The sequence below is a fragment of the Nonomuraea sp. B19D2 genome (assembly GCF_040137845.1).
Taxonomy (GTDB): domain Bacteria; phylum Actinomycetota; class Actinomycetes; order Streptosporangiales; family Streptosporangiaceae; genus Nonomuraea.
In genome coordinates this window covers 1-55,252 of sequence record NZ_JBEFAK010000016.1, presented here as the reverse complement: position 1 = coordinate 55,252, position 55,252 = coordinate 1, and the positions used below count along the sequence as shown (strand labels likewise).

The window sequence follows — 55,252 nt, the reverse complement described above, 5'->3', positions numbered from 1 at the left end:
ACCCAGCCAGAGCACCTTGTTAATGGAGAGATTGGCCGACACTGCGGAACACGTTCGGCGAATCATGATCTTGACATAGTGGGTGTTCTTCTTATGCCTACGTCTCGGGCTTATCGGCGGGTGAGCAGAGCAGCCGCGCAGATCGTGCGCTGGAGATCGGTGACGCGGCCAACATGATCGGCTCCCGTATAAGCAACCATGGTTGACTAGCACAAAGCATGTCAACTAAGGTTGACGATGCGTCGGCTGTTGGCGCCCCTCGCTTCCCAGGCCCGCTGATCGGTCAATGCAGTGGTGAGGACGTCAAAGCAGGTAACGGCTGCACCGGTCGCCGACACGAAGAGACTTCTCGACTAAGAAGGTTCAATGCGCCCGCGCATCATGCCCACCACCCGCACCTCCCTCCTGCTATGTGGTGCGATCGGCGGACCGCTGTTCGTCATCGCCTTCCTCATCGAAGGCGCAACCCGCACCGACTACGATCCCCTTCGCCATCCGGTCAGTTCACTGGCGCTGGGCCCCTCGGGGTGGATGCAGATCGCCAACTTCGTCGTCACCGGCGTGCTGATGCTGTTTTTCGCCGTCGGTCTCCGCCGAGCGCTGCACGCCGCCGGACGAGGTTCGACCTGGGGACCACTGCTGGTCGGGGCATACGCGATCGGCCTGATCGGAGCCGGTGTCTTCGTGACCGATCCCGTGGGCGGCTACCCCCTCGGCACACCCGTACAAGGCGTGCGCACCTGGCACGGCGCACTCCACGACTTCCCCTTCTCGCTGCTTGTCTTTGCCGCGCTGGCGGCCTCGTGCCTGGTCTTCGCGCGGCGCTTCGCCGGATGGGGCGAACGCGGATGGGCCGTCTACTCGGCCGTTACAGGCGCACTGATCGTCATCGGCTTCCTCTTGTCCGGGCAAGCCTTTGCGCAAGTGCCGGGCCTGCTCCAGATCGGTGGGCTGCTGCAGCGGCTGACCATCGCCGTGGGCTGGGGATGGCTGACCCTGCTGGCCCTCCATCTGCGCAACGCCGATAACCCGGCCCCTGTCCACGCAGACAGGCGCGACTCGTGAAGATCACAAAATACACGCATGCATGTGTACGGCTGGAGCGCGAGGGCCGCGTCTACCATCCCGGCGACTCTCTGCACGTGCCGAACGAGCGGGTAGAGACGCTGCTGGTACCGCTTCAGGCTTCGTGGCTGAAGACCGCAGAGGCGATCGACTTCGTCCGCGCGGTCGCCCCCGAACGGGCCTTCGGAATCCCACGATGCACAGGTCAACGAGCGCGGTCTGGCCAGCGTGAAGGGCTGGCTCAGCCAGGAGGTATCAGACCGCTATCGCTGGCGCTTCGACCAACTCTGGGGTGAGGCACAGCAGCCGACGTGACCGCTTCGTCCTCAGCTCCGAGATCACGACAGCCACGTCATACCGCGCCGACGATCACCACAGCAACCCGGCGATCTTCAAACAACCTCACGTGCGGGAAACGGGGCTAGCAGACGCCGGGGTCGGCCGAGGTCGTGATGGTGTACTCGAAGTTCTTGAAGGTGGCGTCGACGTTCAGGCAGGCGGAATTACTGCCGTCGGTGTTCGAGATCTCGAAGAGGTAGACGGTCCGCTCGCTGTCGTAGGACCGGTAGTCACCGCCGGATACCTGGAAGTCGCTCCCTACCACGGCTTGCACGTCGGCGAACGTCGGGATCTTGTCGATGCCGTCCAGCTTCTTGGCGGCGTCGCGAGCGGCGGTCAGGACCGCGGCCTCCTTCGCGTTGTCCTCGGCGATCAGCTCGCGGGGCGTGGATTTGCATCCCGCCAGGAGGAGGACTGCCGCGCCGAGCAGGATGCCGACCTTGGTCATGCGGGCGACGTTACGCGGGTGCGGTATGTCGCGGGTATGCCGCTACCGGAGCGCTCGCACAGGACCCCGGCCGATGCGACATCCACGTCGTTCGCGCTGCTAGGGCGAATGGCGGTGGCGGACGCCGACGGCCGGGGGATCAAGGTTCGGGCGGCCAGACAGCAGGCGATCCTCGCGGTTCTCCTGCTGCGACCCGGTGAGGTGGTCACCGCCGACCGGCTCATGCCGGAACCGACGCCCTGACCGGCGGCGACGCCGAACTCGCGGCCCGGCTGCTGCGGGAGTTGCTCTCGGTGTGGTGCGCCCCCTCGTGCCGGAGGTCGATGTCGAGCTGGTCCGCCGCGAGCGTCGCCGCCTCGACAAGCTGCACCTGACCCGCACCGATGGCCATCATCCGGAACGCGATCCGGTAGCCGGTGCCCTCACGTTCGACCGCTCCCACCCGGACGAGCATCCCGAGGACGCGGTAGGCCGTCGACTTCGGCAGACCGGCGCGGCGCGCCACCTCACTCAGCGTCAACACGCGCCGTGACGGAACACTTGCAGCAGATCGAACGCCTTCTGCATGACCGACGACGGAACGGCCGTCTCCCGCACTGCGGCTCCATTGCCCATGTGCAGTCCTTTCACGAACGCCTTGAGAACGATCGTTCAAGGGCCTGTCTCGCAGATCGGTGCGGGGGGCCCGCACCGATCTGCGAGACAGGCCCTGGGGCGGTCAGGCCCTGATCAGCTTGGCGATCCGCAGCCCGTGCTCGGCGGCCTGCTCGTGCCCCGTCTTCATCGACTCCTCGGCCAGCCCTCGCAGGTGCGCCATCTCCGGGTTCCAGAACGCGTGGGTCAGCTCCGCCTCGGCGATCTGCAGGTCGAGGCCGAAGACGTCGGCCAGGATCCTGCGCAGGTAGGGCGTGGCGTAGTCCCAGCCCTCCTTGGGGGAGCCGGGCCCGTAGCCGCCGCCCCGGCTCAGCGTCAGGAGCGCCGGCTTGCCCTGGAGCGGCCGGTCACCGTGTATCCCCACCTGGGGGTGCTTCAGGATCAGGTCGATCCAGGTCTTGACCTGTTCCGGGACATTCCAGTTGTACATCGGCACCGCGAACAGGAACGCGTCGGCCTCGAGCAGTTCCGCGCCGAGACGGTCGAGGAGCTCGCGCGCCTCGTCCGGGGCCGGTGCGGCCGGGTTGACGGTTTCGTGGGCGAGCACCGTCCACGTGTCCCCGGGCAGCGGCTGGACCCCGAGGTCGCGCCGGGTCACGACGCCGCCCGGGTGCTCGGCGAGCCACGCCTGCTCGGCGGTGTCGGCGAGGGCGCGGCTCACCGATCCTTCGGTACGGATGCTCGCGTCGAGGCGGAACAGGTTCATGGTGCGGTCCTCCAACATGGTTTCTGCTGCAATGAAGATAGTATGCACAGCAGAACATCTGCACGCAAGAAAAGTGAGCTGGGTAACAGCCCGGGCATGATGCGGGTGCCGGAGGTTCGCGGGTCCTGCGGCTGCCAAGTCCTCGCCGCCGCCTCCCGAAGGCAAAACCGGCCCGATCGGGACGTTCGATCCGTCCTGTCGGCGCACCATTCCGGGCGTCACGGCCTGGTCGGAATCCGCCACTTCGACGGCTGTGAAGCAGCGACGCCACCGTCGGTGTCTCACCCTGCCAACTCGTTACTGACGGCCATGGTGCGTCTCCTCGCCACAGTCGGGCCGCGACCTGCCGCCCGCTGCGTCATCGCGGAGCCAGAGTGCCCCGCTTCCCAGAGCACTATGTCAGTAAGATGTTCTGCCTGCCATATTATCTGTCGCCACGTCGAAAGGTGCTATGGTGATGTAATGTCCTCTGAACCCGGCCGAGCGAACGACGGCGCCAAGTGTCTTTCCTTGGACAACGACCTGGTCTGGGCGATTCGTATGATCTCGGGGGCGCTGCGGCGCGCTGCAGCCGACGCCTCGGAGACGCTGCCCGGAGGATCACGCGCCTACTTGGTGCTCATGGCCTTGGCCGAGGCCGGCGACAAGCCCCCCACGCAACTCGAACTGGCCGGCCAGGTCGGTCTCGACCGGACGGTGATGACCTACCTTCTCGACGACCTGGAGGGGCAGGGTCTGCTGGCGCGACGGCCGAATCCGCAGGACCGGCGGTCTCGCCACGTGGTCCTGCTGGACGAGGGCCGAGCGCAGCTGCAGCGCATGCGAGCCGATGTCGCGGCCGCTGAAGCACGGCTGCTCGCGGAGCTGAGCGAAGAACAGCGGGCCCAGTTCCGGGACCTCCTGACCCGAGTCGCGCTCACCGCTCAGCGGGGCCCTGTCAAAGACTGAGGTGCGCCTCCGGCTCCACGACATCCCGCATCTTCCAGGCGAGCCGGGCCGCACACCCTCACGATGGAACCGCACTCCCACAGCCCGGTCCCCCTCTATCAGGACGCGGTCCAACGTCGCTCCACAGATGACCTCGACGTTCGAGCGCTCACGCGCCGGCCAGGACCCCAGCGGTCTGCTACACCTGCAGTTCCTGGTCAACGTCGGTGACCACGACACCTTTCGCCTCCACGTGGACCTGGACGACCTGGCCGGCAAGACCCCGGCCGAGGTGTTACCGGCGATGCGCCTGCTCGCGGCCTCCGCGCCAGACACCACCCTCCTGCTGGCCGTGCGCGGCGGCCCCGCGTATTCACCGCGCTGGCAGTGCGAGGAGTCCCCGCTGGCGCAGCGCGCCCGCCGACAGGTGCGTATCCTGGAGGCGCTGCAGGTGATCCAGGCCCACAGCTATCAGCGCATCGTGATTCTCGAGTCCAGCGGCACCTCCCACGAGGAACTCGCGCAGATTGTGCAGCTGGCCCGCCTGCTCCAGGGGCCGGAGATCGAGGCGACCTGGACGTATGTGGACTTCTCGATCCCCGCCGACGCCGGCCCGCCGCCTGAAGGCGAGTTCTCCGTTGCCGTCCTGCACGAGCTGCACGCGCGGCTGGGCGGCCGTCAGATCCCCTTGGGCATGTACCGGTGCGTCACCTATCCGGCCGCGCGGATCGCCAACCCCGGCGAAGCAGCCGCGGCCCAGGCTGGCGACAGCATTCGCCTGCTGCCCGGCTCCAGCGACAGGGCCATCATCACCGCCGTCTCGGCCTCCGAAGCCCGCGCCGCTCTCGCCGCCCGAGACGGCACCACACCGGGTGAATAGGAGACTCACCCCTCAGGCCGGTACACCCGGCGGCTGAGCCAGGTGCCAACCAGATTGGCCGCGATCAGCGTGCGATGGTCCGGATCCCACCGCAGCACCGGGTTCGCGTTCACCAGAGGCCATGAGCGCGGTCACGGCAGCCGGGCCGGGCGCGCACGTGCCGCTCATCGTCATCCGTCACCACCTGAATCTCGAACCGGCCGTCCTCCCCGCCCGTGCCGGGGATCTAATTGGCGTTGACCCGCTTGACCGGACGAGTGGCCGGGCTTGCTCCCGCCATGGTGTTCTTCCCTATCGGCTCAGCAGCACGACCGTGGCCACCAGCAGCCGGGCCGCTGCCACCAGGGTGGCCGGCGCCCAGGCCGTTCGCTGGCTGCTCCCGGGGGTTGCTCTGCGCCTGGCGACGCTTCCTCACCTCGGCGATGCGCTTGACGAGGCTCTCGACGACGGCCGCGTTGTTTCCAACCTCGATCGGGCCGCCCTGGTGACCTGAGACCTCCACAGCCTTCACCGGGCGCCATTCCTCCGGGTGCATTCGAGCGAGTAGTTCGAGGGCGACGCGACCGTTGGGAGGCGTCCATGCGCTTTCTCGGGTTCCGTCTGGCCGGATGACTTCACGGACCAGAGTGCCGCCCATGGCATCGGCAAAGGCGGCCGACTCGAGATCCACAGAGGCTCGCGCGCGTGCGCGTGTAACGGCCTCCCGAAACTCCCGGTACTCGGGATCTGCTCCCTGCTCCTCTCCCAGTGCCATCCACCTATGGACGGTGGAGCGGCCGACTCCGCACAGGTCAGCAGCGGTGCCGAGGAAGTGGCCCGCCTCCAAGTGCTTGCAGAGCTCGTCGCGCAGTTCGCGGGTCAGCTTGGAGGGGCGGCCCATTACTCACACTCCTGGCGTCCGGCGGCGAGTAGCCGACGAGCTTCGGCGGCTCCTCGATGGGCGATGTTGGGATCGGTGGTTCCGCGTCGGCGGGCGACCGGCAGGGCAGGACGGGCCGGGGTCGGCCGCAGGCCGTGCCGCATCAGCAGCGTGACCGCGTCGGCCGCCTTGCGTTCAGCCCCGGGTACTTCCCACTCGCCTAGCAGGATGGCCAGGGCGCGTTGCGCGTTCGTGATGGTGGCGGCGATGGCGCTGCTGCTCAAGTCTCGATCCTCCGTATCAGCAGATGTGGCCGAAGACTCGCCTCTGGGCTACTGCTCGGCGGCCAGGGCATTCCGCGGTATGCCTGTCCGGACGCGGCACGCTTCTTTTCGTAGCCGCGCTTGGCCATGGAGTCGGCGAACGTCACCTCCGAGCCCGCCTCCTCCCCGGCCGCGACGCACCACCTGGACCAGGCGCCGAACAGGTGTCGGGCGCCCACGTGTGGGGCGTGCTGTGGCTAACGATCCTCGGCCTCGGCCTGCGCCGTGGTGAGGCGCTCTCGCTGCGCTGGGAGGACATCGATCTGGACAACGCCGTGATCAAGGTTGGCCCTTCGCTGCAGCGCCTGCGCGGCGAGCTCGACCAGGAGACCGGACGCCGGCGCGGCCGGCTGGCCGTGGTCCGCGCGAAGACGGAGGGGTCGGACGCGAAGCTGGCGATTCCCCGGGCTGTGGTCATGCTGCTGCGGCAGCACAAGGTTGACCAGGCCGCCGAGCGGCTGGCGGCGAAGGTGTGGGCGGACCCGGGTCTGGTGTTCACCACATCGGTGGGAACACCGATCGAGCCGCGGAACGCCAATCGAGCATGGAACGCCTTGTGCGACGAGGTGGGCATCACGCGGCCGGACGGCAAGCGGGTGAGGATTCACGACCTCCGGCACACCGCGGCGACCTGGCTGCACGGAGAGGGCGTGGACATGAAGACCATTCAGGGGACTCTCCGGCACAGCCGACTCGCCACGACCTCGGAAATCTACACGCACCTCACCGAGGAGGTACAGCGCCGGGCCGCGGACTCGATGGACGGGGCGCTGTCCCGGTTCGGCCGCATCGCTCAATGACCCGATGTGCTGCTGACCTGCGGGAGTGTAGGGATGTGTAGGGATTCAGGTATTAGCTCTGTACGTACAGGCGCGTAGGTGGAACAGGTAAACCCTACACAGCCCTACACACCCCCTCTGAAGTGCAGAAATACGGAGAGGCCCCTGCATGCTAGAGCGATGTAGTCAGATGTAGTCATCCGTATTACAATGTAGTCGTGTCGAACAAGCCGACCACTGTCCGGCTGACGGATGAGCAGAAGGCAGGGCTCGACGCCATTGGCGAGCGAGAGGACCGGAGCCGATCGTGGCTCATCTCGAAGGCCGTGGACGAGTACATCGCGCGGCATCTACGAAGCGAAGAGACACCTACAAACGGAGGTGAACCTCGGTGAACGAACCGGCGCTGCTACAGCCGTTGCTACAGCACACCTCTAGAAACGACTCAGGGAGTCCCTTTGAATCAAGGAACTCCCTGGTCAAGCTATGCGCGGCCGAGAGGACTCGAACCCCTAACCTTCTGATCCGTAGCCAGTTCGAGATCGTCCGTCATCATCCACAGCCGTCACAAGCTCCTGGTCAACGGCTCGTCCAGCTTGCTCCGCCTCCAGGGCCATGCACCTGCGTCCAAGAACGCTGTTAGCGACGACGTTAGCAAGATCATTTGATTCACCGGCCATCCTGGTGTTACCGACTGGCGGTCAACTGGCCTGCTGGACCGCAGGCCCGAACCCACCCTGAGTCTTTCCACCATCGGCCAAGGCCGCCCAAGGATCCCGGAACCATCGGGGTCATCGACGATGCGAGCGTCTCTCGATGGCGGCTGGCGTACGGATCAACACCGGTCCCAGTGACGGGACGAAGCGAGTTGAACATCGTCTTCCTTGACGGTCAGGGCACCCCCGACCCTGTCCCATAGAGCAGCTCGGCCGTTCGCGTCTCCGAACAGCACCAGAGGACGGCTCGGGACGGGTGCCGCACCCTTGAAGGCGATCTTCTCGGTAACGGGCACAAGGCAGACCGCCTTCGGCTCGACCCCGTGAAAGGCTGTCGTCGTCCCCGTGGCCCGCAGTTCCCTCAAGGCGATGACGCCACTTCGGTACCCCTCCTGAATGCCGAGGACGCAGGGCACCAGAACCGCGACCATCAACGCGAACAGCGTGACGAACGTGACCACCCAAAGAGGAACGATCAGGTTCACGTGATAGCCCCATCCGACAATCGCCAGAGAGACCAGGGCCAACAGCAGCGTGAGGCCGGTCAAAGACCATGCCGGCTGCAATGCCTGCCACCACGGCAGCTCGACGTCATCCGCGCCCAGACCGAAAACACTGAGATAGGTCTCGTACGTCAGCTGCCCATAGACCATGGGCAGCGGTATCGCGATGGTCACCAGCATGGGAAGCAGCCATGAAAGGGCGACCTTCAGCGATGTGTAATGGAAGAAGTAACGAACTCCGGCGATGGTGATGGGCGTGATCAACGCCAAACCGGCCAGACGAACGACGTCGGGGGGCGGGTCCGCGGCGAGGGTCCACCCCACGAACGCCATCGCCGGAGGAAGCATGCTGCCCAGCAGCCAGGAGCGCAGCAGCCACCTGCAAGGGATGACCGACGCAACCACGACGACGAGCGCGACAGCGGTCCACGGTTGTCTCGGCCACGTTTGCCCCAGAAGGACACCGCCAACGAGCGGCGCGAGTGCGGAAAACGCACCGCCAGTAGCGGTTATCGCCGCACGCGGTGGCTTCGCTGAACGATGTCTCGCCTCCAGGCGCCGCAATTCGTCCTCGGAACTCTCGCCCACCGCCTTACGCACCAGCAGCCGGCGACCATTGAATTCCGTGGTGCGACTGTTCGCGAGAGCCTCAGCATCGGCCACGGATCGCGCATGTACTTCGCCGTCGACCGGGCGCCCCGTCAAGGAGTCGAAAACCCGGTATCGGGCGTCGAAGTTTCCCGGCGGTCGACGAAGATGTGTCCATCTGATGCGGACGAAGACTCCATCCTGGACGCACGAGCGCAGCAGGTGGCGCGTTCCCGCGGTGAGCGCTCCGATGCGCGATCCGGCGATGGGCACATCAACCTGGAACCGGGACCCATCTGTGGACCGACGTACACGCCAGCCGCGGGACCCACACATCACAGGCACCAGCTCGGCATCCTCGGGCGGGGATTCGAACTCCACTCGCACCGTATGGTCGTACGGGTATGGCGCGCTGGCCTCGGTCCATGATTCCCAGGCCGTCTCGTACGGACCATTGGACCTTTCCACCGGTCCGGCCCTACGGTTCCGGACGGCCAGTAAAACCACCAGCACGAGGAAATTCCAGACTGCCATCTCAAGAGTGTCAAGCAGAGTGGTCAAGGACCGGAGCCATCCCCCACCAACCTTCATCGAACTGTGAGACCAAACGAAGCCGAGGAGCGCGTCGTTGAGCGTGACCGAAGCCGTGTGTTGCGGCCACCAGGGCTAGCACGTAGCGGTACAGCCACCCGACTAACGGCTTCATCCTGGTCAGGTGCGTGTGGACGGTCGCGCGGATGCGTTGATGTGTGGGGAGGTTGCTGTCAGCACTGCTGTCACCTCAGCCAGGATCACCCGGTGCCGGGGCCCGACGAAGGAGGGCCTCGGCGTCGATCGCCCCAGCCACGGTCGGCGATGGGCGAAGTGAGCGATCGTCACGGCCTTGACTGGCCACAATGTGTTCGTGCATGTGGCTGGTGAGCGCCTACTTGCATGCAAATCGTTCTGATCTTCCAGGAGGAGACTACCGACGTGGTCAGTCGGGTGCCACCGATTGCCCGTGGTTGGCCGCTGTTGACCGCCCTTAATGGCACGTTAATGGCACGGCGATCACGCCATAAATACGCCTGCTCCAACGGCCCTGGGCCCGACACTGCCCAGTGGGCGGAGGCTGGGGAGCAAAGCCATGGACCATCGATCGCCCCAGGCCCTGCGGTATGGACAGAGGGGTGGGTACACGCCCGCCGAGCAGGAACGGCGCGAGCGTGTACGGCTGCAGGCGGCCGAGTGGTTTGAGGCCGGGGATTCGACCAAGACGGTTGCCCAGACCTGGGGTGGAGAGTTGGTCGGACGTCCACTTTCGTGCAGAGTGTTTGTGCGATTGTCACTCCAGTCAGTTGCTCGCGCGGTACGGGAGTGGCCCCACCTTGTGCGGCGTCGCCCTGGGCTCGATGTATCCGCGGGGATACACCTCTGGCAGGCGTGTACGTGGACGGTACGTGCAACGCTCCTACTCTCTCGAACGATTCACAGGCAAGACGTAATCGTCGTCATCCACACGAAGCGCAGATGACGTAGCCGAGCTGAGCGGGGACAATGTGCAAGTCAACAACTTCGGATCAGTGACCAACCAAACCAACATCGACCGCAACATCTCTTTTCCCCAGGCTGACGTTCAAGCCGGAATCGCGCAACTCAGGCAATTGATCGCAGCCGGCTCCATCCCGCAGGCCGCAGGGACGGAGATCGTCACCGAAGTCGAGGAGAGTCTGGACGAGGCGGACGGGCAGCCTACCGGCCGTCTCAAAGCCTCGCTGCAGAAACTTCGGGACCTGCTCGCAGTCGGTGGAGCATCCGCCGATGACGTAGCCAAGGTCGCTGGAGCGATCACGGCAGTATCGGCGATCATCGGCGGATGAGATGACGGATCTCGCCAACGACAAGGACAACGGCGGCCCTGACCCAAGCGAGATGCACGTCAACAATCATGCCCCGGTCACCAATCAGCAGAACATTGAAAACTTCTACTCGGGAGACCGGAAACCGCAGGAATATCTCGATGCAGCTCGGCGGGCCCTGGCGGAAAACCAGTGGGGACAGGCTTGCCAGCACTACGCGGACTACTCCAGGCGCGAACCATCCTCCTCGCCTAGGAAGATGGCTGAGATGCGAACAGAGCACGCCTTTGCCAAATTACAAGGGAGACGTCCGCGCGCCCATCCGGATCAGACCCAGAATGAGATCTACGCACTGCTGGCCAAAGCTTGCGAGCTCGATCCAGACTCAGAGGCAGCCGCCGTCCTCATGGCAATCTTCAACGAAGACCTCGACCATGCCTTTCTTCGCGAGGGAAGCTTTTCGGACGAGGCCCAGAAGGCGAGTGCGAGCCTGGATCTGGACTGGGCACGGCGAATCGCGACGACCATTTCGGTTCGCGAATCACCAACGTGGCAGGCCCTCGACCAACGGGTGACTCCTGGTGGCACTGTGCCCATTCCGGTACTGTCACTCAGTGATGACGAACAAGTCGAGCGCGAGCATCGTATGCGCACCTTGTTCACGCCTGTGCCAGCCGCACCGGTGCGGGAGCCACGTCTCAACCCCCTCTACGGGATTTTCCCTTTGGCGGGCGGCGGCGTTATCCTCTGGATTGCCATCACACTTCTGACAGCGTACGGCGGCCCTCTATGGTCGCTTCTGTCACCGGCTCCGTACATCGGCATAGCCGGCGTGGCCATGGCCTCTCTCGGTGGCAGGTTGACGTTCAGAGCATTGTTCGTCAACTGGTGGCACAACCGTCTCTTCCATCGCGCTGCGTATGACTATCGAGAGAAGTTGCGCATCTATGAGGAGAACCTTCCTTCCGAAGAGCAGATAAGCCGATGGCTGAAACATGACGTGAATGTCATTGTCGATCGAGCGCTCACCCGGTTAGGCATTGTGATAGAAGAACTGCACAACACTGGCCGCATCACCGACCCGCTTGTCATCGTAGGTCCTGCTAATCCTCCAAAGACCAAGCTGGTGCGGCACCATCGGGTGGGGGATGGCTACATCGCATCCCGCTATACCGTCTTCGTCGTCTGTATGGCGGATCAGAAGCTGGGCGCCTACCGGACAGTATTGGATTCCATCACCGGTGCGCGGGATCCTGAGGAACAGACTAGCGAATACCGCTACCGAGACATCGTCTCGGTAAATGTTAACACCGTTCGACTGGATCTCCCGCCTGGCTCGAAGAAAACGGAGGACTCTGAACCCACTTACGCCTTCGTTGATGCACAGCAGAAGGACACTGTAGCCGAACGGTTCACTCTCATTGTGCCAGGAGACCGCTTCACCGTGACAACCAAGGTCAGCACAGATGATGGGAAGGGTTCACGTGTCGACTTCTCACGAGCGGATCGTGCACTGGCAGCCATTCGCCGACGTATCGCAGCTAGTACTGGGCCAGCTTAGTTATCGAAACTATTCGTCGATAGATACGCCCCACTCAGAAGCCGGAGATCCATCAATTTCCAAGCCATAGCGGCGGATTTGTATGGCCATGTGAGGACGTCCTTCATTGATTTCCAAATCAGCCAAGGCAGAGAGTGCATTAGAGCCATCCATCTCGGTGTGACCACGATTTAAGGCTGACATTATATAGTTTCTCGCCTTCTCAGAGTCTCCGACGGCGTGCCATGCCTTCGCCAACATTAAAAGTGCATCGGTATTACCGCTTTGCGCCTGATCTAGGAATAGATCCACGGCCCACTTAAAAGACTTCTCGCTGGTCTTGATGGCTTCAATCAGCTGATCTCCAGCTTCTGTACGCTCCTTCTCGGCGGTGCGCATGTTTTCTGTCGCTGCCCTAAGATTGCCAAATGACTTATCCATCTCCTCCACGCTCTCCCAATTCTGCCTGAGTAAATCCCTTAGCTCCTCTTCGTAGCGCGAGAGATCTAAGTCGGCCAACGATTCTTTGGAAGACAGCTCGAATGCTCGTTCCAGAAGGCGGAGTGCGTGGCCTTTGTTTTGTCCAGGGTCAGTAAGGTAAATGGCAATCCTAACCGCTAGTGCGCTATCGCCTGCTTCATTCAATATGCGAGCAGCGGCCCCTAGATCACCGTGATCCTTCTCAATCTGCGCTAGATATAGCCAGGCATCGTCGAGCCCCTGGTCGGCCGCATGGCGGAAGAGTTTTCTCGCCTCGTCTATCGCGCCAGCGTCTCTTCGATGCTCAGCCACGGAAAGGAGTGCCTCAAGCTCTCCACAGTCTGCAGCCTTCAAGTACACGAGGGCCGCATATTTCAATCGACCTCGTATCTGAGCCTCGTATGCCAAGTCCAGCAGACCGCTGACATCACGCAAATGTTTAGCTGATGAGGCCCAAAAACTCGCAGGCGGGACTTCCTCTCGCCGTATAATCCGTCCAGCTTCATCTAAATAGTCAGCCAACTCATACGTTGCCTTGCTGTTTGGACCCTCCTTCCTTAAACGGAGAGGGCCAGACACTCCAAGGCAGGGCCGTCTTGATTGTTTCACCGCTTTCTTGAACCAACTATTTTTGGCACCAGCCCAGGTATCCTCATGGACGTATCCTTGCACCGCATCTCGAAGGAATTCTTCGGAGATCGACCCCTTGTATCCAAACCTGTGCACATCCATCATTACATGAATAACATTCCGTGCTATTGCAGGCAATGTCTCATATCGATTAATCAGCTCTAGCGCCCCTGCCAAGAATTGAGTAACACGCCTATTTCCTTTTGCTGCCGCCGCCTCCAATCGCTGATCGTCGGACGCTTTTCTATTCAATTGCCAAAGTTCTTCCTCCGAAAATTCCTCCGGGACGAGGATGTGATGCCCAGCCAGAAGCGCCCTGGCTTGTGGATGAAGGTCGGGCTTTGCGGGACCCGGTCGGACCGTGAGAATGTCCCAGTATTCAGGCCAACATGAGCCAATAACCAGTACTGGGCCCCGGTCAGGGTCTCTAATCAACTCTCTTAGCTCGGCAGCGATCTCCTCACCTAACTCTGGGGGAGATGGATTTAGATAGAATTGGATCTCGTTTAGCCACAAGATAGTGTGTGGCGATATCTGTCTATTTCGAAGGGCCTTCAGTAGCGCTTCATGTCTGCTGGGGGCCAGAGGATGCCACACGCGCCAATGCTTTCCGATTGACCTGATGGCTTCCCAACATGCCCGTGTCTTGCCGGTGGAGGAGCCTCCGACCAAGACGCATACCGAACTATGCTTCGTAGCCTCGGTGACGATGGCTTGCAGCCTATGATCATGCTGTCGTATTACGTATAGCGGGAGAGCCGGTGGGACGTTAAGCGTTGCTGTATTTATCTCAATCGAGGGATGAACCTCGAGCTCAATTGGATTTACTGAATCGACCGAAAGCCCCAATGTGCCGTTGCCTACTCTATGCTTAACATTGTCCACCGGCGATTCTTTGGCTATAGTCCAGAGAACTTCCCACGCTTCGATGCTGTAGAGATCCTGATCGCTTTCAGGAAGACTTTTCCGCGCCTGGGCTATGTTGATGAGAACTCGGAGGATGGATTTCAATTCACCGAAAGAGTTCGGAACATTCTCTCCGGTCTTCCAGGCGCTGATGCGTTTACCAGTTGGTCGTCGGGCTGTTTCTGCGTAACGGGCTGCAGTGCGCGCAACTGAGTCAAGTAGAGGCGTTCCGGCAAGCTTCCATAACTTATCTAAGCGGCTAGCCAGCATGGACCGTGGATCCTGGATGCTCCCGTCCTGGCTCAACAAGGCCCTTCCCCTCCAGCGACCCACCCTGACCCGGACCGGTCCGGACCGGATACCTCGCATAGCATCCTTGACCTGAGGACTTGTGCGCAACCGGCTTGGCCGGGATGGCAGGACGGTACTGAATGAGGCCTACTGGGCTTGTGCGCCAGCCTCCCGGCCGGCCAACGTACAGGGGAGTGGACTCCAGTGTCAGCGCTAGCAAGTGCCGCATATATCAGCAGCGTTGTAGGACTCGTATACAGCTGTCTCGTAGGGGCCATGGCTGTAGTCGGCGTCGTATCTCGTAGCGCGCAACGACGCCGCGACGCTCGTCAGACCCTCAGGATCCTGCTCAGGAGAGATAACGAAACTAATAGCCGGAGCGAACGTCGAGAAGAACCTTGCTCGTAGCTCGCTGTGGGAGTGCTCAGGGTAGATGCAACTGGGGCTGGTGATGCAGGGGGGCACCGAATTGTTGCGGTGGTGCTGGATCCATGGGGCAAGATCGTAAAAGAGGGGCATTGCAGTGATCAAATTAATGGGGAGGGGCGGCGCCCCTGTCCACGATCTTTCCCCTCCGTCTCCTCTCTTACGATCTTGGAGGGGTCCCCATGGATTCGGCTCCGAAACAATTCGGTGACCCCCGGAACCGGCCGTCTCGCCGTGCGGCCCCTGCATCCTCGGTGCAGCCTGTGAGTGTTCTCCGCCCCCTTGTCGTCGCGGACGCGCGTGGGCTGTGCGGTGGCCGCTGGCGGTTCCTGCCTTGTGGTGGGAGACCTGAGGAACGCGGAGCGGAGCATGCTCCATGTCGCCTATGTTCCGTCCCCTGCTCACGGTGTGCCGCTGGTCGGCACGCGCGCCGCCGCGGGCGGGACCGGCCGAAGAGCCGCAGCCCGCCCGCGAGCGGGCGCGCAGGGGCCAGCCTCCTGCCGCGTCTTTCCCCAGTGGTGGTGTGCGTGGCGGCAAGGGCAGGAGTAGAAAGGGCGGGGCTTGGGTGGCCGGCGCCTGCCTCCGTAAGGCTTCTCGGCATCCCGAACGGGTCTGCGCCGTGGAGAAGTGCTCGGTCTGGCCTGGGACTGCGTGGATCTCGTAGGCGAACAGCTCTGGATCTCACGCCAGCTCACCAGAGTGGGCGGTCAACTCCTCCACCGCGATACGACCAAGACCGAAGGCTCAACGGCCTCTCTGCCGCTCTTCGGTCTGTGTGTCTCGGCTCTCCGGCACCGTAAGAGCGTCCAGGAGGGGGCGCGCAAGGCTGCCGGGGAAGAGTGGAAGGACTCAGACCTAGCGTTCACGACTCGGACGGGTACGCCCATCGAGCCGCGCAATTTCAACCGGGCCTTCGAGAGCCACTGCCGCCGGGCAGGTGTCCCTCGCATCCGCGTCCACGACACCCGGCACACCTGTGCCTCGCTCCTGGCCGCCCTCGACGTCCACCCGCGTGTGGCGATGCGCATCATGCGCCACTCGCAGATCTCGATGACCATGGATGTCTACACCCAGATTCCCAGCCCGGAAACCCGTAAGGCGCTTGACAGGCTCAATCAGAGCCTCGACCGCTCAAGCGAAGCGTAACTAATCTTTCGTTGCCACAAAAGGCCCTTTGGGATCAACCTAAAGGGCCTTTTGTGCGTGTACGGCCTCTTCTTGTAGCCGAAGAGATATGCCGGACTGACTACGGTGACCATTTCGCTTTTCGTTGTTTGTGATTCAAAGGAATAGGGCTTCCCGGCGAGTCGCCAGTTCACTTTCGGCCGAACGTAGCGGAGGGCGAATGACGCACCCTGTGAATTGTGAACGGGCCAAGGGGCATCACTGCGGATGTTCCGCGTGCGGTGGGGCACAGCACGGCTGGACCTACGGCCTCATACTGGCTCGCGACCCCTCTCCCGTTGCTCGTCAAGAGGCGAGAGACCGCAGCGACTCCGACTGGGTCGCAACCCGACCTCCCAGAGGGCGACGAGAGCCATCCAAGCGGAGAAAGGCAGCCGCTACCGATAGTGCCACAGTCGATCTCGTTGATTGGCTATCCGAAAACCCAAGCACTATCGAACGCATCCAGGAAGTCGGAGACATCCTTGCCGGCCCTGTAATCGAGGAGCTGGACAAGAGGTTCGGCGGCACCAAGCCACGAGAGTCCAGAAGACAGTTTACAGATCATTTCTGGTGTGACCTCCTCGTCGCCATGGCCGAGGCCATCGAGAAGTTCTCGAAAGCCATGGACCAAATACCGGAGTACGTGACGACGGTCATCATGCAGTCCCGAGAGGCCGAGCGTCGCAGCCCTCTCCTCGAAGCGCTGGTGGGTCTTGCCGTACGGACGGCGTGGGAGCCCATCAAGAGCATGATTCACACGACCGGGATCGAGGAGCTTCAACGGACGTGCCGGATCCTCGCCGTCCTGATCTGTCCGGCACCCGAGGATCACAAGGCCGTTCAGGACGGTGCCCTTCTTCCCTTGGCGAAGGAGGGGATGTTGGAGATCAGCAGAGAGCGGCTTGAGCAGGTCTTCCCCGCAGACTGGGTTCACCATCTCCGGGAGGGCCTCGGCGGTTCCTGAGCAAGCTGCTGGCTTCCGCGCCCGTGAACGGACCGATCGTCAAGCGCTTCGCCAGGCGTCGGTGATGCAGGACTCCTCGAAGTGCCACCAGCCGTCCATTTTGCCGCGCGTCAGCAGCGTGTTTATCTGCCCGAGGTCTGCGTCAGCCGGCACGGTGAGCGCAACTAGGGGGCGCTGCGGATGATTCGGGCCGCGGTGACGGCGCCGTCCTGCAGACCTCGATCGGCGAGCATCTCGCCGTACTCGCCGTTCTTGATCAGTGCGTTGAGCGCTTTCACGATCGCGTCGCGTAGCGCGGGTTTGGCGCTGTCGACGGCCATGACGAGGGGGACGTCCTCGGTCAGATCGGCTTTCGAGAGATGGAACTCGCCCTTGGAGTCCCGCGCACGGTCGACGGCCCATGGAAGGCTGGTGACATATGCGTCCAACCTGCCGTTTTTCATGGCCGGCTTGATGGGATTCGGGCCGCACTTTTCGTAAGTCGTCTTCTCCACCAGGTCCTCGTAGCTGTCCATCGAGATGCTCATGCCGCAGAGGTCGGCTTTGGAGCGGATGCGCTGAGCGGTCTTCCACGTGGCGTAGACCGCGAATCCGATGTCGAAGTAGTGGATGAGGTCGAGTTTCTGCTCGGCGGGAAATGTGCTCGGCAGGGCCACATCGAACCGCGCGGTCTCCTCTCCGTCTCGGTTCAGCACCCCGTCGATCATCTGGCTTGGCGTCGAGACGCTGATGATCTCTACCTTCAGGCCGAGCCGGTCACCGAGGGCGAGGGCCAGGTCCGGGTCGAGGCCGGTTGGGTTGGCGCCGTGGGAACCGTCCTCAGCGGAATAGATTCCCGGCTGGTCCACGGCGGTGCCATCGTATACAGCGACTTTGAGGGTGCCGGGTCGCAAGAGGCCGAGCTTGTTCTGGGCGGCGGGTTTGTGACCGCCGGTCGATGCTTTCTGTGAATTGTTCACGAAGTAGATCGTGGTCGCGACCAGCACCGTGGTCAGTACTGCGGCTCCGGCGGCGAGCCAGGCGCGCTTACGGCGGGGCGAGCGGGGAAGTGTGGGCGGGGGGTGAACTTCCGGTTCCGTGACGGCGGGTGGCGTGGGCCGGTCCGGTTCAGGCAGTAAGCGGGTGCGGACCGTGCCGTCGTCCGCGATGGCGGCCAGCATCGCGTCGAGCCGCTCGACCGTGGGCCGCGCCGCCGGATCGGCTACGAGGAGCTCCCGCAGTACGGGGGCCAGAGCGTCGGCCCGGACCGGCGGTGGCACCACGCCGTCGATGACCGCCGCCATGGTGGCCAGTGCGGTCGGCCGGCGCATCGGGCTGTGGCCCTCTACGCAGACGTACAGCATGATGCCCAGTGACCACAGATCCGAGGCGGGGACGTCGTCCCTGCCCCGGATGCGTTCCGGGGCGAGATACTCGGGCGTGCCGATGAGCTCGCCGGTCGCGGTCAGCGGCACGGACCGGGCCACGGTGTCGGCGGAGCCGATCCGCTGGAGGGCGGCGATGCCGAAGTCGGTGAGAACCGCGCTGCCGTCAGGGCGCAGCAGCACGTTGGCGGGCTTCACGTCACGATGGCAGATGCCTGCGGCGTGCGCGGTACGCAGCGCGGAAAGGACCTGGTGGCCGATGCGGGCGGCCTCCTGTGGTTCCAGCCGCGTCCTTTCCTCCAGCCGGTCTGCCAGGCTGCCGCCGGGCACCAGTTCCATCACCAGCCAGGGGTAGGAACCCGCACCCTCCTCAACGATGTGATGAATTGTCACCACGTGCGGATTGCTGATCCGCGCCAGCGCGCGGGCCTCCCGCAGCACCCGCTCCCGCAGCACCCGGGAAGCCTCCGCGTCCTGGACGAGATCAGGAGCCAGCGGACTGACCTGCTTGACCGCGACCTCGCGATGCAGCGCCAGGTCACGCGCCCGCCACACGGTGCCCATCCCGCCGCTGCCCAGCCGCTCCACCAACTCAAAGCGTCCGTCAAGGACTTGCCCGCCAACGCCATCGATCACATTCGCAGGCTAACGCTTCTTGATGTTGTCGGCAGCAACTGAGAATTTCTCGTGCGCCCAGCAGAGCAGGAGGTGAAGCCGTGACGTATCGGTGGATCTTGTTGTTCGTAAGCTCGTCGTCGCTTGCTGGCGGAAGTCCGGTCCGGGTAGCTGCCAGGAGGCCCGGTAGCAGGCTGGCGGTTCCGTCTGGAAACGGGCGGGGCCGAAGCCCAGCGTCAAAAGCCCTGATGGGGGAGCGACGGTGCGGTCCGTAGCATGAAGCGAAGCCTGCGGCGTCGTTACTCAGCCTGCCTCTGGGCGAGACGAGGGAGTGCCGAGCCTCTCGAAATCGGGGCGAAGGCCATGGACGCGGTGAAGATCCTGGAAGTACAGTCGTTAAGGACTCTCCGGCGTATGGGGCGCGGAACGCATCGAGAGTGGCGGCGGGAACTGGGGAGGCCCTCCCCGGCCGGTGACCTGCGGAGACATGTCATTGGAGTGGTGCGCCCTATAACCGATGATCTCGGGAAGTGGGTGGTGAGCCGGGTAGGCGTCGGAGGCGGCCGTAGTACTGTTTGAGCCGATCGGACAACACAGCCGGCGGTGAGGGAAGGGCCACTACTTCGTCGATCCCTCTCGCCCAGACCCGTGCCCAGGCCAACGCCGCCACCGTCGCGGGCAAGGCCGCCGGCTGACCATTTTCTTGTTCTTCCTCGGCAAAGCGCCTGGTCCGCCGCTGAGAGGAGCGGGTCAAGATGGAGCTCCCGCAGACGAAGCCGAGGACGAACGATCTTGACCCGGGACGAGCAGTGGCCATCCTCATCGCGTCGAGGAAGAACACCAGGCGCAGCTGGGTGTCGAGACTGCTGTCACCCGCTATAGGCGATTGCGTTAGCGCAGGTCGAGAGATCTGCCCCAGGAAGCGCACCTGTTTGGGATCATCAACACCAAGCGGCAAAGATCTCTACGCGGAAGCGGTGCCATGGCCGACCCCCTGCCCGACGGCGATCCGACCCACATCGGCCCCTACCGGCTGCACGCGCGGCTCGGCGGGGGCGGCATGGGACAAGTGTTCCTGGGCCGCTCCCCGGGCGGGCACCTGGTGGCCGTGAAGGTGGTGCGCCCCGAACTGGCCGACGACACCCACTTCCGGCGGCGCTTCGCCGCCGAGGTGGAGGCCGCCCGCAAGGTCGGCGGCTTCTATACCGCCCAGGTCGTGGACGCCGACACCGACGCCGCCCGGCCGTGGCTGGCCACCGCCTACATCCCCGGCCCCTCCCTGCATCAGGCCATCGACGACCACGGGCCGCTCCCCCTGGAGTCGGCCGCGGTATTGGGAGCCGGGCTGGCCGAAGGGCTCGGCGCCGTACACGCCTGCGGGGTGGTGCACCGCGACCTCAAACCCGCCAACGTCATTCTCGCCGAGGACGGACCCCGTCTGATCGACTTCGGCATCGCCCGCGCCCTGGACGCCACCAGCCACACCCAGACCTCCACCGTGCTGGGTACCGCCGCGTTCATGTCCCCCGAACAGGCCACGGCCCAGAAGGTCGGCCCTGCCTCGGACGTGTTCTCGCTCGGCTGCGTGCTGGCCTTCGCCGCGACCGGCCACAGCCCTTTCGGAAGGGGCCCCGTTCACGCGGTTCTCTTCCGGGTGGTGCACGCCGACCCCGACCTGCACGGAGTGCCCGCCCCACTGGCCGCTCTGGTAGCGGCCTGCCTGGCCAAGGACCCCGCCGCCCGGCCCGGCCTGGAGCAAGTGCTGACCCACCTCACCGCGCTCGGTTCGCCCGGCCATGGGCGGTGGCTGCCTGAGGCGCTCACCCAGGTCATCGCCGAACGCCGAACCCTGGCGCTGACCGCCGCCGAACACCCCGTCGGCGGCACGGACGGTGACGGCCCCCGAACGATGGCACCACCACCGCCCGGCCACGCGGGCCAGCCGCTGTCACCGCAGCCCTTGCTGGTCGACGAACGCCGCCGCGGGCACGGCGGCGGCCCGCTCGACAGCCATCGGAACGCCGTCTACTGGATGCTCGCCCTCTTCACCCTGATATCCGTGCTCACGGCCGTCCACCAGCTCGCCGCGTCTAAGTGGGGATACGCAGCCTTCACCACCAATATCAAGGAGAGACCATGGGAGCCGATCGCACTGTTGCTGTGGTGTGCCCAGGTGGTCTCCGGGGCGGGGCTAGTGGTGGCTTGGCTGCTCTGGTTTTTTCGCGTACGCCAGGTCGCCGAGGAGTTCACGCCCGGGCGACTGCGATATCGCCCATCCATGGCGGTGATCGGCTGGTTCATACCGGTGGGGAATCTCTTCTTGCCCAAGCAGGTCGCTGACGATGTCTGGCACGCCTCCAGCCTGCCTGGTCAGGAACGGACGATGGCTCCCGTCGGTGTACTGCACACGTGGTGGGCCTTCTGGCTGGTTACTCTCCTGACCTGGCCCATCTTTTGGGCTCCGTGGTGGCAGTTGACCTTCATGGGCTGGCGGAACAGCTCCTACTTCGGGCTGGGTTTCTTTATCAGCCTGGCCCTGCACGTGCTGGTAGCACCAACGGTGGTCGTCACCGCCGTCTACGTCCGCCGCCTGTCCGCCATGCAGGCGGCGAAGCTCGACGGCTGACTGCTGGGCACGGCGCCTCTGTGCGCCCCGACAGGATATGGTCCTCTACCGCGTCGGTCTTACAACCGTCATCCGCTCGGATATGCCTCCCAGTTGACCAGCGTGCGCTGGGTCGAACAGCTGGGAGAACGCGACCGCGTCGTCGCTTTACAGGCCCGAGGGTGCTGTCACTTCTCATCGACACTCCGGGGCCGGATCGGCTCTGGGTGCTGTCGGAACTGAGGATCTGGCGCAAAGTCCGTGAAGCGATGACGATATGTGATCGCTTCACGGACTTTGCGCCAGATCCACTCCTCATCGGCAAAATCAGGAATCCGGCAGAAGTGACGCCAGCTGATGGACTCGGCGACCTTCCGGCACAGCGATTCATAGCCCAGCTGGTAACGGTGCTTGAGATACAGCAATCGCACCAGGCTGGCAACGGGCACCGACGGGTGGCCCAGCCGGGCGTGAAACATGCTCCGCCACGGCGCGATGAACCGCTCATCATCGAGGTAGGCGTCGATCTGGGCCAACTCCTGCGGCAGTCGCGTCACCTCCTCCGGCAACAGCGCCTCCCATAACGCGATCTGTTGTCCCGAGACCCGCAGCACCGGCCACCACCCTGGCGGAAACGACACTGACGTCATTCTCAACTCGTTAGGCCTCCACGCGCTGTGATTGCCGAGGTCGGAAGCACTTACCCCGGAGACTTCTTCAGGAGCAAGTAGCTAGGGCCCGGCCGCGAGGGCGATCCCCGCAGATTGATCACGACTCGATGCGTGCCCTAGGGGAAGCTCCGTGCTGAAGGACGCCCCGTCCTGGCCGAACGGGGCCAACTGCTCGTGCACGGGCTGCGCGCTTCGTCCCAGCGGTCCATCGGGCACCGGCAGGACTCGGATCGTGCAGTTGCCCGACGCTTCCACCCGCTCACAGGCCCAGTGAAGACCGTCGTCGTCGGTGATGAAGCGCACCACGTCGCCCTCGGCGACCCCGTCCTGCAGGAACGGGATGTTCGCCACACGGGCGGTGTCGCGGCTCAAGCGCGTGGCCCAGAGCCCTTCGGTGTCGTAGGGAAGCCAGCCTTCCCGAGGTACGAACTGAAACCACACCTTGATCAGGCCGGGCTCTGGGGGAAGGCGTTCGGAGGGGGTGTGAGATCCATGTCCACATGATCGCGCAGGCTGACGAGTGCCCATGAATAAAGCTGGTCGCGATACGCCTGAAGCGGGTCCGGAGTCCGCACTGGAGTGCCGGCATGATTGGTTCGAGAAGATCACGCTGATCTTGGCCGACGGCGGGTATGCGGGCACGCTGGTGGCCTGGCTCAGGCAGCATCTCCAAGTGGCGTTGGAGATCGTCAAGCACCGCGACGCCCCTACGGGGTTCGTCGTCTTCGTTGTCTGTAGGAGACCGGCTGCGTGGGCCTGCGTCGCTGTACAACACTGCTGTACGGCCGCGAAAAAGGCCCTCTGGGATCATCCCGGAGGGCCTTTGAGCTGGGTGCGGCCGGAGGTACTCGAAACCCCAACCTTCTGATCCGTAGTCAGATGCTCTATCCATTGAGCTACGGCCGCTCGCTGCGTAAGCAAGCATAGCGGGTTCTGCGGAGTGCCTCGAACCATATACGGCAACCATGGGCTCGTCCTGGTCCCTCTCGCATGGCCAAGGAGCCGGGAGAGGGTGGTCGGAGGCGTTTTGAGCAGGCCGGACACGGAGTCGGCGGGGGTCTGGGCGCTGGGTGGGGTGGTTGGGAGGTGATCCTGACGATGGCGGGGGACCGCGTGGTGGTTGTGGATACATCGAAGGGTGTATCCACAGGCGGGTCCTTCGCAGGAGGGAAGTGGCCGCCCGGGGTGGTGAGATGGGGGCATGAAGCGGGAGGCGCTGGGAGCCGGGGTGGCCTTCGCGATGGGGGTGGTCCTCATCGCGGGCGGGGCCGTCCTGCAACGTGGGGTGTCCACCTGGGTCTTGTGTGTGCCGCTGGCGATCACCTGTGCCGGGGTCGTGGTGCGGCAGCGGGCGCCGCTGGCTTCGCTGGGGCTGGGGGTTGCGGCGGTCGCGATCGACGCCTTTGTGGGGCCGTCGTTGGCGACGGTGCTGATTTTCACCGACAACCTCTATGCGGCCGCGCTTTACGGGCCGGCTCGCTTTGCTCGGTGGTTGCTCTTCATCACCGCTGCGCTGGCGGTTGCGGCCGGGGCCGTGGCCGGGCTCTTCGCCGAGGACTGGCGGATGCTCGCCGTCATGGGGGTGCAGGCGGGGCTGGTGCTGGTCACTCCCGTCACCACTGCGCTGGTTCTGCGGGAGCAGCGGGATCGGGCGGCGGCGGAGCGGGTACGCGCCGAGCAGGTGGCTCATCTGGCTGAGCTCGATCGGCAGGCGGCGGTCGCGGCCGAGCGCACCCGGATGGCGCGCGAGCTGCACGACATGATCGCGAACCATTTCAGTGCCATCGCCATCCAGTCCACCGCCGCGCTTTCCCGTAAGGATCTGGATGCGGCGACGGTCCGCAAGATCATGGAGTCCGTACGGGAGAACAGCGTGAAAGGGCTGGCCGAGATGCGGGCCATGATCGGGCTGTTGCGTCAGGAGGGTGACGATCCCGCGGAAGCCACGCGGCCTCGGCTGGCCGATGCGGAGACGTTGGTGGAAAGGGTCACGCGGGCCGGACTGGTCGCCGAGCTGCGAATCCAGGGGCTTCCTGGCGAACTGCCCGCCTCCGTTGATCTGGCCGGATATCGGATTCTGCAGGAGGCGCTCACCAATGCGCTCAAGCATGGCGACTCGCCTGTTCGGGCGGTCATTTCGTACGAGGTGGGGCGGGTCCTGGTGAGTGTGGAGAACGCGGTCGGCGGGCGTGGTGCGCGGTTGCCCGGGGCCGGGGCGGGGTTGATCGGCATGCGGGAGCGGGCCTCGTTGGTCGGCGGCTCCTTTGAGGCTGGGTCTTCGGGCGACGGTGATTTGTGGCGGGTGGTGGCCGTCCTTCCGACAGCCGACGATCAGGCTTTGCCGGTCGGCGGCTGGGATCGGGATCGGGAGCCGGTGGTGGGCTCTCGTGGAGAAGGGGAACGGTCCCCGTCTGTTCTGGAAGTACGGCCGGAGGGGGCGTGAGCCGATGACCACCAAGGTGCTGGTTGCCGACGATCATGCGGCCGTCCGGGCGGGAATCGTGCTGATCCTGGAAGGGGTCGACGATATCGAGGTCGTCGGTGAGGCCGGGGATGGGGAGCAGGCCGTGGCCATGGCCCGGGAGCTGCGGCCCGATGTGGTGTTGATGGACGTACGCATGCCGCGGCTCGACGGCATCTCCGCCACCCGGGAGCTGGCGGGCATCTGTGATGTGCTGATCCTCACCACGTTCGACCTCGATGAGTATGTTTTCGGAGCGCTGCGGGCGGGAGCCGCCGGATTCTTGTTGAAGAACACGGACGCCGACTCGCTGGTCGAGGCCGTGCGGCTGGTGGCGCGGGGAGACGGGCTGATCTCGCCCGGGGTCACGCGCAAGTTGATCGCGGCGTTCGCCGGACAGCTGCCGCGCCGGGAACCGGCGGCCGATCCGGGGAGCTTGACACCTCGGGAACGGGAGGTGCTGGCGTGCATCGGGCGGGGGCTGTCCAACGCCGAGATCGCCAGTGAGCTCGAGATGGCGGAGGCCACGACGAAGACGCATGTCAGCCGGGTTCTGAACAAGCTGGGGTTGAAGAGCCGGGTGCAGGCGGCGATTTACTACTCGGGGGAGGCGCTCTAGACAGAGCGGAATGCTGACACCCGGCTCGTTCTGGCCTATCTCGGACTTCTCGCCGCCGTAGCGGTCGTGGCGATCACCGTGTGACGGCCAGGAAGTCGACGACCGTCCACTCCTTGGCTCCCAAGGTCATCTTCTCGCTCTCACGCGGCTGCGCGTCCTGGTCCCAGAAGAGCATCCCGGAGGGGACGAACGACAGGTCGCCGGGCGATATGGGCGTGCCCAGCGTGCCGGGGAATCCATTTTACCGAGCCCTGCCGTCGCCCCGGGTCCGTCGGATCGACCGGTCGTGCGCACGTACCCCTCGGGGACGTGCTTGTTGCGCACGCGGGACCAGGCGTCGCCGAGGCGGGCCGGGCGCCTCCTGTACGAGATCGGCCGCGTCCTCGGAACTGCCGGACAGCACGTAGCCGTACCGGAGGAGCGCGTCGCCCCGGGCTCGGACGAACTCGTCGAAATCTTCCACGAACCCAGGGATCGATGAGGGCGCGTTACTGTTGCACGTGAAACGTGGCTTATTCGGCGGGGACGTACAGGCTGAGCGTCTCGGCGACGCAAGCGGGCCGCTTCTCGCCCTCGACCTCGATCGACATCTTCAGGTTGGACAGGTAGCCGGCCGGGGTGCCCTTGACGTCGAGCAGCTCGCCCACGGCCCTGATCCGGGCGCCGACGGGGATCGGCTTGGGGAAGCGGACCTTGTTGAGGCCGTAGTTGACCCCCATCGCGATGCCCTCGACCTTGACCATCTCGAACATGAACGACGGCAGCAGTGACAGGCTCAGGTAGCCGTGGGCGATCGTGCCCCCGAACGGCCCCTCCTTGGCCCGCTCCACGTCGACGTGGATCCACTGGTGGTCGTCGGTGGCGTCGGCGAAGAGGTTGACCTGTTCCTGGGTGACGGTGCGCCACTCGGTCGGGCCGAACTTCTCGCCGACGGCCGCTTTGAGCTCCTGAACATTCGCGAAGGTCCGCATGGTTCCGAACGCTATTGCGCGGGCGGGACGGCTGCCAAGTTCAGCACGTGGTACGTGTCGCGCTTGTCTCCCCAGTAGATGACCGTGCTGGGCTGGTTGAGCAGGCCGAGGGAGATCCACCTGCCGCTGATCGCGGCCGACCGGCCGGTCTCGGCATCGTAGACCCCGTTCTTGACAGCCACGAACCGGTCGAGGATCGGCGGCATCGAGAACGGCTTCGGACCGCCGAACCCGTCGAGCCTTCGCACCATGGAACCGTCGATCCGCTGGAGGAAACCGCCTGTCCCGTTACGGCCGAAGCACCAGCGGGGCCCGCAGCGCAGCCCCTTGGTCCCGGGCCGGACGGTCACGCTGAACGTGGCCCGGGACCGCAGATCGACGACCTTGGTCTGGTTGTGGTCGTCATCGGAGGCGCCCGGGAGCGCGTTGCCCCCCCACGGCCACGTGTCCAGGTACAGGCCGTCTCCGGTGAGGAGCCGCTCGGGGACGCCGCCCGTGAGGGGGATGTGCCACATTCGGGGTGTCTGGCCGGCGCGGCCGGGCCATTCCGACCAGACGATCCGGTCCCCGTCGACCGCGATCCCGCTGATGCCGCGGTCGCCGGACAGCGTGGTCACCAGCCTGGCCTTGCCGCCGGCCAGCGGTACCGTCCAGATTTCCATCCGGCCGTTGCTCGTGGCGGTCCTGTACCAGGCGACGTTCTTTCCGTCTGTGGTCACCATCGCCTCGGAGTAGCTCCGTGGCATGGGTAGGTCGGCGAGCACGCGGGACCTCTTGGCGGCGGAGTCGTACACCTCGATCCTGCTCGTCTTCCTCAGCGGTGACTTCGCCAGGAGCAGAACCTCTGTGGCGCTGGCGCCGGTGACCGGGTAGTAGTGCATGCCGTCGGCGCTCTTGGCGGGCATCGTGAAGACCGCCTCGGGCCAGAGTTTCTCCACCGGCATGGGCTCGGCCAGAAGCCGGTCGAGCGTCGCGGTGGGACGCGGGGGCGTGGCCACCTCGACCTTGCCCGCGCCGGAGAGAACGACGCCCCTCACCCCCACGCTCAGCACCACCACGGCGGCCGCGGCGGCGAGCATGTGCAGGCGTCGCCGGTTCCTGCGGTGCCGGCGGGCGGCGACGCCCGCCAGTAGATCGCCTTCGTGCGGGGCGCGCTCGGCCGCCGCTCGCAGCGCGTCCGCCAGTTCGTCCACTGTCCTCATGCCCGTCCCCTTTCGAGCACCGACGGGTTGACCCGCAGCGCGTTGAGCCCGCGGAACGCCTGGCTTCGCACGGTTCCGCGGGAGATGCCGAGGATCTCCGCTATCTCGTTGTCCGGTAGGTCCTCGTAGTAGCGCAGCACCAGGACGACCCGCTGTTTGCGGGGCAGCGCGGCCAGCTCTTTCCACAGCTCCCCGAAGGCGTGGTCGTCGGTGTACGAGCCCTCGGGGAGGTCGTCCGTCACGCGTTCCCGGCGTCGGCTGCGCCACCAGCTGATGTGCTGCCGAGTCATGATCGTTCGCACGTACGACTCGGGGTTCTCCTTGTTGCGGACCCTGCGCCAGGAGCCGCTCAGTTTGAGCAACGCCTCCTGCACGAGGTCGGCTGCGTCATCGGCGTTGCCGGTGAGCACGTAGCCGTACCTGAGCAGGGCCGAACCGCGCGTCCGGACGAAATCCTCGAACTCCACATCACCCAGACGCACGGGAGGGTCCGCACTGTTGCAAAGATCTTTTACTTGAAACCATCGCATGGGTGTTCGAGTCCGCGCTACAGTTCTAGGTACCGCAATCGAACAAGGGTTCGGCCTGGTGGGAAGGGGTGTGTCCGATGACGGTGCTCGCGACCGCCCCTGCTCGGACACGCCGTAGCACTTTCTTCCCAAATCTAAGACGGCCGCTATATCCGGCAATAAAGTCCGAGAGCGTGGACCCTGTGCGAAACCCCTACGCCCCCGGCGCCGGCCAGCGTCCCCCCGAGCTCGCCGGGCGCGACCGTGAGCTGCAGCAGTTCGAGGTCGTGCTGGAGCGGGTGGCCCGCGGCCGTCCCGAGCGCAGCATGGTCGTCACCGGCCTGCGGGGCGTCGGCAAGACCGTCCTGCTCAACACGTTCAAGTCCATGGCCATGCAGCGGCTGTGGGGCACGGGCAAGATCGAGGCCCGGCCCGACCAGTCGATCAGGCGTCCCGTGGCGGCCGCGCTGCACATGGCCATCCGCGAGCTGGCCCCGCGCCACCGCGCGCCCGAGCGCATCGAGGAGTTCCTCGGGGTGCTCAAGGCGTTCGCCATGCGCGATCCGGCGGCGGCCAAGGGCACCTCACACTGGTCGCCCGGCATCGAGGTGCCCGCCAGCCGCGGGCGCGCCGACTCCGGCGACCTGGAGATCGACCTCACCGAGCTGTTCGTCGACGCGGCGGGCGTGGCCACCGACCTGGCGGTGGGCATCGCGCTGTTCATCGACGAGATGCAGGACGTGCAGCCCGCCGACGTCTCCGCGCTCTGCGCCGCCTGCCACGAGCTGTCACAGTCGGGCGGGCCGCTGATCGTCGTGGGCGCCGGGCTGCCGCACCTGCCGAGCGTGCTGTCGGCCAGCAAGAGCTATTCCGAGCGGCTCTTCCGCTACGCGCGCATCGACAAACTCGACCGGGAGGCGGCCGATCTCGCGCTGATCCTGCCGGCGCGCGAGGAAGAGGTGGAGTTCACCCAAGAGGCCCTCGACGCTCTCTACGAGGCGGCCGACGGCTATCCCTACTTCGTGCAGGCGTACGGCAAGGTCGCCTGGGACCTCGCCCCGCGCAGCCCGATCACCATCGAAGACGTCAAGGTCTCCGCGCCGGAGGCCGAGGAGGAGCTCGCGGTCGGGTTCTTCGGCAGCCGCTACGAGCGGGCCACCCCGGCCGAGCGCGACTACATGCACGCCATGGCGCAGATCGGCGACGAGCCGGTCGCCACCGCGGAGGTGGCCGACGCCCTCGGGCGAAAGCCGTCCAGCCTCTCGCCCGCCCGTGACAGCCTCATCAAGAAAGGGCTCATCTACAGCGCCGAGCGTGGCCTGATCGCGTTCACGGTGCCGCACTTCGGGAAGTTCCTGCGCGCTCAGCCGGTCTGAGCGGCGCCCCTAGACCTCTATTGGGCTGTCTAGTGGGGAAGCTAGACAGCCCAATAGAGCTATATCGCCGTGCCTGTCGAGCGGAATATAACGCTTTATAGCGTCAGGCCGATACTGGCGTATATTCCGGCAGAGACCCGCTACCCTCCCCGCTGACCACGGCCATCCGCACCGCCGGGCGCCGGCCGCTGAGGTAGACGGCGAAGACGACGTCGTCCTTGTCGTGGTTCCGGAAGGCGAAGAAGCGCCAGCACAGCTCGCGCCAGGTGTCATACGGTTCGGCCGAGGCCAGCTCGCCCTCGTGGGCCCGCCACGTGCCGCTCGCCCTGAGGCGCGCGAGCGTGACCGACTCGGCGGGGCCGCGGCGCTGCTCGCAGGGGGCGCGGAACCGTACGCGGTCGATCAGCTCCTCGATCTCGGGGGAGAGGAGCGCCAGCACCACGGCCCCCGCAACCGTCAGCCAGGACGGGTGCATCACGGCCAGCCAGCCCGGCACCGGCGCCCACACCGACACCCCGGCCATCCCGGTCAACGCGACCGTCCTGCCGATCGAGCGCAATCCGACCGGCGCCGAGCTCACCTCGCCGAAGCAGCCGCAGCCCGCGTCGGGCCGCCGCCTGCGCAGTTCCAGCAGCACGTACGTGGACAAGGCGAAGAAGGCGACCGTACCCCACCGGAAGATCGGATGCGCGGTGACCAGCAGCCCCGTGGCCAGCACCACCTCGCCACCCGCGCAGATCAGCAGCGCGGGGGCCTGCATGCGGCCCGGCACCAGGACCGCGGGCCCCAGCCTGGACAGCGCGCCTGGCTCACCTCCGGAGCGCACGGTGCTCACCTTGGCCACCATGCCGGCGAGAAGGAGCACGATCAGAAGCGGCAGTTGCGATCCGAGCACGCCCGCGTCACCCCAATCCGATCTGAGCGTTGAAGCACCCTTTGACCAAGTCGCCGCCGAGCTCCACGTAGGAGAACGGCGACAGCTCCACGATCCGCCCGCGCGGCGAGGTGTCGCACTCGACGCAGCGGTCGCAGAAACGCCCGGCCACGCAGCCGCACGCCACCACGGGCACGTTGGCGTTCCGCTGTGAGCAGAGGTTCCTGACCTGGAGCAATGACCCCACCGCGAGGTACGGCAGCCCCGTGCACGACACCCCGGCATCCGGGCAGCCGGTGTCCTGTCGCTCCAGCATCGGGTACGCGGCGCCCCGCTCCTCCTGGTCGAACGTGTCCGACCAGGTGGCGGGGCCGGCGATGCGGGACTGGAGCCCGGCGTACGCGGGCGGCGGGGCGGGCACCGCGCGGGCCGGGTAGGGAGGCTGCGAGGTCGCGGGCAGCAGGGCCAGGCTCGTCCCCTCCTGCCTGATCCCGATCGCGTCGAACAGGTACCCGGGCTCGAACATGGGATGCCGCACCTGCAGCCGCCCCGACGCCCGGTAGGGGATGGTGATCGTCCGGTGGCCGCGGTGGGGCCCGCAGTCGAGCTCGACCGTCAGGTCCCTGCGTCCGCTGATCGACTGGATCGTCCCGGTGATGCGGGTGGTGTCGGCCCAGATCCGCTCGACGACGCGCCCCGCACGCGTCCGCATCGTGACCATGGAGCCCGCGCCGAGATCGGCGGGCGCGACGTCCTGCCCGTGCCAGGCGGTGGCCCAGGGGGCGATCACGAGCCGCTCCTCGGCGCCCGCGGGGGTCTCGATGATGATCAGGTGCGGGCTGACGTCCATGATCTCACCGGCGACGGCGCGTAAAGGCTCTCCGTTGTCGGGATCGGGGCCTGGGATGCCGGACTCGCGGCCGAGCGCGGCCGCGGCGAGCACCCTGCGGCGCTCAACGCTCGGATACCCCATCGGCCCCTCCCTCGTCGGGTACTAGATTCACACGACTTGGGGGTAGCTCACACCGTACCGGCGCAGAGGGGATCAAAATACGCATCCCCGGGGAAGTGAGTTGACACCCGGCGACGAACAAACCGCCACCGACCTTGACCTACCTTTATCGTCGGCGGACCGAAACCTGAATTCCGGTTCAGGCCCAATAGGGCATCAGGCTGCGATTCTGGCCACGATGCAGACCACCGGCTGGGAAGACGAGTTCCGCGAGTACGTGAGGGCGCGCGGTCCCGCCCTGCTGCGCACCGCTCACCAGCTCACCGGGCATCCGCTGGACGCGGAGGATCTGCTGCAGAACGCGCTGACCAAGACGTACCTCGCCTGGAACCGGATCGAGGACCGGGGGGCGCTGGACGGCTATGTGCGGCGGGCCATGGTGAACATCAACATCTCGCAGTGGCGGCGGCGCAAGCTGGAGGAGTACCCGTCGGATGAGTTGCCCGAGATGTGCGCCTCTTCGGAGGAGCCGCACGGGGATGTGCACGAGCAGCTCGAGCAGGCCCTGGACTCGCTGCCGGAGCGGATGAGGGCGGCGATCGTGCTGCGGTACTACGAGGACATGACCGAGCCGGAGATCGCCAGGACGCTGGGGATCAGCGTGGGCACGGTCAAGAGCACGGTGTCACGGGCCATGGCCAAGCTCAGGAACGCGCTGGGACGCCGTACTCCCTGACTCATGGGCACTGAGTCGCGGCTTGCGCCTCCTGTGCGCCTGCTGTGGCGCACGGCCGTACGACATCTCTGATCTTCCGCAGGGTGCCCAGGAACGTCTCCAGCTCTTCCGCGTCCAGCAGCCCGGTGAACCATTCTTCGATGTCGTTCAAATGCTGTGGCAGTACGGACTCCAGCCGCGCCCGCCCGGCCTCGGTGAGCGCGGCGTAGGAGGCTCGCCGATCGCTGGCGCACGCCTGCCTGGTCACCAGCCCCTCCCGCTCCAGCCGGTCGACGACCCTGGTCACCCCGCTCGTCGACAGCTCGGTCTGCGCAGCAAGATCACTCATTCGCAGCCGCTGTCCCGGTGAGCGGGCCAGCCTGATGACGGTCTCGAAATCGATCCCCGACAACCCGGCGAGATCGAGCGCCGGCTGGAGCCTGGCCATCAGTCCGGTGTGCGCCTCCGCCAGCAGTCCAACGGCCGTCAAGCGCGGGTCGTCAAAATCCATCACGTCCATAGCCTAGCGGACAATAGTTGACGTGAGGAATATTCCTCGTGTAGACATTTGTTGCCGCAGACATCCGCACAGCAACTACCCCTCTGAGGAGAACTCCATGACCACGCGCACCTGGGAGTCCCTGGCCATCCCCGCCGCCGGGACCTACAACCTGGACGTGGCCCACACCCGCATCGGTTTCCTGGTCAAGCACATGATGGTCAGCAAGGTCCGCGGTCACTTCGGCACCTTCAGCGGCTCGGTCACGATCGCCGAGAACCCGCTGGAGTCCACCGCCGAGCTCACCATCGACGCCGGCAGCATCGACACGGGCATCGCCGACCGCGACGGCCACCTGCGCGGCGACGACTTCCTGGCCGCCGAGAAGTTCCCGCAGATCACCTTCAGGAACGGCCGCGTGGTCAGCCACTCGGGCGACGAGTTCACCGTCGTCGGCGACCTGACCATCCGTGACGTGACCAAGGAGGTCGAGCTCACGGTCGAGTACGGTGGCGCGGGCACCAACCCGTGGGGCGCCTCGGTGTGGGGCTTCTCGATCACCACGGAGTTCGACCGCGAGGACTTCGGCCTGACCTGGAACCAGGCCCTGGAGACCGGCGGCGTCCTGGTGGGCAAGAAGATCAAGATCGAGATCGAGGGCGAGGCGAACCCGGCCGCGTAGCCTGGCGTTCCCGGCGTTCGATGTACGTTATCCACAGCCCCGAAGCCTGTCCACGCTCTGGGCGGGCTTCATCCACAGGCAGTTACCCACAGGCTGTTGATAACTCTTGGTGAAGGGCGGGGGAGCAATCGCTTTGCCGCCTCGCCAGAAGGCCGGTACGCTGTGCTGAGCCGCGATGGCCTCCAGGAGGATTCGCCTAGTCAGGTCTATGGCGCCGCACTGCTAATGCGGTTTGGGTTTACCGCCCATCCGGGGTTCAAATCCCCGATCCTCCGCAGGCGGAAGGCCCTCTCCCTTGATCGGGGAGAGGGCCTTTTTTAATCTTCGAGGGCGTCATAGTTGCAGGGCTAGTTGCAACGGCTAGGGATTTCCCCAGAGAGCGGAGGCGAGCCGCTCCCCCGCATCGCGCATCAAGGGTGTGGATACGTGGGTGTATCGCTCGGTGGTGGTCACTCTGGTGTGGCCGAGGACTTGCTGAACGACCCGGATGTTCACACCCTGCTCGATGAGAAGTGTTGCGGCGGTGTGCCGGGCGTCGTGGACTCGGACGTCCCGGACGTCGGCCTGCTTGAGGATGGCCTTCCAGACCTTCCAGTCCTCGGTGCGCTCGATGGGCGTGCCGTGCTTGGTCGCGAACACCAGGTCGTGGTCTTCCCATCGGTCTCCCGCCTTCTCCCGCTCGGCGTCTTGTATCTCGCGGTGAGCCTTGAGTTGGGCGAGGAGCTCGGGCGGGCACTGGAGGGTGAGCTTGCTCTTGCCCTTGCGCTGGCGGAAGACCAGGCCGCCGCCGGTGCGCTTGGGGCACTTGTCCGCATGGCCGGTGCAGTCCTTGAGACAGGGCCGTTTGTAGCAGACATGCCCTGATTGGGTGCAACCCGGCTTGCACGTCGGTCGGTGACCGTGGATCTTGCATTTCTTGTGACATGGCCGGCGGTGCCACTTCTCGCCGCATGCGTGCGGGTCGTTGCAGCCATGCCGCCACTCCTGGCGCTGTACCTGGAACCAGGCCCGGATCTCGCCCGTGTCCATGTCGATGTACGACCAGCGGAGCCCGAGGGCCTCGCCCTGACGGATGCCGAGTGCGAGGGCCACTGACCAGCGGGTGCCATTCCTCTTGGTCTTGGCCACGTCGAGGATGCGGCGGGCCTCCTCGCGCGTCAGCGGCTCGATCTCGGTTTCCGCGGCTGTGGGTGCCTCCACGAGGGTGGCCACGTTCCGCGTGACCTTGTCGCGTCGGACGGCCACCTTGAGGGCGCGGGAGATGATGCGGTGCACCTTGAGGACCGTGCTTGTGGACAGCCCCTTGTCCAGCATCGTCGTGTACGCGGTGTCGAGATGCTCAGGGGCGAGCCGGTTCAGCCTGTGTCGGCCGAGGAGTGGGATGATCCAGTGGCGCGTCTTGGAACGGTAGTCCGCCAGCGTGCGCGGAGCCATCTTGCCCGAGGCCACCAGGCGTTCACAGATCACGTCGAGGTATTCGGTCATCCACTCGGCGACCGTGGGCACGCGGCCCGGCTTGGTGACCTGTCCCGTCTCGCGGTTGCCTTCCAGCTCGGCGACCTTGCGGGTTACCTCGGTCTCGGTCTTGGCCATCCGGTGGCGACGATCAGGAGAGCCGTCGGGTTTGATGCCGATCGTGACCCAGCCGTGCCAGTAACCGTCCTTGCCGAGGTAGATGGAGGAGCGTCCATTCGGTTTCTTCGCCATCACGCCGCATCCTCCGTTCGCGCCAGACCTGCCCTAATCTCCAGCGCATGGGCGAACTCGACGAGCGCCCAACGTGGGACGAGCCGGTAGCCGTCTTCTTTGATCGACTTGAGCTCACCGGTCTTGATCAACCGGAACACTGCGGTCCGGCTCATCCCGAGCAGCAGGGCCGCGTCCTTCGGCCGATAGAACAGAGGCTCCATCACGCGGCCTCCTCTCGAATTGCCGAAAGATCTTGGCCGTCTGCTTGGGCCTGGAGCTGGGCCATGTGAGCGCGCCAGCGTTGGCGTTCGTGGACCGCGCGAAGGAGTCGGACGGCGAGGGGCGTGAGGGTGGCGTCACCGGCCGGGATCGGCTTCCAGACGTAGCGGTGTGGGTCGGTCGGTTCGTCGGGTTGACCGAGGGCTTCCAGGACCCAGGTACGGCGGTCTTGCTTGTGTTCGGCCAGGGTCTTGTTGGACCATTTGCGAGAGACCAGGACGCGGCGTCCGGCGTAGCCGAGATGGTCGGGCTTGTGGGCCTTGCCCCGACACTGGCCGGGAGCCATCCCCGGCTTGGCGCCCTTGGGCTGGATGCCGTAACGGAGCCAGTTCGGGCAGGTCGGGGAGCAGGGCTCATAGCGCAGCGCCTCAGCCAGGCGTGCAGCGTGATCGCGCTGGGCCTGGTCGTCCGGGTCGAGGCTGTCACCAAGCGACTTGGTGAGGTAAACGGCAATTCTCTTACCACGACTTAGATGCGTGCTGTGACCAGTGCAAACAGATCTGATCGTAAGCAGATCGGCGCAAAGAGATCATGAGGCGTTCGACGACTAAAGACCGCGACATCTGAGATCCCCGCTGTTTCCGCGCACGGCGGGGATCGCTCTGTCATGTCGGGTCCCGCAGCGCCACCGACGCCCGTGAGATGCCTGCCAGGGGCCTACTGTCGGCAGTGGGTTCGCCTACTGTCGGCAGTAACCCTGCTAGTACCCCAAAAGCGTCTCTGAACAGGCCGGTAGTAGGCAGTAGGCAAACTGCCCCATGCCCCTGAAACCGGCTCAGGAGGGGGTTTGACGCCCACCGGCGCGCTACTGACTGCCACCCCGCCCGAGGGCAACGCCCCAGCCGTCATCCCGCCGCGCTCGATTGATCGCATGGGCGGCCTGTAGGGGCCGCTTCCGGAAGGAGGTGGTTTGTCACCCTCACGCTCGCTTCTACCGCACGCGCCGCCCTGTGCATCGTGGTGGACGTTCCGTAATCGTCTCAACGTCTCAATCGTCTCAATCTCACACGCGTCTGCGCGTCTAGGGGGCGACAGACACGCTGAGATGAGACAAGTGAGACGATTACCGACCGTCACGGAAACGTGCATCGTGCACGCCTCGCGCGCGTCTGCACCTATGCGACGCATGCACGCCCGTGCACGTGCACAAACTTTCGCCACGGACCGTGACCGTCGTCCGCCGCCGGATGGCTGCTATCGCTAGCAGCATCACCTGCTAGCGATAGCAACCCCGCTAGCAGGCAAAAACCGCCTCCGAACAGGCTGATAGCACGATAGCAGCCAAATTCACGAGCACCCCGGAACCCGCTCAAACGCGGGTTTTGACCCCACGCCCGTCCCCTGCTATCACCTCGCTCACTGCCCCCGACCCCTGCCCCGAGAAAAATCACGCTCCGTCACATCCACCTCAGTCGCAGGGGCACTTCCCGGGGTGCTTCCGGAAGTACCCTTGCCTACTTCCGGAAGCACCCCCGCTAGCACCCCAAAACATGCGCTGACCTGGCCGGTAGCAGGTAGCAGTCAAAGCGGCAACCACCCCGGAAACCGGCTCAGGAGGGGGTTTCGATCCCCCGCACGGGTAGCTACTTCCAGCGGAATCGCCATCTGAGCGCCAGCCGTGCCTTGCTTACGCAGCGTGCAGGGCTGTTTAGCCAGCGTCTCCGCTAACGATCATCTTCCAGAGATCAAGAACCTCGGTCCGCTTCAGGCCACGGCCGATCTCCATGATCGTGGGCTTTCCGGCGGTGTTCCGCTTCGTCCGTCTGATCAGGTACGCGCCGCCCTCGATGCACTGCTCGTACTCGACGGACTCCCGGGTGATGAACTCCTTGATCCTTGATCGCGTCCCGTGCGAGTTGTATGGGGCCCACTCAAGGCGGGACCTGCATGGCGCGGTCATGGCTCGACAGGGGTGTGCCGCAGCGGGTTGGGGTACTTGGTCGGCCCGTCGATTCTGCCCAGGTTGCGACACCAGCGGGGGCATTTCTTGATCGCCACGTCGAACGCGACCACTTCGCCCCAACCGCCCTCAGCAAGCGCCTCGATCAACCACGTCCAGGCGAACATGAGATCGGTCGTGAGGATCGATCCGGAGACGTGTTCAGGCTTGGTCGGGTTGACATGCGCCTGCACGAGATACACGTTCGTCGTGTTCTTCGGAACGTTGATCAACATGCCGTTGATCTCGACGGCCACCTTGTCGGTGGGCTGTGCTTGACGGCTGGTCAAGGCGTCCATGCCAGGAAGGTACGGAAGCCGGATTGCGAGGGTCCACGGTGTTGCTTGATGTTTCTCGCGGACCCTTCGCAACATCCCTTTTGGTCAGCTCTGTCCGGCCCACTCCTGTCGGGCCGACGCGAAGAGTGCGCGCGCTTCGTCACCGTAGACGGCCGACTCTGAAAGCGTCTGGAACGCCTTCTCATACAGTGCGACGTCGCCGGGAGCCTTGACCCGGACCTGTCCGGGGACCGTGTCGACGCGCACCTGTTCAGTGTCGTAGATCCAGAAATTCTCTGGCGGCCAGATCACGGTGTCGGGTCGCCAGATGACCACGCCGAGACTGACGTTCGCGCGCCGTGTCTGCTCTGCGAGCTTGTCCATCTGCGCCGCCATGTCGGCCGGAGCGCAGAACGGCGTGTGAAGCGCCTGCTCGCCGATCAGGAACGCGAACCGGCGTGCGCCGGTCGTGATGACTTCCTGTTGCTTCATGCGCGCCTCGACGGCCGTGTTTACGTCGTCCGGGATGCCCCGGAAGCCGACGACCTTCGACAGGTGCCCGCGCGCGTATGCCTCGCTCTGGACGAGTCCGGGGATCGCGCTGTGCTGGAAGACCCGGAAGTGGTTCGTTCGCTCGTACAGCGGGAGGAACGACCGTTGCACCTGGCCAATGCCGGTCTCTTCGAGTCGCCGCCACTCGGTGTAGAAGGCGTTCACGTTCCGGACGCTGGCGATGAGATCTGTCGTCTGAGACTCGGCGCCGCAGATGCGGCACCACTCCCGGACGTCGGTCTCGGTCGGGAGTTGCTTGTTGTTCTCTAGCTTTGAGACCTTGCTGAAGTGCCATCCGACCTGTTGTGCCAGGTCACGGCCGGTTATTCCGGATGCGCTCCGTATCTCACGCAGACGAGCTGCGAGTATTCCTCGCGCTTCGTCTAGGCGTCGCTGAGGGCTGGACATGGTGTGACCTCCGTGTTTGCCGCGTGGTCTCGGTCTCCAGTCACCATAACCGTGATGTTGCGTCTTGTTCCTTGCCTTGAAGAGATGGCTCCATGCCCCTCTCAACGGGCTACACGCCACGGAGACGGGACCGCCGCTACCCGGGAACACAGATCCCTCCAAGCCTTCCCAAGCGCCTTCTAGGGCCACATAGGGCCTTCCTGCGGGCATTGGGCGCGAAACCCATGTCGGCAGACGCGATTGACCATGCCGGAACGGCGGCTCAGCATGGTTCGTTAAAAGGAAAAGTTCGCTCGCGAACGTCCGCGCGGACAATCGCGAGCGCGTTATCACTCGGGAGGAGGAATGCCAAAAGAAGCGATGAAGTGGCCGCACGCCACCCGTTGAAGGGAGGTGATGCCAAGCGAGTAAGCAATCCCGTAAGCGCGGAAAGCGAAAGAAGGTGGTAAACCCCGCTCTGGAGGAGTGGGCGCGACGCCAGTTGGAAAGCGCGCCGGAAAGGTCTAACACATGGGCGCGCAACGTCGCGGCAATCTACGGCCTCGATATCGGCGACGACTAAACCAAAAACAGAGAGACCCCCGACCGGACAACCGGCGGGGGTTCCTCTTTATGCGGAGAATCGCTACTCGTCTTCGTCGTTCCATACGATCGTGAGATCCTTGTCCGGGTCGAATGCCACGCGCCCGCGCCGAGACGCGGGATGGATAATGATGGCCTTGATGCTCTTGGCTATGGCGGCGTGCTTCTGTTCAAGAGTGAAGTCCGGACGGCCCCACTCGTCTGCCAGATCGGGAATCTCCAGGGCCGCCCGCGTCTCCCGCTTGGCTTCATGCTTCCGCTTTTCCGCCTTCAGACGCGATTCGTCTCGCTCTAGATCTTCGATGAGCGCGAAGAAGCGTCCCCCGGTGATCCGCTTGGCCTTATACGCTTCGGTGCATTCTTTGATCTGCTTCATAAGGTCACGTAGCTCGTCTTCCTTGTCCCAAGGCGGAACCTCCTTGGCCTTACGCAGCTTGATCTTCGCCTGCTCCATCTGCACCAGCGCGGTTATCGCCTCATCGAACGGCACAGCCTGGCGGGCAACACCGTTGCACCCGCCCCACCCTTTAGCAGGACACCGGTAAACCACAACCGGCTCACCAGTCTTCTTGCTGTATTCCGCGATGCCTCCATACATGCGCGCGTTGCATTTTCCGCACCGAATGAACGGCGACAGAAGATACTTCATAGTGTGCCCGCGCCCACGATTCTTCCGCGCCACCTTCGGCGGGCGAATCGCAGTGATGAGAGCGTGATGCTGTTCTTCGGTGATGATCGGTTCCCACACACCCTTAACCGGGTTGCCGTCGGCGTCAGCAAGAACCTCGTCGCGATAGATCTTCCAGCCACACAGGCGCGGATTGGTGAAGATCTGGACAATCGTCATTGCCCGCCATTTCGCCTTACCGCTGACAGTCGGGATACCGCGCTCGTTCCACTCGACCGCGATTGTCGCTGGACGGACTCCCGACAGCAGGCGCGGGATTTCCCGGAGAATATGCTTGGCCTCGCGCTTGTTGACCCTGACTCGATCGTTGCGCCATCCGAATGGACGGGTCCCGCCACCCGAATTGCGGCCCTTCATCGCGGCCCGCCGATTCCCCGTCTGCATGCGGCGCGACATGTTTCGCGATTCCTGGTTACGCTGATTGACCTCATGTCGCGCCGATGAAATGCCCTCATCGGTGGTCAGGTCGATGGTGCCCGTCATACTGGTGACGTAGACGCCGTAATGCTCGACCAGATCGATCAGGTCTTCCAGGTCACGGGGATCACGCATGCCCCGATCGATGTTCGGCAGGCACAGCGCGTTGAAGTGCCCCCGCCGCAGCGCGGTCATCATCGCGTCCCAGTCGGGACGCACCACGCGATAGCCGTAGGTGCCGTCCGGCAACAGCACGCGCACGCGCCGGAACGCCGAGACGTTGTTCTCCGGGAACTCCTTGCCGATGGTCCCGCCGACGCCCGCCACGTGGGTCCGCATGTCGGCGAGCTGGTTGGTGACCTGCTCGGCATCGCCCGTCCCGTCGAACGACTCACGGCCATACAGTGCCCATACGAGCTGGTCAGGGTCAATGTCCAGGTGGGTCCGCCCACCTGCTCTAGGGGGAGGAGTCGTCATGCCGCTAAGTATGCGGTAAAAGACTCCTGAAGTACTTGGACAGGTACCGGATGCACTGGTCGGCGTCCGGGGTACCCGCGAGAACGCCTTGCACGTCCATCTGTACGCCGAAGCGGATGACATGCAGAGGTTCGGCCGCCTCGTCGGCGTCGAGCAGGTCGAGGGCTTGGTCCCAGGTGGGCAGCACCTCACCGGTCGCCGGGTCGAGGTAGCCCGTGCCGTCCTCCCAGACGGGCAGGTGGTCACGGTCGAAGACGACTTGGTCAGCCTGCGGCCACCACACTTGGTGGTAGGTGGCGGCGGCTATCTGCTTGATCTCCGCGCGTGGCAGGGTTCCGCGGATGGCCATGTGCAGGTGCGGCGCGAGTCGTTTCTGTGGCTCCACGGCGGCGAAGTACTGCACGTCATATCCGGCGACGCGGCGCAGGTTCTGCACGAAGCGATCGACGAGCTTGGAGAAGTGCAGCGCGTCACGGGCGGCCCGCGCGTAGTCGTAGTTGTCCGGATCCACCGGCGCGCCGTTTTTGACCTTTCCGTAGGACGGGAGTGTGAGGGTGACGAACAGCGACGGCCGATAGATCTTGCCGTCCGAGCTGGTGAAGGTCCGCCCGAGCGTGGAGTTGATCATCTTGCGCTTGGGCAACTCGGGGATGTCCTGCCGTCGCCGGGTTGAGCGGTTGCGCTTGGGGATGGTACGGCCGAGGACGTTGCCGCGCATGCCCGCCGCGTTGATCTCCTCGTCCAGACCGACGATCAGCTCGTCCAGGTCGGCGGTATCTTGGCCCGCCTGGTCGGCCTGGTCACGTTGGGCTTGGACGTCGGCGCGGAACTCCACCAGCCAGCGTTGTTCGTCGTTCGGCTCGTCCGGGGTGATGGCCGGCTCGTGGTCGAGGTGCCAGCCTTCCCGGCATTGGGCCTTGCGCAGGTGCCGGTTGCGCTTGGCGCACGGCGGGCACTTGGCCTCCAGGGTCGCGCCGCACGGGACATCGATGATCTCCCAGGCTCCGGTGTGGGTGTCGAGCCGCTTGAGCGGGACGGGCCGGATGCACACCCCGTACTGCTTGGCGACCTCTTCGGCCACGTCGCGGGCCAGAGGCATGGACAGCCGTTCGGCGCGAGGCAGCGCGCGGTCGTAGGTCACAGGTCCTCGCCGTCGTGGTTGGGGTCGATGCGGGCTCCTTGGCCGCATTCACGGCACTCGACCAGGCCCGCCGCCAGGTCCAGCCAGAGCGTGTTGTCGCTCAGGCACGCCGAGCAGCGCAACCCGTCGAGGAGGTAGGAGAGGTCACGCATGGTCGCTGCCCTCCGTCTCGGCCAGCTCGGCGCACAGCCGGTAGAGGCCCTGGTAGGGGTGTCGGCTGATGTGGGTGTGGAAGACCTCGAACGCCCGCACGTGGGGCAGGTCGCGGACGGTGAGCATGACGAGGACCGAACGGCCTGCCACCAGTTCGATCTCTTCGGCGGTGCCGTGGAAGCAGACCTTCATCAGGCGTCCTCTCCGGAGGCGAAGCCGTTGGCCATGGCGCGGATGTCGGTGTCGGAGACGTAGGCCGCGCGGACGCGGATCGGGTCGGGCGAGGTCTCCAGCCGGACGTAGCCGACGCCCGCGCCAAGCTCGGGGACGGGTGAGATGTGGTCGGCCAGTGCTCCCCGGTCCCGCGCCCCGTCGCCGAGGACCATGTCCACCTGTTCTGACTCGTCCAGCCGGAGGGCGATCTTGTCGGGGAACAGGTTGCGGATGTTCATGACCTCTTTGCGAGGGTCCTGGAGCGCCGCCAGGACGCCCACGCCAACCGCGCGGCCCTGTGTGGTGAGGGTGGCCAGGGCAGCCGAGATCCGGCGTCTCAGCTCTCGGTCGGGCTGGTATGCGGTCAGGAACGCCACTTCGTCGACCACCACCAGGACGAAGGGATCACCCACGGTCGGCGTGTGGGAACGCTGGACACCGGCGAAGCGGGCCGCGCGCTCCTGCATGACGGCCACGGCCTGGTCGAGCAGATCGGCGCAGTCCTCGGGGGTGGCCGCGTACCGGTCGCCGAACAGGGCGCGTCCGTAGGACAGTTCCATCAGCTTGGGATCCAGGGCCCAGATCTCGACCAGGCCCGCCCTGACGGCCGGGAGCAGCCCGCGGATCGTGGACCAGATGATCGAGCCCTTGCCCGCCCCTGTGGCACCTGCCGCGAGAACGTGTGTGCCGTGCACTTTGAGCAGCCACGGCCGCCCGTCCTCCTGCTTACCGATCTCGACCGGCCCCACGGTCGGCGAGTCGGGCACGGGGAGTGCGGGGATGCATTCAGCCAGCGGGTCATGCCGGGGAAAGGTCAGCGTGAGGCGACCGCCCCGTGTCAGCGCCACCCGGCACGAGGCGGAGCCGAACCCTTGGGCTAGGTGGTCGAGGCGGTCAGCCCAGTCCTTGACGGACTGCCCCTTGAGCATGCGGACGGTGACGAGGTCGGCCCACGGGGTGCAGGTGACCTTGCCGAGCCGGGGCAGGTAGTCACGGCCCCACATGTGCCTACCAAGCCCTGAGACGATCATGACGGGTTGCCAGTGGCGGCGGTAGACCCAGATCAGCCGCCACCAGGCCAGGAGCCGCCAGCCGATTAGGTGGACGAAGCTGGTCCAGTTGGTCAGGGCCCAGGCCGCCAGACCTGCCGGGACGGGTGTGGTGAGCAGCAGCGCGGTTTGCCAGCCGTACAGCAGCGTGAGCGCACCGGGGGTGAGCGTCGCGAGCATTGCGACGGGATGACGCCACAGGAGTCGGACGAGGCCGGCGAGGAGACGCCAGGCGAAGATGATCAGGGTCAGGATGGCTGGAGTGCGGATGACGGCCGGGCGGAAGACGACGGCCGTGTCGGGCGTGGTGGTGACGAGGTTGCGTGTCTCGTCGCCAGGCAGCCGCTTGAACATATGCTTGGAACCTCTCGTGAGTGAGATCAGGGAGAACCGAGGGGCCGCCGGAAGTTGCCGCTTCCAGCGGCCCCGCCTTGTCTGTCAGGCCGCCGTGTGGTCGTGTTCGGCGTGGAAGCGCTCGCAGTCGGCCAGATACTGGGCGGCGGCGTTGAAGATCTCGCGGGCGGTGGCCAGGTCGGCATCGGTGACCGGCCCGCCTCCGGTGGTGGAGACGGCGACCTTGGCGTCCGGGCTCGTGATCGACAGGTACGGGCGGCGCTCGTTGATCACGCTGGAGCGGACCCGCAAGTCGCTGGCATAGAAGGTGACGTCCAGATGCGTCGGTTCGCCCGGCTGCATCATGAGCGTGACGTAGGCGTAGGGGCCGAGGTTCACGCCGCCGCCTCCTTGCTGTTGGGAGCCTGCTTGGTGCGCGGCGGGCGCATCCCCGTCGCGCGGATGGAGTAGGCCAGCCGCCCGTTCTGGGCCACGTACGGGGTGACGGTCATCTCGACGAACTCCACGGGAGTGATCGGGAGACCGGGCACGGCGGGCGGCGCGGCGGGTTCGGTCGCGGAAAGGATCTTGACCGCTACCGTCTTCTGGGACGCCTTGACGGTCGGGTCGCCGTCCATGACGGGGACCTGCCAGACCGGCTGTCCGGTCGTCCTGTCCTTGGCGTAGACGGTCCTGCCGTTGGTCGAGGCGTCGAAGTCCTTGACCTGCTCGGCCTGCCCCACGAGGAAGCAGCCATGTGGGAAGACCTGGTCGAAGCTGATCGGGATGGGGCCCTGGATTGCCATGTGGTTCCTCTCGCTAGCGGGGAGAGCGCTCATTCGCTCGTCCACTTGTCCGCATGAGTTGAGAGTACGTCCGCCAACTCGTCCGCACAAGTGGTTATCGCGGAGGGGCGGGGTAAGACTTAGCTAACCTTGAAGACATCCTCAAGCTCGTGCAGGCTGCCAGGCAGCGCCAGACTCATCGCCAGCAGCACGGCCCCCGCCGGGTCATGCACGGTCGCCAGCACGCCGAGCACCGGGTTGGACGAGCCGAGCAACTCGGCTTCCTCCTTGGTCGGCTTTCGCGCGGACAGCCGCTCCGTGATGTGATCGAACCTCAGATGCTTGACCGCCTGGAGATGCCGGCGGATACCGTTCCGCAGCGGCTCCGGCTTGTCCAGGTCGGTGCCTACCGCGATCTCCAGCGGAACCCATACCGTCTCCATCGCCGACAGGACAGCCCCCTGACGGGCAATCCTCTTACGCACGATCACCGGCGTCCGCTCGGCCACGCCGAGAAGGCGAGCCACGTGCCGAGGAGCTGGGACGCGTGCCACCTCCACGAGGCTGTCGACGCTCTCGCCCTGTTCCGCCGTGCTCAGACTCGGTCGGACGCGCTCGGCCTCGCTGTCGGGGCGGCCCTTCACGAACGAGCCGCGCCCATGCTCTCGCTCGATCCACCCCTGCATGGCCAGGGTCTGGAGAGCCCGCACCACCGTGGTCCGACCTACGCCGAGTTCCCGCACCAATTGCGTCTCGGATGGCAGCATGTCACCAGGGGCGTACTCGCCCGACTCGATCCGTTCCTGAATCGCCTGCATTACCTGGGCGTATTTCGGCGGGGCGAAGTCCATGCTCATGTTGGCCGTCCGTTCACTCTTGCGCTCGTCCGCACAAGTACAGTACTGGTTAACGTACGGCCTGTCAGGGCCCTTTCAGGCAGTCTTCTGTGCCCTCTTGAACGCGCGTTCCCACTGCTGAGTGCATTCCTCGCAGGAGACCGAATAGGTCGGGTCGAAGGGCAGATGCCAATCGAAGATCATCACTGGGCGGACCGATGCCCCACACCAGGCCGTCCTGCCATCTCTTCGCACGGCATGCTGCACCAGGACGGAGTTTCGCCGGACGGCTTCTACGCCGCATCCCCAGAAGGCCGCCTCGTCGCTCATGACTCGACCTCGCGGACGAAGTCGACCAGCGGCTCTGTTACCGGATGGGCGGCTCGAAGGTCCGCATAACGCATGGCCACGCGGTGAGCGGCCCGCACCGGGTCAATCGCGGGATGCCAGGCATAGACGACGCGCCGACGCCCAGCATTCCAGCCCGTTCGCCACCAGTAATACCGACCGTCGCACCACACCACCAGACCGACCCAGACCGATACGAGCGCGAGCCCGTATCCGTCGTGAACATCGGCGATGACCCCTTTACCCGCCAGTGCTTGCCGGAGAAGTTCGGCCGAATGGCCCGGATTAATCGTGATCAATGTCGCCGCGTTCATTGGGCCACCCGCTCGAAACGCACCATGCCCGCCGGGTCGAGGGAAGCGCGGAAGATTTCGCGGCAGGAGTGATCGTCGGGGGTCGTGCCGATGTCGTAGACGCTGCGGACGATACGTCCCCGCACGGCAGCGCCCTCGGGCATGCTCCGCATCGCCTTGCGTAGCTCGTCCATGGCGGTGGCCTGGAACGGGCTCGCCCCGCACGGCCCAAGCTCGTCACTCTGGCCGGTGATGATGCGGACTTCCCACTCGAACAGCTCGCCCAGCGCGCTGCCCTGGTCGGGGCCGTCACAGTGGAGGCAGTCTTCCTTGGCGGACGAGGCCATGCCCAACCTCGATGCTGCAACGTGACTCCGCCGAGTGACGATCTTCCATCCTCGGCCGTCGCATTCGGTGCACCTGACTGGAGTTGTCATGCCCGACAGCATGAGGAGCCAGACCGTTTATACATATCCCACGGCGTTATACAACGAAGGCATATAGAGTCTGCGGCACGTCAATGCACCACCTGGGAGCCGATTTCCGGAGGTCCGCATGCGCAAAACCGCTTTCGACCCGATCGACATCCCAGAATGGGTGTGGGATCGTGACGAAAGCCGCGAAATCCTCCGAAACCGCGACATCACCGGCCTATTCCAGATAGCCGCTAAATATGGCGGCCTCAGCCAGGTACGCATCGCAACTGCAACCGAGATCGCACAACCCCGCGTCAACAAGATCTTCAAAGGGACAGCCGGCCCCATCGAGGAACTTGCGGTATTCGAGCGCATCGCCACCGGACTCGGTCTGCCCGACCACGCCAGAATGCTCCTCGGCCTGGCCCCGCTCGACCTCGCCTCACCCACAGGCGATCGCGACGACGAGCACCAGGAGCAGATCAGCGAACTATCCGCCCGCCTGGACGCCGCCTCAGCCATCGACTCCACGACGGTCATGATCCTCACGACGGACACGAACAACCTCCGCCTCCGAGACCGCCGAGTCGGCGGGCCCGCCATCGCCGACAAGATGCGCGCCCATATAGCCGAGATCGAACGCGCCCACCGCCACGCCGTACGCCCCCGCATCCGCGCCCAGCTCGCCCACCTGCTCGCCGAGACCGCCTCACTGGCCGGATGGCAGGCCATCAACACCGTCGCCCTCAACGACGCCTGGAACCACTACGAGCACGCCAAAGCAGCCGCCCGAGAGGCCGAGGACCCCGCCGTCCTCGCCTACGTCTCCGGCGAACAGGCGTACGTCCTCATGGACCTCGGACGCCCCGCCGAAGCCGCCGAACTCCTCCAGTACATCCACGCCACCCACCGCGACCACGTCCCCGCCCGCCTCCGCACCTGGCTCGCAGCAGCCGAAGCAGAAGCCGCCGCCGTCCTCGGCGACGAAGGCGCCTGCCGTCGCGCACTCGACCAGGCAGCCGCCGTCCTCCCAGAAGGCGACGGCGACCCCGAGATGCCCTACCTATCCATCAACGTCCACCACTTCGCCCGCTGGAGAGGCAGTTGCCTCCTGCGCTTCGGCGACCCCGGCACCGTCGAGGACCTCCGCTCCGCACTGGCCGGGATGGACGGCACCTACAACCGCGCCGAATCCGGCGTCCGATGCGACCTCGGACACGCCCTCCTCGCGGCCGGCGAACCCGAAGCCGCTCAGCCGCACATCCAACGCGCGCAGCAGCTCGCCACCATGACCGGTTCCCGCCGCCAGCGACGTCGCATCGACGAACTGTCTCGGGCTGTCAACCGCGCCCTTGGCCGTTGAGCCGACCCTGAGCCTGGAGAAGACCGACCAACGTCCCAGACGTCCAGATATCCCCGCGGGCGATCATTCCGGGGATCTCCGACATCGGAACCCACTCGATCCGGTCGGCCTCCACCTCACCCTCAGGCTTGCCCACCAGCTCGGCCCCGCGCACCAGGAACAGGATGTGCTCGGAGTCCACCATGCCTGCCATCGGCTGATAGCTCACCAGGTGCTCAACCTGCTTGGGCCGGTACCCGGTCTCCTCCTCCACCTCCCGCACAGCGGTCGTCATCGGGTCCTCACCCGCCTCAACCAGGCCGCCGGGCAGTTCCCACCCCCACCGGTCGAACACGAACCGATGCCGCCACATCAGCAAAACCCGGTCCTGCTCATCGACGACGACCGCGATGGCAGCCCGATCCAGATGCACCACATGATGCTCGAACCGCTCACCACCAGGGATCTCCACATCGGCCATCCCCAGCCGAATCCACCGGTTGTCGTAGATCAGCCGTTCCCCATGCACAACCCAGCGCGTCAGCTCAGCGTCATCAGCCACACCGCGAAGCTACCGGCCCACAACCCCGACGTACACGTACTTCCAAGCGACAGCCTCGGAACGTTGCCGAATAGCGCTCATAAGGATCAAGGCGGCGGCGCGGCGCGCCGCCGCACCCCGGCCCTCCGCCCGCCCGCCGTCCGGGCGTGCGGCCTGGGGGCCGGTCCCGGACGGCGGCGGGACACCGGGCCGGCCGCCGCACGCCGACCTCGCCGTACTTGCCGAACGCTCCGATCGGGGTTGCCGCGCCGCCGCACAGATGCAGCCCTACGATCGCCACTGCATGGCTGGACGCCGTACGTGCTTGGGGGCGATCGAAGATCCAGGGTTCGTTCCTCACCCTGGCTCACTGGAGAACGTGGTTGATCACCGTGATCGCGGCGAAGACCAGGGCGTTTGAGTCGGATCTAACAGCCCTTGAGAGTGCGCTGGCCAGCGACTACGGTCTGCGGATGGTCACTTTGCAGGACATCCTCGCCGCTGCGGCTAGCGGACATATGCCCCAGCCCGGGGCCGGCCCCACGATCGTCCCGCAGCCGTCTCCGCGTGACGCGGGAGTGATCGCCTTCACCGCTCACAATGTGATCTACGCCGACGTCAACGAGGACTGGATCAGATCCCAGCTTCCCGACGGAGACCTATCTGCGCCGCTCAACCCGCCCTTCCTCAGGGAACTAGAGGAACGCATGGGGCGCAGGGTCAACAACGTCGACATGCTCGCTCTGGCTGCCCCTTGCGTCGGTCCTCCGCCGATCGAACTGGTCGAGGTAACGGATGCGGCTCATCCTCGTGTCCGGCGTGCCCACCGTTATCGTGACGATGTACGCGTCTGGACCTGTCCAGGAGGTTTGCTGGTCATCGGACGAGGCGTTGCCGGTCGATGGGAGGTTGCGATCGAGGTCGACTCGGCCAGTCGAGGAGGCGGCCTGGGTCGAACCCTCGCCCGCGCCGCCAGGCATCTCACCACGCGCCCCCTCTGGGCTCAAATCGCCCCAGGCAACGCGGCGAGCGTCCGAACATTCCTCGCCGCCGGCTACGTTCCGATCGGGGCAGAGGCGCTTCTCGTCCCACCCTCCCGGTGCGGAAGGCACACTCCGTGATCCGGAACATGTCCGGAACGATCATGTGTAGAGGATGCCCGAATGGAGGACGATCGTAAGGTCAACGCGTGGGCGCTCCGAAAACACCGGCCCCCTGTAAAACCGTCCGCGGTTGATGCCTCCCCCTATCGCCCGTCTGTGGCCAGTTGCCGTAGGTGGTCGGGGGCGATCGAAGGTCTATGGCTTCGTCCCGTAGCCCGACCTGCTGGACACCATGCATGCGGGCCGCGCAAGGAGGCACGTCGAGGCGTGATCGCGCGGGCCATTAGCGGGCCATTAAGGGAGGTCAACAAGGGGCACTCACGGTCACTCGCGGGATGCCTCTCGGCCAGGTGGCTGCCGTTTCGCCTGAAGATCAGACCGATTTGCAAGCAGGAAGTCACTGGCCTGTGCCCTGCTGTGCGTCGCCTTGGACGTCTGGGGTGCCTGTGTATCGGTAGTGGTAGGTTATCGGCGCTTTTCCGCCGGTCCGGATCCCCTTGTCGCGGAAGTTGGCCACGAACAGATTGAAGTCAGGAAGGTCTTCGATCTCTTCGCGGGCAAGATACTCGGCGGCCATGCCGCGTATGGCTTCGTCGGGGGCCGGTTGGATGCCCACGTCGGCGCAGTACTCCTCGTAGTGCCGACGTGACATTCCGTGTGGGAAGCGGCGAGCCAACTCCTCGCTGAGCTGCCTCCGCTCCTCACGGAGTTCGCGGGTGATGCCGTTGTGGCGCGCCTGGGCGAGGCGCCAGGAGATCGTTTCAACGAAGTTGAGATCAGGGGGACCGCTTGGGCCCCGGCGCATCTCCGGGCTGAAGCACCCCTCGTCGGTCATCGGCGACAGTTCTAGCTCGGCGCAGGCTCGTTCGTATTCCTCGCGGTTCAGGGTGATGATGAACCTCGCGCCTGCGGCAACCCGTGCCCGCTCCATGGTGGCGTCGACCTCTTGCCAGAACGGGTCCTCAGGGTTGTATGGGCCCAACGGTGGTGGCGGCTCTACGAGCGGCATAAGCATCACGGTAGACGAGGTTCGCCGACCACGTCGGGAGTACGCCGTGGTCGCCGCCTGCGTCTTCTGCGAGTCGTGATCGTTCATAGTTGCAGTTCTAGTTGCAATCCCGCGCCGTCCAATGTCGTTCCAAGCGGACCACGCGCGCTCGTCGGCCCAGGTTGAACTGATCGGGACGGGCAAGATCCGAGCTGCTAATGCGGTTTGGGTTTACCGCCCATCCGGGGTTCAAATCCCCGATCCTCCGCAGGCGGAAGGCCCTCTCTCAGATCTTGGGAGAGGGCCTTTTTGATCTCTGTGGGTATCAGGGTTGCAGTTGCCCATCAGGGCGTGCCCCAGAGGGCCTCGTCCGCGGTTGCTGGCCCTTCATCTGGAGCGTGGCCACGTGGATGGTGCGCGGCGCGCCGCCGCGCCCCGGCCTTCCGCCCGCCCGCCGACCGAGCGCGTCGGCCAGGGTTGCCACGCCGCCGCACGAATGCAGCCTTTCGATCGCCACGGCGGGGCCGGCCGCCCATGGGCGAAGGTTCTGCCAGATGGCGCCGTTCATACGCCATCCCATGCCTTCCGCCGTACCAGGACCAGTGAGAGGTATCTGTAGTCGTCGTCCATTTGCCGGTCGGAAGCTGACCGTTGGGGAACCGTGAATGGCCAGTCGGTGGTACGGCTCAACGTGCCGACGTGGCATGTCGTGAGGAAAGCTCCAGACGTTGCCGATCGGGTGCCCGCCGCGCCGCAGCACGGTGCCCAGAAGGCCAGTGAGGTCATCGTCCACGTGGGCGAGAAGCTCGTCACGAACCCATCCATGGGGGCTGCGGGTGGTGCCGCAGAGCGGTCAGGCCTCGGCCGGGCTGCTTGGGGTGTCGTGTTCAGCTGATTGCCTGGTAGGCGGTGGTCCAGAAGTCGCGGTGCAGGCGCGGGGTGTGGGCCGAGTCCATCGCGCTCTGGGTCAGCAGGATGCCTGTGAGGTCTTCGGCCGGGTCGGCGTAGGCGGTGGTGCCCAGCCCGCCGTCCCAGCCGAACTGTCCCGGCGAGGCGAGGTCGCGGCGGTGGGTACGGACCGCCATGCCGAAGCCGAATCCGCCGTGCCGGCCGAAGTGGTCGCCGAATGCGTCCTTGTCGATCTTCTGCCCCGGTGTCAGGTGGTCCGTCGTCATGAGTTCGACCGAGGGCCGGGACAGGATCCGCTCGCTGCCCAGGGTTCCCTTGTTGAGCAGCATCCGGTAGAAGGCGTGGTAGTCGTCCACGGTCGAGGTCAGCCCGTCGCCGCCTGCCTGGAACAGCGGTGGCCTGCTGTACTTCCCGTCGGTGGCTTCGTCCCATACCACCAGTTCGCCGGTCTCGGGGTGGTGTGCGTAGCTGGTCGGCAGGCGGTGGATCTGGTCGGCGGGTACGTGGAAGCCGGTGTCCTTCATGCCGAGCGGGGTGAACAGCCGCTCGCGCAGGAACTCCTCCAGCGGCTGTCCGGTCACCCTGCCGACGAGCACGCTGAGCACGTCGGAGCCGACGTGGTACTGCCACAGCTCGCCCGGCTGATGCATCAGCGGCAGCGTCCCGAGCCGCCGGATCCACTCCTGCGGCCCGAAGCCCGGTGAGGTGGTGTCCAGGCCGAGCTCGCGGATGGCGGTCTGGATCGGGTACGTGTCCGGTGCCGCCAGCACGACGCCGAACCCGAAGGTGAAGGTCAGCAGGTCGCGTACGGTGATCGGGCGGGCTGCGGGCACCGTCTCGTCCAGCGGGGCGTCGATCCGGGCGAGCACCCGGCGGTTGGCCAGCTCGGGCAGCCACTCGTCGACCGGGTCGTCCAGCCGCAGCCGGCACTCCTCGACGAGGATCATCACCGCCGTGGCCGTGACCGGCTTGGTCAGCGACGCCATCCGGAAGATCGTGTCCCGCCGCATCGGCTCGGCGCCGCCCGCGTGCATCGTGCCCATCGCCTCGACGTGCGTGTCATCACCCCGGCTGACCAGCGCGACCAGGCCGGGGACCGCGCCGGACTCGACATGGCCGCTCAGCACGTCGCGCATCCGGCGCAGGCCCGCCTCGGACAGTCCGGCGCGCTGGTGCTCTTCCAACCGCCCCTGAGTCTCCCAACCGCCTTTGCTGTCCCAGGTGCCCTTCATGTCCCAGCTGGTGACCTTCGACATAGTTTTCACGTTCCTTCGCGTTTGTCGTTCTCGCTATGCGCACAGCGTGTCTTTGTCGGAACGCTGTGCGCGAATGGGTGTTGTCCGGGGGCTCTACTGCTGGTCTTCGCGGAGCTGTGTTGCGTCCCGATAGGCCCTGGCCACGGCCGCGATCGCGGCGGCCGCATGGAGCTGTGTGGCTTCCCGCTTGGCAACCCGGTGGCCGCCGAGCTGGCCTGACACCTCAGCCCTTGATCACGCGTTCCTGGAGGAACCGCTGGACGTGGGGGCGCATGATCTGCGATCCCCAGGTGCCCCACTGGCCGGTGAAGTTGTGCTCGGCCCAGGGGATGGTCGCGGCGGTGGCGGGAACGCCCACGGCGTCGAGCCGGGCGGCCAGGTCGGCGGCCTGGGTTGCAGGGATCATGTGGTCGCGGTCGCCCTGGACGAGCAGGGTCGGCGGGAGGCCGGGCCGGACGTGCGCGGCCGGGGAGGAGGCCTCGTAGCGGTCGTGGTGGGTGTCGATGTTGCCGCCGAGGTAGTCGCTCGCGACGGTGGCCGCCATGCCGGGCAGGCCGTTCTCGTCGAGCAGGCGGGGCAGGTCGGTCGGCGCATACCAGCCCATGACGGACCTCACCGGCACTTCGGGTACCTGGCAGGAGGGCGGGAATCGAGCGTCGTCGACTGTGTAGGCGGCGATCATGGAGAGTTGGCCGCCGGCGGAGTCTCCGGCGATCGAGACGTTGGATGGCGCGATGCCGTACTTGCCGGCCTTGGCGCGGATCCAGCCGAGCGCGCACTTGACGTCTCCCACCGCGTCCTGCCAGCGCGGCGGCGGGGCCAGCCGGTAGTCGATGGAGAAGACGGCGATGCCCTGGTCGGCCATCCAGCGCAGCCAGGGTGCGCTGTCGGCGCGGGTGCCGGAGTTCCATGAGCCGCCGTGGACGTAGAGCAGCGCGGGCTTGCTCGCGGCGAGCGCGCGCGGCCGGTACAAGTCGATCTTGAGGTCCTGGCCGTCGACGGTGGTGTACGTCTCGGTCGAGGTGGGGGTCGCCGCAGCCGGTGAGGCAAAGTAGTCCGACCAGGAGACCTCCGCGGTACGGGCGGCCGCCGCCCAGGGCACGACGACCATGAGCGCTGCCAGCAGCCCGGCCAGCACGCCGGCGCCGAACAGGGCACGGCGGCCGGACCGCCACGCCATCACCGCCGTCACGGCGGCGCCGAGCACACAGACCAGCAGGAACCCGGTCAGCCAGGGCACGAACAGCGCGGTCATGCCCAGCACGTCCTGCACCGGAGCGATGGGCAGGCGTGGCGCGAAGAACGCCACCCCTAAGACGACGACCAGCACGCACATGGCCCAGGCCGACACGCGGCCGGCCCGCCGCCACAGGGGCTTCTTCCTGGGCTCGCCCGCGTCACGCGGGAGGGCGGTCGTAGGGCTGGCGGTCACTGTCATGTTTCCTCCTCAAGGTGCGTACACTGTACTCATGGCGGAACAGTGTACTCACAAGGACGTCAAGAACCCGAGAGAACGCGGGATGCCCGCTCAGGCGCCCGCGGGCGGCACCCATTCCACGAGCTGGACCACGATGCCGTTGGGATCGGTGAGCTGGAACAGCCGCTCCGCCCACGGCTCCTCGCGCAGCGGCACGCTGATGGGAGCCCCCTCCCGCACGAGCCGCTCGTACTCGGCGGCGACGTCGGTGACGGTGAGGGTCACCACGACGCCGGTCGCGGGCCGCTCTCCTGCACCCCGCAGTCGCAGCACGACGTCACTGGTGGCGTCAGGGCGGACGAGACAGGCGTAGGCCTCGCCCACCACCGACTCGTGAAATCCCAGGTAGCCGGTGAAGAAGTTGCTGGACGCCGCTACGTCGTCGACGTTCAGCGTCACCGCGGAAGCGATGATGTTCACGGCATCAGCGTGCCGGGATTCCGCCCGGGCGGACAACGCCGGATCCAGTACCGTGCCTTAACCTCTCACTAAACAACGAACGGGGCCGCGTGGAACTGCGTGACATCGAGATCTTCCTGACCCTCGCCGAAGAGCTGCACTTCGGCCGCACGGCGGAACGGCTGCACGTGACGCCGGCCCGCGTGAGCCAGGCGATCAAGAAGCAGGAACGCCGCATCGGCGCCGCCCTGTTCGAACGCGACAACCGCCGCGTCGCGCTGACCCCCATCGGGCAGCAGCTCTTCGAGGATCTCCTGCCGATGTACCGCGGGCTGCGCGACGGCATCGAACGCGCTGCCCTGACCGCCCGCGGGACAACGAACACGCTGGTCCTGGGCATGGTCAACGAAAATCCCCAGGACCTGCGCCCGCTGTTCGACGCCTTCAAGAGCCGCCACCCCGGATGTGACCTCCAGCTCCGCTACGCCGGTTTAGCCGATCCCTTCAGGCTGCTGCGCTCCGGGGACGTCGACCTGCTGATCGCCTGGTTACCGGTCAAGGAGCCCGACCTCACCGTGGGCCCCGTCGTCTGCACCGAACCTGTCGTGCTCGTGGTCGGCCCCGGACACCGACTGGCCGGCCGGGAATCGGTGTCGTACGAAGACCTCGGGGACGAGATCGTCTTCGGCGGAGCCAAGCCGGACTACTGGCGCAACTGGCTCGTCCCCACCCACACCCCCAGCGGGCGCCTCATCCGGGTCGGACCCATTGTCGCCAGTTCCGCCGAAATGATCCCCCTCGTCGCGAACGGTGAGGCCGTCTCACCGTGTTTCGCACACTCCATCCGCTACTACGCCCGGCCCGACCACATCTACGTGCCCATCTGCGACGCTCCTCTGGCCCACTGGGCGCTCATCTGGCGCACCGCCACCGAGACCAGCCTGATCCGGGACTTCGCCGAGGCCGCCCGCGACCTCGGCATCATCGCCCTTTGAGCCCGAACGCGCATCCGGACCTTACAGGCGGCAGCATTACGGTGGCTCACTTGTCAGCCGCATACGGAAGGGCCGTTTGATTTTGTTGATCTGGACGGGATCTGGCGCAAAGTCCGTGAAGCGGTGACGGTGCGTAATGATCGTTAGGTTGTGAGGAGCACTCGTTTGCGGAGGAGGAGAAAGCCGGCACGGCCGAACATCTGGCGCTTGAGCATCTTGATG

At 65.5% G+C, this 55,252-nt stretch carries 56 protein-coding genes, 3 tRNA genes and 1 pseudogene; 21 read left to right on the top strand and 39 right to left on the bottom strand.

Going from position 1 to position 55,252, the window contains the following annotated elements:
• Positions 1–366 precede the first annotated feature (366 nt).
• Positions 367–1,065: a DUF998 domain-containing protein gene (locus ABN273_RS27880; RefSeq protein ID WP_349451986.1), complete on the top strand. Its 699-nt coding sequence runs from the start codon at positions 367–369 to the stop codon at positions 1,063–1,065.
• Between the two features lie 421 nt (positions 1,066–1,486).
• On the opposite strand, the gene ABN273_RS27875 is transcribed toward ABN273_RS27880, so the two are convergent.
• Positions 1,487–1,852: a hypothetical protein gene (locus tag ABN273_RS27875; protein WP_349451985.1), complete on the bottom strand. Its 366-nt coding sequence runs from the start codon at positions 1,850–1,852 to the stop codon at positions 1,487–1,489.
• A gap of 36 nt (positions 1,853–1,888) precedes the next feature.
• On the opposite strand from ABN273_RS27875, the gene ABN273_RS27870 reads away from it, so the two are divergent.
• Positions 1,889–2,095 carry a hypothetical protein gene (locus tag ABN273_RS27870; RefSeq protein WP_349451984.1) on the top strand — a complete coding sequence of 69 codons (207 nt, stop codon included), beginning with the start codon at positions 1,889–1,891 and terminating at the stop codon, positions 2,093–2,095.
• Here the strand turns inward: ABN273_RS27870 and ABN273_RS27865 are convergent.
• Together ABN273_RS27865 and ABN273_RS27860 are read right to left on the bottom strand one after the other, a co-directional pair.
• Positions 2,073–2,375 carry a helix-turn-helix domain-containing protein gene (locus ABN273_RS27865; RefSeq protein ID WP_349451983.1) on the bottom strand — a complete coding sequence of 101 codons (303 nt, stop codon included), beginning with the start codon at positions 2,373–2,375 and terminating at the stop codon, positions 2,073–2,075. The two genes, ABN273_RS27870 and ABN273_RS27865, sit on opposite strands and share 23 nt — an antisense overlap.
• Positions 2,376–2,570: 195 nt before the next feature.
• Complete coding sequence (locus ABN273_RS27860) at positions 2,571–3,212, bottom strand: FMN-dependent NADH-azoreductase (protein ID WP_349451982.1); 642 nt, start codon at positions 3,210–3,212, stop codon at positions 2,571–2,573.
• Between the two features lie 510 nt (positions 3,213–3,722).
• On the opposite strand from ABN273_RS27860, the gene ABN273_RS27855 reads away from it, so the two are divergent.
• On the top strand, positions 3,723–4,160 hold the full coding sequence (locus ABN273_RS27855) for a MarR family winged helix-turn-helix transcriptional regulator (RefSeq protein ID WP_349451981.1): 438 nt from the start codon (positions 3,723–3,725) through the stop codon (positions 4,158–4,160).
• 127 nt (positions 4,161–4,287) lie between these two features.
• Positions 4,288–5,019 (top strand): hypothetical protein, encoded by a 732-nt coding sequence (locus ABN273_RS27850; protein WP_349451980.1) that lies wholly within the window; start codon positions 4,288–4,290, stop codon positions 5,017–5,019.
• 226 nt (positions 5,020–5,245) lie between these two features.
• Here the strand turns inward: ABN273_RS27850 and ABN273_RS27845 are convergent, their stop codons facing one another.
• A complete protein-coding gene (locus tag ABN273_RS27845; protein ID WP_349451979.1) occupies positions 5,246–5,899 on the bottom strand; it encodes a hypothetical protein in 654 nt (217 codons plus the stop codon).
• Complete coding sequence (locus ABN273_RS27840) at positions 5,899–6,162, bottom strand: hypothetical protein (RefSeq protein ID WP_349451978.1); 264 nt, start codon at positions 6,160–6,162, stop codon at positions 5,899–5,901. The genes ABN273_RS27845 and ABN273_RS27840 overlap by 1 nt, the downstream gene beginning before the upstream one ends.
• A gap of 203 nt (positions 6,163–6,365) precedes the next feature.
• Here ABN273_RS27840 and ABN273_RS27835 point away from each other — a divergent pair, with 203 nt between their 5' ends.
• Both ABN273_RS27835 and ABN273_RS59635 read left to right on the top strand, forming a co-directional pair.
• Positions 6,366–7,001, top strand: a complete 636-nt coding sequence (locus tag ABN273_RS27835) for a tyrosine-type recombinase/integrase (RefSeq protein WP_349451977.1) — start codon at positions 6,366–6,368, stop codon at positions 6,999–7,001.
• 197 nt (positions 7,002–7,198) lie between these two features.
• Positions 7,199–7,375, top strand: a complete 177-nt coding sequence (locus ABN273_RS59635; protein ID WP_502911144.1) for a CopG family ribbon-helix-helix protein — start codon at positions 7,199–7,201, stop codon at positions 7,373–7,375.
• A gap of 94 nt (positions 7,376–7,469) precedes the next feature.
• On the opposite strand, the gene ABN273_RS27830 is transcribed toward ABN273_RS59635, so the two are convergent.
• Both ABN273_RS27830 and ABN273_RS27825 read right to left on the bottom strand, forming a co-directional pair.
• Positions 7,470–7,545, bottom strand: a tRNA-OTHER gene (locus ABN273_RS27830).
• A gap of 270 nt (positions 7,546–7,815) precedes the next feature.
• The gene (locus tag ABN273_RS27825; RefSeq protein ID WP_349451976.1) at positions 7,816–9,321 is read right to left on the bottom strand and encodes a hypothetical protein; all 1,506 of its coding nucleotides are present in this window, start codon (positions 9,319–9,321) and stop codon (positions 7,816–7,818) included.
• Between the two features lie 1,028 nt (positions 9,322–10,349).
• Between ABN273_RS27825 and ABN273_RS27820 the strand changes: the two genes are divergently transcribed.
• Positions 10,350–10,646, top strand: coding sequence for a hypothetical protein (locus ABN273_RS27820; protein ID WP_349451975.1), 297 nt, complete (start codon positions 10,350–10,352; stop codon positions 10,644–10,646).
• Position 10,647: 1 nt separating this feature from the next.
• A complete protein-coding gene (locus ABN273_RS27815; protein ID WP_349451974.1) occupies positions 10,648–12,186 on the top strand; it encodes a hypothetical protein in 1,539 nt (512 codons plus the stop codon).
• Positions 12,187–12,195: 9 nt separating this feature from the next.
• On the opposite strand, the gene ABN273_RS27810 is transcribed toward ABN273_RS27815, so the two are convergent.
• On the bottom strand, positions 12,196–14,286 hold the full coding sequence (locus ABN273_RS27810; protein ID WP_349451973.1) for a tetratricopeptide repeat protein: 2,091 nt from the start codon (positions 14,284–14,286) through the stop codon (positions 12,196–12,198).
• A gap of 1,224 nt (positions 14,287–15,510) precedes the next feature.
• Between ABN273_RS27810 and ABN273_RS27805 the strand changes: the two genes are divergently transcribed.
• Together ABN273_RS27805 and ABN273_RS27800 are read left to right on the top strand one after the other, a co-directional pair.
• Positions 15,511–16,044, top strand: a complete 534-nt coding sequence (locus ABN273_RS27805) for a site-specific integrase (RefSeq protein WP_349452165.1) — start codon at positions 15,511–15,513, stop codon at positions 16,042–16,044.
• 610 nt (positions 16,045–16,654) lie between these two features.
• Positions 16,655–17,029, top strand: a complete 375-nt coding sequence (locus tag ABN273_RS27800; protein WP_349451972.1) for a hypothetical protein — start codon at positions 16,655–16,657, stop codon at positions 17,027–17,029.
• Positions 17,030–17,193: 164 nt separating this feature from the next.
• Here ABN273_RS27800 and ABN273_RS27795 read toward each other — a convergent pair whose 3' ends face one another.
• Positions 17,194–19,029 (bottom strand): serine/threonine-protein kinase, encoded by a 1,836-nt coding sequence (locus ABN273_RS27795; RefSeq protein ID WP_349451971.1) that lies wholly within the window; start codon positions 19,027–19,029, stop codon positions 17,194–17,196.
• 961 nt (positions 19,030–19,990) lie between these two features.
• Here ABN273_RS27795 and ABN273_RS27790 point away from each other — a divergent pair.
• Positions 19,991–21,634, top strand: a complete 1,644-nt coding sequence (locus tag ABN273_RS27790) for a protein kinase domain-containing protein (RefSeq protein WP_349451970.1) — start codon at positions 19,991–19,993, stop codon at positions 21,632–21,634.
• 167 nt (positions 21,635–21,801) lie between these two features.
• Here the strand turns inward: ABN273_RS27790 and ABN273_RS27785 are convergent, their stop codons facing one another.
• Positions 21,802–22,227 (bottom strand): transposase, encoded by a 426-nt coding sequence (locus tag ABN273_RS27785; RefSeq protein ID WP_349451969.1) that lies wholly within the window; start codon positions 22,225–22,227, stop codon positions 21,802–21,804.
• 117 nt (positions 22,228–22,344) lie between these two features.
• Positions 22,345–22,725, bottom strand: coding sequence for a DUF4265 domain-containing protein (locus ABN273_RS27780; RefSeq protein ID WP_349451968.1), 381 nt, complete (start codon positions 22,723–22,725; stop codon positions 22,345–22,347).
• Between the two features lie 85 nt (positions 22,726–22,810).
• On the opposite strand from ABN273_RS27780, the gene ABN273_RS27775 reads away from it, so the two are divergent.
• The gene (locus ABN273_RS27775) at positions 22,811–23,152 is read left to right on the top strand and encodes a hypothetical protein (RefSeq protein ID WP_349451967.1); all 342 of its coding nucleotides are present in this window, start codon (positions 22,811–22,813) and stop codon (positions 23,150–23,152) included.
• On the opposite strand, the gene ABN273_RS27770 is transcribed toward ABN273_RS27775, so the two are convergent.
• A tRNA-Arg gene (locus ABN273_RS27770) sits at positions 23,118–23,190 on the bottom strand. The genes ABN273_RS27775 and ABN273_RS27770 overlap by 35 nt on opposite strands.
• Positions 23,191–23,485: 295 nt before the next feature.
• Here ABN273_RS27770 and ABN273_RS27765 point away from each other — a divergent pair.
• Together ABN273_RS27765 and ABN273_RS27760 are read left to right on the top strand one after the other, a co-directional pair.
• Positions 23,486–24,727, top strand: a complete 1,242-nt coding sequence (locus ABN273_RS27765) for a sensor histidine kinase (protein ID WP_349451966.1) — start codon at positions 23,486–23,488, stop codon at positions 24,725–24,727.
• A 4-nt stretch (positions 24,728–24,731) separates the two neighbouring features.
• Entirely contained in the window at positions 24,732–25,364 is a 633-nt protein-coding gene (locus ABN273_RS27760) for a response regulator (RefSeq protein ID WP_349451965.1), read from the top strand.
• 512 nt (positions 25,365–25,876) lie between these two features.
• Here the strand turns inward: ABN273_RS27760 and ABN273_RS27755 are convergent.
• From ABN273_RS27755 to ABN273_RS27745, 3 genes are read right to left on the bottom strand one after another with little or no spacing between them, the layout of a single operon-like run.
• Positions 25,877–26,335 (bottom strand): MaoC family dehydratase, encoded by a 459-nt coding sequence (locus tag ABN273_RS27755; protein WP_349451964.1) that lies wholly within the window; start codon positions 26,333–26,335, stop codon positions 25,877–25,879.
• A gap of 11 nt (positions 26,336–26,346) precedes the next feature.
• A complete protein-coding gene (locus ABN273_RS27750; protein WP_349451963.1) occupies positions 26,347–27,537 on the bottom strand; it encodes a TolB family protein in 1,191 nt (396 codons plus the stop codon).
• Positions 27,534–28,019, bottom strand: a complete 486-nt coding sequence (locus ABN273_RS27745; RefSeq protein WP_349451962.1) for a SigE family RNA polymerase sigma factor — start codon at positions 28,017–28,019, stop codon at positions 27,534–27,536. The genes ABN273_RS27750 and ABN273_RS27745 overlap by 4 nt, the downstream gene beginning before the upstream one ends.
• A 221-nt stretch (positions 28,020–28,240) precedes the next feature.
• On the opposite strand from ABN273_RS27745, the gene ABN273_RS27740 reads away from it, so the two are divergent.
• The gene (locus tag ABN273_RS27740) at positions 28,241–29,422 is read left to right on the top strand and encodes a DUF8462 domain-containing protein (protein ID WP_349451961.1); all 1,182 of its coding nucleotides are present in this window, start codon (positions 28,241–28,243) and stop codon (positions 29,420–29,422) included.
• A gap of 103 nt (positions 29,423–29,525) precedes the next feature.
• On the opposite strand, the gene ABN273_RS27735 is transcribed toward ABN273_RS27740, so the two are convergent.
• Together ABN273_RS27735 and ABN273_RS27730 are read right to left on the bottom strand one after the other, a co-directional pair.
• On the bottom strand, positions 29,526–30,317 hold the full coding sequence (locus ABN273_RS27735) for a MauE/DoxX family redox-associated membrane protein (protein WP_349451960.1): 792 nt from the start codon (positions 30,315–30,317) through the stop codon (positions 29,526–29,528).
• Positions 30,318–30,324: 7 nt separating this feature from the next.
• The gene (locus tag ABN273_RS27730; protein WP_349451959.1) at positions 30,325–31,269 is read right to left on the bottom strand and encodes a hypothetical protein; all 945 of its coding nucleotides are present in this window, start codon (positions 31,267–31,269) and stop codon (positions 30,325–30,327) included.
• A gap of 217 nt (positions 31,270–31,486) precedes the next feature.
• Here ABN273_RS27730 and ABN273_RS27725 point away from each other — a divergent pair, with 217 nt between their 5' ends.
• The gene (locus tag ABN273_RS27725) at positions 31,487–31,984 is read left to right on the top strand and encodes a SigE family RNA polymerase sigma factor (protein ID WP_349451958.1); all 498 of its coding nucleotides are present in this window, start codon (positions 31,487–31,489) and stop codon (positions 31,982–31,984) included.
• 1 nt (position 31,985) lies between these two features.
• Here ABN273_RS27725 and ABN273_RS27720 read toward each other — a convergent pair whose 3' ends face one another.
• Positions 31,986–32,474, bottom strand: a complete 489-nt coding sequence (locus tag ABN273_RS27720; RefSeq protein WP_349452164.1) for a MarR family winged helix-turn-helix transcriptional regulator — start codon at positions 32,472–32,474, stop codon at positions 31,986–31,988.
• A gap of 106 nt (positions 32,475–32,580) precedes the next feature.
• Here ABN273_RS27720 and ABN273_RS27715 point away from each other — a divergent pair, with 106 nt between their 5' ends.
• Both ABN273_RS27715 and ABN273_RS27710 read left to right on the top strand, forming a co-directional pair.
• Positions 32,581–33,144, top strand: a complete 564-nt coding sequence (locus tag ABN273_RS27715; RefSeq protein ID WP_349451957.1) for a YceI family protein — start codon at positions 32,581–32,583, stop codon at positions 33,142–33,144.
• A 185-nt stretch (positions 33,145–33,329) separates the two neighbouring features.
• Positions 33,330–33,419: transfer RNA gene (locus ABN273_RS27710), tRNA-Ser, on the top strand.
• A gap of 85 nt (positions 33,420–33,504) precedes the next feature.
• On the opposite strand, the gene ABN273_RS27705 is transcribed toward ABN273_RS27710, so the two are convergent.
• The 16 genes and pseudogenes from ABN273_RS27705 to ABN273_RS27630 all read right to left on the bottom strand — a co-directional run bounded on the left by ABN273_RS27705 (position 33,505) and on the right by ABN273_RS27630 (position 45,951).
• Positions 33,505–34,851: a tyrosine-type recombinase/integrase gene (locus ABN273_RS27705; protein WP_349451956.1), complete on the bottom strand. Its 1,347-nt coding sequence runs from the start codon at positions 34,849–34,851 to the stop codon at positions 33,505–33,507.
• Complete coding sequence (locus ABN273_RS27700) at positions 34,851–35,054, bottom strand: helix-turn-helix domain-containing protein (RefSeq protein WP_349452163.1); 204 nt, start codon at positions 35,052–35,054, stop codon at positions 34,851–34,853. The genes ABN273_RS27705 and ABN273_RS27700 overlap by 1 nt, the downstream gene beginning before the upstream one ends.
• Entirely contained in the window at positions 35,054–35,566 is a 513-nt protein-coding gene (locus ABN273_RS27695; protein WP_349452162.1) for a replication initiator, read from the bottom strand. Before ABN273_RS27695 ends, ABN273_RS27700 begins: the two co-directional genes overlap by 1 nt.
• A gap of 1,442 nt (positions 35,567–37,008) precedes the next feature.
• The gene (locus tag ABN273_RS27690) at positions 37,009–37,350 is read right to left on the bottom strand and encodes a hypothetical protein (protein ID WP_349451955.1); all 342 of its coding nucleotides are present in this window, start codon (positions 37,348–37,350) and stop codon (positions 37,009–37,011) included.
• An 84-nt stretch (positions 37,351–37,434) separates the two neighbouring features.
• The gene (locus ABN273_RS27685) at positions 37,435–38,289 is read right to left on the bottom strand and encodes a helix-turn-helix domain-containing protein (protein ID WP_349451954.1); all 855 of its coding nucleotides are present in this window, start codon (positions 38,287–38,289) and stop codon (positions 37,435–37,437) included.
• 625 nt (positions 38,290–38,914) lie between these two features.
• The gene (locus ABN273_RS27680; protein WP_349451953.1) at positions 38,915–40,453 is read right to left on the bottom strand and encodes a recombinase family protein; all 1,539 of its coding nucleotides are present in this window, start codon (positions 40,451–40,453) and stop codon (positions 38,915–38,917) included.
• Positions 40,454–40,484: 31 nt separating this feature from the next.
• Positions 40,485–41,552, bottom strand: a pseudogene (locus tag ABN273_RS27675) (replication initiator); the annotation flags it as partial.
• Between the two features lie 38 nt (positions 41,553–41,590).
• Positions 41,591–41,746 carry a hypothetical protein gene (locus tag ABN273_RS27670; protein WP_349451952.1) on the bottom strand — a complete coding sequence of 52 codons (156 nt, stop codon included), beginning with the start codon at positions 41,744–41,746 and terminating at the stop codon, positions 41,591–41,593.
• Positions 41,739–41,939 carry a hypothetical protein gene (locus tag ABN273_RS27665; RefSeq protein ID WP_349451951.1) on the bottom strand — a complete coding sequence of 67 codons (201 nt, stop codon included), beginning with the start codon at positions 41,937–41,939 and terminating at the stop codon, positions 41,739–41,741. The genes ABN273_RS27670 and ABN273_RS27665 overlap by 8 nt, the downstream gene beginning before the upstream one ends.
• On the bottom strand, positions 41,939–43,363 hold the full coding sequence (locus tag ABN273_RS27660) for an FtsK/SpoIIIE domain-containing protein (protein ID WP_349451950.1): 1,425 nt from the start codon (positions 43,361–43,363) through the stop codon (positions 41,939–41,941). The genes ABN273_RS27665 and ABN273_RS27660 overlap by 1 nt, the downstream gene beginning before the upstream one ends.
• Before the next feature lie 84 nt (positions 43,364–43,447).
• The gene (locus tag ABN273_RS27655; protein WP_349451949.1) at positions 43,448–43,741 is read right to left on the bottom strand and encodes a hypothetical protein; all 294 of its coding nucleotides are present in this window, start codon (positions 43,739–43,741) and stop codon (positions 43,448–43,450) included.
• Entirely contained in the window at positions 43,738–44,148 is a 411-nt protein-coding gene (locus ABN273_RS27650; protein ID WP_349451948.1) for a plasmid replication, integration and excision activator, read from the bottom strand. Before ABN273_RS27650 ends, ABN273_RS27655 begins: the two co-directional genes overlap by 4 nt.
• Before the next feature lie 119 nt (positions 44,149–44,267).
• On the bottom strand, positions 44,268–44,984 hold the full coding sequence (locus ABN273_RS27645; protein ID WP_349451947.1) for a GntR family transcriptional regulator: 717 nt from the start codon (positions 44,982–44,984) through the stop codon (positions 44,268–44,270).
• Between the two features lie 75 nt (positions 44,985–45,059).
• The gene (locus ABN273_RS27640) at positions 45,060–45,293 is read right to left on the bottom strand and encodes a hypothetical protein (RefSeq protein ID WP_349451946.1); all 234 of its coding nucleotides are present in this window, start codon (positions 45,291–45,293) and stop codon (positions 45,060–45,062) included.
• Positions 45,290–45,625: a hypothetical protein gene (locus ABN273_RS27635; protein WP_349451945.1), complete on the bottom strand. Its 336-nt coding sequence runs from the start codon at positions 45,623–45,625 to the stop codon at positions 45,290–45,292. The genes ABN273_RS27640 and ABN273_RS27635 overlap by 4 nt, the downstream gene beginning before the upstream one ends.
• Positions 45,622–45,951 carry a hypothetical protein gene (locus tag ABN273_RS27630; protein ID WP_349451944.1) on the bottom strand — a complete coding sequence of 110 codons (330 nt, stop codon included), beginning with the start codon at positions 45,949–45,951 and terminating at the stop codon, positions 45,622–45,624. Before ABN273_RS27630 ends, ABN273_RS27635 begins: the two co-directional genes overlap by 4 nt.
• Positions 45,952–46,159: 208 nt before the next feature.
• On the opposite strand from ABN273_RS27630, the gene ABN273_RS27625 reads away from it, so the two are divergent.
• A complete protein-coding gene (locus ABN273_RS27625) occupies positions 46,160–47,383 on the top strand; it encodes an NsdA family TPR-like regulatory protein (protein ID WP_349451943.1) in 1,224 nt (407 codons plus the stop codon).
• Here the strand turns inward: ABN273_RS27625 and ABN273_RS27620 are convergent.
• A complete protein-coding gene (locus tag ABN273_RS27620) occupies positions 47,361–47,891 on the bottom strand; it encodes an NUDIX hydrolase (RefSeq protein WP_502911145.1) in 531 nt (176 codons plus the stop codon). The genes ABN273_RS27625 and ABN273_RS27620 overlap by 23 nt on opposite strands.
• A gap of 404 nt (positions 47,892–48,295) precedes the next feature.
• Between ABN273_RS27620 and ABN273_RS27615 the strand changes: the two genes are divergently transcribed.
• Entirely contained in the window at positions 48,296–49,024 is a 729-nt protein-coding gene (locus ABN273_RS27615) for a GNAT family N-acetyltransferase (RefSeq protein WP_349452161.1), read from the top strand.
• Positions 49,025–49,403: 379 nt separating this feature from the next.
• Here ABN273_RS27615 and ABN273_RS27610 read toward each other — a convergent pair whose 3' ends face one another.
• From ABN273_RS27610 to ABN273_RS27595, 4 genes are all read right to left on the bottom strand, one after another.
• On the bottom strand, positions 49,404–50,015 hold the full coding sequence (locus ABN273_RS27610) for a hypothetical protein (RefSeq protein ID WP_349451941.1): 612 nt from the start codon (positions 50,013–50,015) through the stop codon (positions 49,404–49,406).
• An 866-nt stretch (positions 50,016–50,881) separates the two neighbouring features.
• Positions 50,882–52,159 (bottom strand): serine hydrolase domain-containing protein, encoded by a 1,278-nt coding sequence (locus ABN273_RS27605; protein WP_349451940.1) that lies wholly within the window; start codon positions 52,157–52,159, stop codon positions 50,882–50,884.
• Between the two features lie 223 nt (positions 52,160–52,382).
• Complete coding sequence (locus ABN273_RS27600; protein WP_349451939.1) at positions 52,383–53,597, bottom strand: alpha/beta hydrolase fold domain-containing protein; 1,215 nt, start codon at positions 53,595–53,597, stop codon at positions 52,383–52,385.
• Between the two features lie 90 nt (positions 53,598–53,687).
• Complete coding sequence (locus tag ABN273_RS27595; protein ID WP_349451938.1) at positions 53,688–54,056, bottom strand: VOC family protein; 369 nt, start codon at positions 54,054–54,056, stop codon at positions 53,688–53,690.
• A gap of 89 nt (positions 54,057–54,145) precedes the next feature.
• On the opposite strand from ABN273_RS27595, the gene ABN273_RS27590 reads away from it, so the two are divergent.
• On the top strand, positions 54,146–55,030 hold the full coding sequence (locus tag ABN273_RS27590) for a LysR family transcriptional regulator (protein ID WP_349451937.1): 885 nt from the start codon (positions 54,146–54,148) through the stop codon (positions 55,028–55,030).
• Positions 55,031–55,252: the final 222 nt, after the last annotated feature.

What these genes read in the sequence shown, in the direction of transcription:
- ABN273_RS27880 (WP_349451986.1), top strand. Translation starts at nt 367, where the DNA reads ATGCGCCCGCGCATCATGCCCACCACCCGCACCTCCCTCCTGCTATGT.
- ABN273_RS27875 (WP_349451985.1), bottom strand. Translation starts at nt 1,852, where the DNA reads ATGACCAAGGTCGGCATCCTGCTCGGCGCGGCAGTCCTCCTCCTGGCG.
- ABN273_RS27870 (WP_349451984.1), top strand. Translation starts at nt 1,889, where the DNA reads ATGCCGCTACCGGAGCGCTCGCACAGGACCCCGGCCGATGCGACATCC.
- ABN273_RS27860 (WP_349451982.1), bottom strand. Translation starts at nt 3,212, where the DNA reads ATGAACCTGTTCCGCCTCGACGCGAGCATCCGTACCGAAGGATCGGTG.
- ABN273_RS27850 (WP_349451980.1), top strand. Translation starts at nt 4,288, where the DNA reads ATGACCTCGACGTTCGAGCGCTCACGCGCCGGCCAGGACCCCAGCGGT.
- ABN273_RS27845 (WP_349451979.1), bottom strand. Translation starts at nt 5,899, where the DNA reads ATGGGCCGCCCCTCCAAGCTGACCCGCGAACTGCGCGACGAGCTCTGC.
- ABN273_RS27825 (WP_349451976.1), bottom strand. Translation starts at nt 9,321, where the DNA reads ATGGCAGTCTGGAATTTCCTCGTGCTGGTGGTTTTACTGGCCGTCCGG.
- ABN273_RS27815 (WP_349451974.1), top strand. Translation starts at nt 10,648, where the DNA reads ATGACGGATCTCGCCAACGACAAGGACAACGGCGGCCCTGACCCAAGC.
- ABN273_RS27800 (WP_349451972.1), top strand. Translation starts at nt 16,655, where the DNA reads ATGGCCGAGGCCATCGAGAAGTTCTCGAAAGCCATGGACCAAATACCG.
- ABN273_RS27790 (WP_349451970.1), top strand. Translation starts at nt 19,991, where the DNA reads ATGGCCGACCCCCTGCCCGACGGCGATCCGACCCACATCGGCCCCTAC.
- ABN273_RS27775 (WP_349451967.1), top strand. Translation starts at nt 22,811, where the DNA reads ATGAATAAAGCTGGTCGCGATACGCCTGAAGCGGGTCCGGAGTCCGCA.
- ABN273_RS27765 (WP_349451966.1), top strand. Translation starts at nt 23,486, where the DNA reads ATGAAGCGGGAGGCGCTGGGAGCCGGGGTGGCCTTCGCGATGGGGGTG.
- ABN273_RS27760 (WP_349451965.1), top strand. Translation starts at nt 24,732, where the DNA reads ATGACCACCAAGGTGCTGGTTGCCGACGATCATGCGGCCGTCCGGGCG.
- ABN273_RS27755 (WP_349451964.1), bottom strand. Translation starts at nt 26,335, where the DNA reads ATGCGGACCTTCGCGAATGTTCAGGAGCTCAAAGCGGCCGTCGGCGAG.
- ABN273_RS27750 (WP_349451963.1), bottom strand. Translation starts at nt 27,537, where the DNA reads ATGAGGACAGTGGACGAACTGGCGGACGCGCTGCGAGCGGCGGCCGAG.
- ABN273_RS27730 (WP_349451959.1), bottom strand. Translation starts at nt 31,269, where the DNA reads ATGGGGTATCCGAGCGTTGAGCGCCGCAGGGTGCTCGCCGCGGCCGCG.
- ABN273_RS27725 (WP_349451958.1), top strand. Translation starts at nt 31,487, where the DNA reads ATGCAGACCACCGGCTGGGAAGACGAGTTCCGCGAGTACGTGAGGGCG.
- ABN273_RS27720 (WP_349452164.1), bottom strand. Translation starts at nt 32,474, where the DNA reads ATGGATTTTGACGACCCGCGCTTGACGGCCGTTGGACTGCTGGCGGAG.
- ABN273_RS27715 (WP_349451957.1), top strand. Translation starts at nt 32,581, where the DNA reads ATGACCACGCGCACCTGGGAGTCCCTGGCCATCCCCGCCGCCGGGACC.
- ABN273_RS27705 (WP_349451956.1), bottom strand. Translation starts at nt 34,851, where the DNA reads ATGGCGAAGAAACCGAATGGACGCTCCTCCATCTACCTCGGCAAGGAC.
- ABN273_RS27700 (WP_349452163.1), bottom strand. Translation starts at nt 35,054, where the DNA reads ATGGAGCCTCTGTTCTATCGGCCGAAGGACGCGGCCCTGCTGCTCGGG.
- ABN273_RS27690 (WP_349451955.1), bottom strand. Translation starts at nt 37,350, where the DNA reads ATGGACGCCTTGACCAGCCGTCAAGCACAGCCCACCGACAAGGTGGCC.
- ABN273_RS27685 (WP_349451954.1), bottom strand. Translation starts at nt 38,289, where the DNA reads ATGTCCAGCCCTCAGCGACGCCTAGACGAAGCGCGAGGAATACTCGCA.
- ABN273_RS27680 (WP_349451953.1), bottom strand. Translation starts at nt 40,453, where the DNA reads ATGACGACTCCTCCCCCTAGAGCAGGTGGGCGGACCCACCTGGACATT.
- ABN273_RS27670 (WP_349451952.1), bottom strand. Translation starts at nt 41,746, where the DNA reads ATGCGTGACCTCTCCTACCTCCTCGACGGGTTGCGCTGCTCGGCGTGC.
- ABN273_RS27665 (WP_349451951.1), bottom strand. Translation starts at nt 41,939, where the DNA reads ATGAAGGTCTGCTTCCACGGCACCGCCGAAGAGATCGAACTGGTGGCA.
- ABN273_RS27660 (WP_349451950.1), bottom strand. Translation starts at nt 43,363, where the DNA reads ATGTTCAAGCGGCTGCCTGGCGACGAGACACGCAACCTCGTCACCACC.
- ABN273_RS27650 (WP_349451948.1), bottom strand. Translation starts at nt 44,148, where the DNA reads ATGGCAATCCAGGGCCCCATCCCGATCAGCTTCGACCAGGTCTTCCCA.
- ABN273_RS27645 (WP_349451947.1), bottom strand. Translation starts at nt 44,984, where the DNA reads ATGAGCATGGACTTCGCCCCGCCGAAATACGCCCAGGTAATGCAGGCG.
- ABN273_RS27640 (WP_349451946.1), bottom strand. Translation starts at nt 45,293, where the DNA reads ATGAGCGACGAGGCGGCCTTCTGGGGATGCGGCGTAGAAGCCGTCCGG.
- ABN273_RS27635 (WP_349451945.1), bottom strand. Translation starts at nt 45,625, where the DNA reads ATGAACGCGGCGACATTGATCACGATTAATCCGGGCCATTCGGCCGAA.
- ABN273_RS27630 (WP_349451944.1), bottom strand. Translation starts at nt 45,951, where the DNA reads ATGGCCTCGTCCGCCAAGGAAGACTGCCTCCACTGTGACGGCCCCGAC.
- ABN273_RS27625 (WP_349451943.1), top strand. Translation starts at nt 46,160, where the DNA reads ATGCGCAAAACCGCTTTCGACCCGATCGACATCCCAGAATGGGTGTGG.
- ABN273_RS27610 (WP_349451941.1), bottom strand. Translation starts at nt 50,015, where the DNA reads ATGCCGCTCGTAGAGCCGCCACCACCGTTGGGCCCATACAACCCTGAG.
- ABN273_RS27605 (WP_349451940.1), bottom strand. Translation starts at nt 52,159, where the DNA reads ATGTCGAAGGTCACCAGCTGGGACATGAAGGGCACCTGGGACAGCAAA.
- ABN273_RS27600 (WP_349451939.1), bottom strand. Translation starts at nt 53,597, where the DNA reads ATGACAGTGACCGCCAGCCCTACGACCGCCCTCCCGCGTGACGCGGGC.